48 protein-coding genes, 1 tRNA gene and 1 pseudogene (1 of these 50 cut by a window edge) are annotated in these 56,458 nt (G+C 63.8%); 23 read left to right on the top strand and 27 right to left on the bottom strand.

The window, feature by feature from the left end; genetic code table 11:
• Positions 1-1,155: the 3' portion of an ATP-binding protein gene (locus tag HMPREF3170_RS08265; protein WP_070479061.1), read on the top strand. Its footprint begins 12 nt before the window's first position; 1,155 of the gene's 1,167 nt are visible here — the last part of the coding sequence; its start codon lies off the left edge, out of view; its stop codon occupies positions 1,153-1,155.
• Positions 1,156-1,253: 98 nt separating this feature from the next.
• Positions 1,254-1,910 (top strand): rhomboid family intramembrane serine protease, encoded by a 657-nt coding sequence (locus HMPREF3170_RS08260; protein WP_070479059.1) that lies wholly within the window; start codon positions 1,254-1,256, stop codon positions 1,908-1,910.
• 288 nt (positions 1,911-2,198) lie between these two features.
• Here HMPREF3170_RS08260 and HMPREF3170_RS08255 read toward each other — a convergent pair whose 3' ends face one another.
• A complete protein-coding gene (locus HMPREF3170_RS08255; RefSeq protein ID WP_070363348.1) occupies positions 2,199-3,602 on the bottom strand; it encodes a hypothetical protein in 1,404 nt (467 codons plus the stop codon).
• 171 nt (positions 3,603-3,773) lie between these two features.
• Between HMPREF3170_RS08255 and HMPREF3170_RS08250 the strand changes: the two genes are divergently transcribed.
• On the top strand, positions 3,774-4,661 hold the full coding sequence (locus tag HMPREF3170_RS08250; protein ID WP_070479058.1) for an endonuclease domain-containing protein: 888 nt from the start codon (positions 3,774-3,776) through the stop codon (positions 4,659-4,661).
• A gap of 143 nt (positions 4,662-4,804) precedes the next feature.
• On the opposite strand, the gene crgA is transcribed toward HMPREF3170_RS08250, so the two are convergent.
• The 8 genes from crgA to HMPREF3170_RS08210 are packed head-to-tail and all read right to left on the bottom strand — an operon-like array spanning position 4,805 to position 14,294.
• Positions 4,805-5,074, bottom strand: a complete 270-nt coding sequence (gene crgA, locus HMPREF3170_RS08245; protein ID WP_070363346.1) for a cell division protein CrgA — start codon at positions 5,072-5,074, stop codon at positions 4,805-4,807.
• Positions 5,075-5,126: 52 nt separating this feature from the next.
• On the bottom strand, positions 5,127-7,181 hold the full coding sequence (gene pknB / locus HMPREF3170_RS08240; protein ID WP_070479056.1) for a Stk1 family PASTA domain-containing Ser/Thr kinase: 2,055 nt from the start codon (positions 7,179-7,181) through the stop codon (positions 5,127-5,129).
• Positions 7,182-8,714, bottom strand: coding sequence for a protein kinase domain-containing protein (locus HMPREF3170_RS08235; RefSeq protein WP_070479055.1), 1,533 nt, complete (start codon positions 8,712-8,714; stop codon positions 7,182-7,184).
• Positions 8,711-10,168 (bottom strand): penicillin-binding transpeptidase domain-containing protein, encoded by a 1,458-nt coding sequence (locus tag HMPREF3170_RS08230; protein WP_070479053.1) that lies wholly within the window; start codon positions 10,166-10,168, stop codon positions 8,711-8,713. The genes HMPREF3170_RS08235 and HMPREF3170_RS08230 overlap by 4 nt, the downstream gene beginning before the upstream one ends.
• Positions 10,165-11,517 carry an FtsW/RodA/SpoVE family cell cycle protein gene (locus HMPREF3170_RS08225; protein ID WP_070479051.1) on the bottom strand — a complete coding sequence of 451 codons (1,353 nt, stop codon included), beginning with the start codon at positions 11,515-11,517 and terminating at the stop codon, positions 10,165-10,167. Before HMPREF3170_RS08225 ends, HMPREF3170_RS08230 begins: the two co-directional genes overlap by 4 nt.
• A 2-nt stretch (positions 11,518-11,519) precedes the next feature.
• Complete coding sequence (locus tag HMPREF3170_RS08220; RefSeq protein WP_070479050.1) at positions 11,520-12,908, bottom strand: PP2C family protein-serine/threonine phosphatase; 1,389 nt, start codon at positions 12,906-12,908, stop codon at positions 11,520-11,522.
• Positions 12,905-13,360, bottom strand: a complete 456-nt coding sequence (locus HMPREF3170_RS08215) for an FHA domain-containing protein FhaB/FipA (RefSeq protein ID WP_070363634.1) — start codon at positions 13,358-13,360, stop codon at positions 12,905-12,907. Before HMPREF3170_RS08215 ends, HMPREF3170_RS08220 begins: the two co-directional genes overlap by 4 nt.
• A 28-nt stretch (positions 13,361-13,388) precedes the next feature.
• On the bottom strand, positions 13,389-14,294 hold the full coding sequence (locus HMPREF3170_RS08210; protein ID WP_070479048.1) for a DUF3662 and FHA domain-containing protein: 906 nt from the start codon (positions 14,292-14,294) through the stop codon (positions 13,389-13,391).
• A 137-nt stretch (positions 14,295-14,431) separates the two neighbouring features.
• On the opposite strand from HMPREF3170_RS08210, the gene HMPREF3170_RS08205 reads away from it, so the two are divergent.
• The 6 genes from HMPREF3170_RS08205 (at position 14,432) to HMPREF3170_RS08180 (ending at position 20,378) form a co-directional block, all read left to right on the top strand.
• Positions 14,432-14,515, top strand: a tRNA-Leu gene (locus tag HMPREF3170_RS08205).
• A gap of 296 nt (positions 14,516-14,811) precedes the next feature.
• Positions 14,812-15,912 carry an FAD-dependent monooxygenase gene (locus HMPREF3170_RS08200; protein ID WP_070479046.1) on the top strand — a complete coding sequence of 367 codons (1,101 nt, stop codon included), beginning with the start codon at positions 14,812-14,814 and terminating at the stop codon, positions 15,910-15,912.
• 87 nt (positions 15,913-15,999) lie between these two features.
• The gene (locus HMPREF3170_RS08195; RefSeq protein WP_070479044.1) at positions 16,000-16,593 is read left to right on the top strand and encodes a hypothetical protein; all 594 of its coding nucleotides are present in this window, start codon (positions 16,000-16,002) and stop codon (positions 16,591-16,593) included.
• Positions 16,593-17,591, top strand: coding sequence for a S66 family peptidase (locus HMPREF3170_RS08190; RefSeq protein WP_070479042.1), 999 nt, complete (start codon positions 16,593-16,595; stop codon positions 17,589-17,591). The genes HMPREF3170_RS08195 and HMPREF3170_RS08190 overlap by 1 nt, the downstream gene beginning before the upstream one ends.
• 9 nt (positions 17,592-17,600) lie before the next feature.
• A complete protein-coding gene (locus HMPREF3170_RS08185; protein ID WP_070479040.1) occupies positions 17,601-19,067 on the top strand; it encodes an MFS transporter in 1,467 nt (488 codons plus the stop codon).
• On the top strand, positions 19,068-20,378 hold the full coding sequence (locus HMPREF3170_RS08180; protein ID WP_083290938.1) for a hypothetical protein: 1,311 nt from the start codon (positions 19,068-19,070) through the stop codon (positions 20,376-20,378).
• A 10-nt stretch (positions 20,379-20,388) separates the two neighbouring features.
• Here HMPREF3170_RS08180 and HMPREF3170_RS08175 read toward each other — a convergent pair whose 3' ends face one another.
• Positions 20,389-21,702 carry a multicopper oxidase domain-containing protein gene (locus tag HMPREF3170_RS08175; protein WP_246814949.1) on the bottom strand — a complete coding sequence of 438 codons (1,314 nt, stop codon included), beginning with the start codon at positions 21,700-21,702 and terminating at the stop codon, positions 20,389-20,391.
• 127 nt (positions 21,703-21,829) lie between these two features.
• On the opposite strand from HMPREF3170_RS08175, the gene HMPREF3170_RS11590 reads away from it, so the two are divergent.
• The 3 genes from HMPREF3170_RS11590 to HMPREF3170_RS08165 are packed head-to-tail and all read left to right on the top strand — an operon-like array spanning position 21,830 to position 24,074.
• Entirely contained in the window at positions 21,830-22,666 is an 837-nt protein-coding gene (locus HMPREF3170_RS11590; RefSeq protein ID WP_141742254.1) for a hypothetical protein, read from the top strand.
• Positions 22,667-22,722: 56 nt separating this feature from the next.
• Positions 22,723-23,379: a helix-turn-helix transcriptional regulator gene (locus tag HMPREF3170_RS08170; protein WP_083290936.1), complete on the top strand. Its 657-nt coding sequence runs from the start codon at positions 22,723-22,725 to the stop codon at positions 23,377-23,379.
• The gene (locus tag HMPREF3170_RS08165; protein ID WP_070479039.1) at positions 23,376-24,074 is read left to right on the top strand and encodes a helix-turn-helix transcriptional regulator; all 699 of its coding nucleotides are present in this window, start codon (positions 23,376-23,378) and stop codon (positions 24,072-24,074) included. Before HMPREF3170_RS08170 ends, HMPREF3170_RS08165 begins: the two co-directional genes overlap by 4 nt.
• Here the strand turns inward: HMPREF3170_RS08165 and HMPREF3170_RS08160 are convergent.
• Positions 24,046-25,206: a globin domain-containing protein gene (locus tag HMPREF3170_RS08160; protein ID WP_070479037.1), complete on the bottom strand. Its 1,161-nt coding sequence runs from the start codon at positions 25,204-25,206 to the stop codon at positions 24,046-24,048. The two genes, HMPREF3170_RS08165 and HMPREF3170_RS08160, sit on opposite strands and share 29 nt — an antisense overlap.
• A 78-nt stretch (positions 25,207-25,284) precedes the next feature.
• Positions 25,285-26,712, bottom strand: coding sequence for an ATP-binding protein (locus HMPREF3170_RS08155; RefSeq protein WP_070479035.1), 1,428 nt, complete (start codon positions 26,710-26,712; stop codon positions 25,285-25,287).
• 74 nt (positions 26,713-26,786) lie between these two features.
• On the opposite strand from HMPREF3170_RS08155, the pseudogene HMPREF3170_RS08150 reads away from it, so the two are divergent.
• From HMPREF3170_RS08150 to HMPREF3170_RS08140, 4 genes and pseudogenes are all read left to right on the top strand, one after another.
• Positions 26,787-28,028: pseudogene (locus HMPREF3170_RS08150) on the top strand (glutaminase); the annotation flags it as partial.
• Complete coding sequence (locus tag HMPREF3170_RS11965; protein WP_246814951.1) at positions 28,020-28,442, top strand: SRPBCC family protein; 423 nt, start codon at positions 28,020-28,022, stop codon at positions 28,440-28,442. The pseudogene HMPREF3170_RS08150 and the gene HMPREF3170_RS11965, both read left to right, overlap by 9 nt.
• A 223-nt stretch (positions 28,443-28,665) precedes the next feature.
• Positions 28,666-30,375, top strand: a complete 1,710-nt coding sequence (locus HMPREF3170_RS08145; protein ID WP_070479031.1) for a bifunctional 3-(3-hydroxy-phenyl)propionate/3-hydroxycinnamic acid hydroxylase MhpA — start codon at positions 28,666-28,668, stop codon at positions 30,373-30,375.
• Between the two features lie 97 nt (positions 30,376-30,472).
• Positions 30,473-31,123: a DUF6198 family protein gene (locus HMPREF3170_RS08140; RefSeq protein WP_070479029.1), complete on the top strand. Its 651-nt coding sequence runs from the start codon at positions 30,473-30,475 to the stop codon at positions 31,121-31,123.
• A gap of 49 nt (positions 31,124-31,172) precedes the next feature.
• Here the strand turns inward: HMPREF3170_RS08140 and HMPREF3170_RS08135 are convergent, their stop codons facing one another.
• The 7 genes from HMPREF3170_RS08135 to HMPREF3170_RS08105 all read right to left on the bottom strand — a co-directional run bounded on the left by HMPREF3170_RS08135 (position 31,173) and on the right by HMPREF3170_RS08105 (position 39,791).
• Positions 31,173-32,570 carry an MFS transporter gene (locus tag HMPREF3170_RS08135; RefSeq protein WP_070479027.1) on the bottom strand — a complete coding sequence of 466 codons (1,398 nt, stop codon included), beginning with the start codon at positions 32,568-32,570 and terminating at the stop codon, positions 31,173-31,175.
• Between the two features lie 31 nt (positions 32,571-32,601).
• Entirely contained in the window at positions 32,602-33,303 is a 702-nt protein-coding gene (locus HMPREF3170_RS08130; protein WP_070479025.1) for a putative quinol monooxygenase, read from the bottom strand.
• Positions 33,300-34,367, bottom strand: a complete 1,068-nt coding sequence (locus HMPREF3170_RS08125; protein ID WP_070479024.1) for a VOC family protein — start codon at positions 34,365-34,367, stop codon at positions 33,300-33,302. The genes HMPREF3170_RS08130 and HMPREF3170_RS08125 overlap by 4 nt, the downstream gene beginning before the upstream one ends.
• Before the next feature lie 15 nt (positions 34,368-34,382).
• Positions 34,383-34,943, bottom strand: coding sequence for an aromatic-ring-hydroxylating dioxygenase subunit beta (locus HMPREF3170_RS08120; protein ID WP_070479022.1), 561 nt, complete (start codon positions 34,941-34,943; stop codon positions 34,383-34,385).
• A gap of 36 nt (positions 34,944-34,979) precedes the next feature.
• Positions 34,980-36,371 (bottom strand): aromatic ring-hydroxylating oxygenase subunit alpha, encoded by a 1,392-nt coding sequence (locus HMPREF3170_RS08115; protein ID WP_070479020.1) that lies wholly within the window; start codon positions 36,369-36,371, stop codon positions 34,980-34,982.
• Positions 36,372-36,731: 360 nt separating this feature from the next.
• On the bottom strand, positions 36,732-39,182 hold the full coding sequence (locus tag HMPREF3170_RS08110) for a hypothetical protein (protein WP_070479019.1): 2,451 nt from the start codon (positions 39,180-39,182) through the stop codon (positions 36,732-36,734).
• A 33-nt stretch (positions 39,183-39,215) separates the two neighbouring features.
• Entirely contained in the window at positions 39,216-39,791 is a 576-nt protein-coding gene (locus HMPREF3170_RS08105; protein ID WP_070479017.1) for a TetR/AcrR family transcriptional regulator, read from the bottom strand.
• 50 nt (positions 39,792-39,841) lie between these two features.
• On the opposite strand from HMPREF3170_RS08105, the gene HMPREF3170_RS08100 reads away from it, so the two are divergent.
• Positions 39,842-41,011 (top strand): alpha-amylase family protein, encoded by a 1,170-nt coding sequence (locus HMPREF3170_RS08100; protein WP_070363322.1) that lies wholly within the window; start codon positions 39,842-39,844, stop codon positions 41,009-41,011.
• 13 nt (positions 41,012-41,024) lie between these two features.
• Here the strand turns inward: HMPREF3170_RS08100 and HMPREF3170_RS08095 are convergent, their stop codons facing one another.
• Both HMPREF3170_RS08095 and HMPREF3170_RS08090 read right to left on the bottom strand, forming a co-directional pair.
• Complete coding sequence (locus HMPREF3170_RS08095; protein WP_070363321.1) at positions 41,025-41,552, bottom strand: hypothetical protein; 528 nt, start codon at positions 41,550-41,552, stop codon at positions 41,025-41,027.
• A gap of 41 nt (positions 41,553-41,593) precedes the next feature.
• The gene (locus HMPREF3170_RS08090) at positions 41,594-42,913 is read right to left on the bottom strand and encodes a M20/M25/M40 family metallo-hydrolase (RefSeq protein ID WP_070363628.1); all 1,320 of its coding nucleotides are present in this window, start codon (positions 42,911-42,913) and stop codon (positions 41,594-41,596) included.
• A gap of 51 nt (positions 42,914-42,964) precedes the next feature.
• Here HMPREF3170_RS08090 and HMPREF3170_RS08085 point away from each other — a divergent pair, with 51 nt between their 5' ends.
• Both HMPREF3170_RS08085 and HMPREF3170_RS08080 read left to right on the top strand, forming a co-directional pair.
• Entirely contained in the window at positions 42,965-43,552 is a 588-nt protein-coding gene (locus HMPREF3170_RS08085; protein ID WP_070479015.1) for a TetR/AcrR family transcriptional regulator, read from the top strand.
• A gap of 14 nt (positions 43,553-43,566) precedes the next feature.
• Complete coding sequence (locus HMPREF3170_RS08080) at positions 43,567-44,190, top strand: TetR/AcrR family transcriptional regulator (RefSeq protein ID WP_083290935.1); 624 nt, start codon at positions 43,567-43,569, stop codon at positions 44,188-44,190.
• Between the two features lie 5 nt (positions 44,191-44,195).
• Here the strand turns inward: HMPREF3170_RS08080 and HMPREF3170_RS08075 are convergent, their stop codons facing one another.
• Entirely contained in the window at positions 44,196-45,488 is a 1,293-nt protein-coding gene (locus tag HMPREF3170_RS08075; protein ID WP_070363318.1) for a dicarboxylate/amino acid:cation symporter, read from the bottom strand.
• 84 nt (positions 45,489-45,572) lie between these two features.
• Entirely contained in the window at positions 45,573-46,643 is a 1,071-nt protein-coding gene (locus tag HMPREF3170_RS08070) for an ROK family protein (protein WP_070363317.1), read from the bottom strand.
• 133 nt (positions 46,644-46,776) lie between these two features.
• On the opposite strand from HMPREF3170_RS08070, the gene HMPREF3170_RS08065 reads away from it, so the two are divergent.
• Positions 46,777-48,468, top strand: a complete 1,692-nt coding sequence (locus tag HMPREF3170_RS08065; RefSeq protein WP_070479014.1) for a DUF885 domain-containing protein — start codon at positions 46,777-46,779, stop codon at positions 48,466-48,468.
• Positions 48,469-48,472: 4 nt separating this feature from the next.
• Here the strand turns inward: HMPREF3170_RS08065 and HMPREF3170_RS08060 are convergent, their stop codons facing one another.
• Entirely contained in the window at positions 48,473-49,498 is a 1,026-nt protein-coding gene (locus HMPREF3170_RS08060; RefSeq protein ID WP_070479012.1) for an AbrB family transcriptional regulator, read from the bottom strand.
• A gap of 25 nt (positions 49,499-49,523) precedes the next feature.
• Here HMPREF3170_RS08060 and HMPREF3170_RS08055 point away from each other — a divergent pair, with 25 nt between their 5' ends.
• Both HMPREF3170_RS08055 and HMPREF3170_RS08050 read left to right on the top strand, forming a co-directional pair.
• Complete coding sequence (locus tag HMPREF3170_RS08055) at positions 49,524-50,270, top strand: TSUP family transporter (protein WP_070479010.1); 747 nt, start codon at positions 49,524-49,526, stop codon at positions 50,268-50,270.
• Between the two features lie 7 nt (positions 50,271-50,277).
• A complete protein-coding gene (locus HMPREF3170_RS08050; RefSeq protein ID WP_168156206.1) occupies positions 50,278-50,868 on the top strand; it encodes a TetR/AcrR family transcriptional regulator in 591 nt (196 codons plus the stop codon).
• Positions 50,869-50,884: 16 nt separating this feature from the next.
• Here the strand turns inward: HMPREF3170_RS08050 and HMPREF3170_RS08045 are convergent, their stop codons facing one another.
• Entirely contained in the window at positions 50,885-52,348 is a 1,464-nt protein-coding gene (locus HMPREF3170_RS08045) for a basic amino acid/polyamine antiporter (RefSeq protein WP_070479009.1), read from the bottom strand.
• 53 nt (positions 52,349-52,401) lie between these two features.
• Between HMPREF3170_RS08045 and HMPREF3170_RS08040 the strand changes: the two genes are divergently transcribed.
• Complete coding sequence (locus HMPREF3170_RS08040; protein WP_070479007.1) at positions 52,402-53,085, top strand: Rib/alpha-like domain-containing protein; 684 nt, start codon at positions 52,402-52,404, stop codon at positions 53,083-53,085.
• Here the strand turns inward: HMPREF3170_RS08040 and HMPREF3170_RS08035 are convergent.
• Positions 53,051-55,243 carry an ATP-dependent RNA helicase gene (locus HMPREF3170_RS08035; protein ID WP_070479006.1) on the bottom strand — a complete coding sequence of 731 codons (2,193 nt, stop codon included), beginning with the start codon at positions 55,241-55,243 and terminating at the stop codon, positions 53,051-53,053. The genes HMPREF3170_RS08040 and HMPREF3170_RS08035 overlap by 35 nt on opposite strands.
• Positions 55,236-55,802 (bottom strand): sugar O-acetyltransferase, encoded by a 567-nt coding sequence (locus HMPREF3170_RS08030; RefSeq protein WP_070363310.1) that lies wholly within the window; start codon positions 55,800-55,802, stop codon positions 55,236-55,238. Before HMPREF3170_RS08030 ends, HMPREF3170_RS08035 begins: the two co-directional genes overlap by 8 nt.
• Positions 55,803-56,458 lie beyond the last annotated feature (656 nt).

The following is a 56,458-nucleotide window of genomic DNA, read 5'->3' as shown; positions in this document are numbered from 1 at the left end:
CTGAACCCGTATTCGCCAGGTGCCGGCTTGCGCCCACCTGCACTAACAGGGCGCGAAGCGGAGCTCGAGCTTGTCGAGGCGATCATCACAAGGACCCGCAGCGGATTGCACAATCGCGGCGTCATCCTGAGTGGCTTGCGTGGAGTGGGAAAGACGGTGCTGCTGAATGAGATCGCATCGCGAGCAGAAAATGCGGATTGGCTGACGGTGCAGCTTGAAGCAAGCGCTGACCGGTCAGGGGCGCTGCGGGTTCGGAAGCGTTTGGCCCGTGAACTGGCGTTGAGTGCTCGGAAGGTGTCGTTGCGTAAGCGGTGGAAGCACTTCAAGGATGCACTGCCCGCGATTGCTTCGTTTGCATGGCATGTCGGCGGTATTGACGTCGCGCTGGAGGTACCTGCTCAGGCGGGCATTTCTGATTCGGGGGATATCGGTATGGATCTCGAGGAACTTGTGCTGAGTGTCGCAGAGTCCGCGCAGAAGGACGGGAAGGCGATTGCGTTTTTTATTGACGAGATGCAGGACCTTGATGCGGAATTGATGTCGGCGGTGATTACCGCGCAGCACCAGGCGGGCCAGCGTGGTTTGCCGTTTTATGTGTTCGGGGCGGGCCTACCTACGTTGCCTCAGAAGCTGGCGGAATCTCAGTCGTACGCGGAGCGTCTGTTCGAGTACCGCAAGATTGGTCCATTGTCAGATAGCGCGGCGGCGGCCGCACTTGAGGATCCGGCTACCAGGCAAGGGGTGCTGTTTACAACAGCAGCGTTGCGGAATCTTGTGGACGCCGCTCTGAATTACCCCTATTTCCTTCAGGAGTACGGGAAGGCGATCTGGAACGTTGCTCCTGCTTCGCCGTTTACCGAAAGTGATGCGCAGCTTGCGGTGGCGGAAGGCAATGCGGCCCTTGACGCCGGGTTCTTCCCGAGCCGTTGGGAGCGTGCGACGCCTGGTGAGAAGCGCTATTTGCAGGCGATGGCTGCGCATTCTGCGAAGCAGGTTCCCACGAAGGACATCGCGGATTCGCTTGACGTTTCGGTGAATTCGTTGAGTAGTAACCGGAAGCACTTGATTGAGAAGGGTCTCATTTTTGCCCCTGACCACGGTGTTGTGCAGTTCACGGTCCCTGGAATGGCGGACTATATCAAGCGTCTCTCCTGAAATATCCACAAAGATGTGTCCAGATGCGAAAAATCAGATACGGGCACATCTTTCACACAATTTCGCAATAATTGCAGGTCGCCCCGTACCGTAGCCGTATGCAATTCGTTCGCTCTCTCTTCCGCGGCGCGCCCGCAACCGCGCTGATCACCGTCGTCTGCCTGGGCGTTTTCGTGATTACGGCGCTCCAGTCGCATTCGATCAGCAACGTGGTGTGGGGCTCCAGCCTCGCCGAGAACATGGTGCTCTTCGGCCCATTTATCGACGCCCCCTCCGCCACCCTCCGCACCCTCCTGGCCGGCTTTCTGCATGTGGATATCTCCCATGTGGTCGTGAACATGATCACGTTGGCGTTGTTGGGCCCGCAGCTGGAGCGTCGCCTGGGGACTGGGCCGTATTCGCTGCTGTACGTGGCGGGCGTGTTGGGGTCGTCGGCATCCGTGTTGGAGTGGAACTACGACGTGCCCACGGCCGGCGCGTCCGGCGCCCTCTACATGCTGATGGGCGTGCTGCTCGCCCTGTCGATGCGCCAGAAGGTCAACGTCCGGGCGCCGTTGGCCCTGGTCGGCGCGAATCTTGCTTACTCGGTGCTGTCCCCGGGTATCAGTCTGTGGGGGCACCTTGGCGGTTTGGTGGTGGGCTTGTTGGCGGGCTGGCCTGTGACGTCGGTGAAGAAGCGCGTCAGGTGGCTCGCGTCCGCTCTTGCGGCCGTAGCAGCTGTGGCTGCTGTGGCGTTTGTGATTGGTGTTGCCTAGTTTTTCACACGTTATCCCCAAGTTTGTACACCGGTGGAGAACTCCACAGAGTTGTCCACATTGTGGATAAACACAACCGTGTAATTTCTAGAACATCGCTAGAACATGTCAGCGATTCACAAGAAAAAACGCCTGGCGAATGGGCATCATTGCAGCTCATTACGCCAGGCGTTCGATGTGCGAATAGGTTGTGCACAGAGTTATCCACAGGTGTGGATAACGGTCCTCTCCACAGAACCATCCACAACCTGTGGATAACTTGGCACTACGAATTACACAAAATGCTCCCTAGAAGGTGCCCTTCAGCCAGCGGCCGAAGTCGGACACGGTCACGTCGCGAGAGTCGACGTTCTGGTCGTTCCACTGGGAGACGTCACCGGCCAGGCGGCTGGTCTGGGTGACCGTCATGTAGTTGTGCAGGCGGCCTTCCTTGGTCTTGCCGTCGCCGAAGCTGAACGCGCCGAGCAGCATGTCGTCACCGGCGTTGACCGGGTTGGACAGCGTCACCTCGAAGATGCGCGCGCCCTTCTTGGCGTTGTAGCCGAGGTCACGGATGTGCGAGCCGTTCGCGCCGGTGGTGGTGATCAGGCGGTCCACACCCTTCGGGCCGGACTCGGTACGCACCTCAACGCGGAACGTCAGCGCCGGGAACTCCGCCCAGTAGCGCTCGGTGCCCACATTCTTCACACGCAGCGCCACGGACCCAGCAAAGCCGGAAGCTTTCCAGGAGCTCGTCGTGAAGTATGGCACCAGGTCGAGCGCAGGTGCCTCCGCATTATCGACGACCTCTTCGACCTCAGTGTTCTCCTCCGACGTCGCCTCATCCGACTCCTCGTCGGTGATCACCGCGGCGGTCTCGCCGTCGATTTCGACGTTGGTCACATTGGCTTCATCGTTGTCGTCGATGGTGGTGACGTCGTCAAGATTCTCACCCTCGGTGATCTTCTGAACATCCTCGTTGTACGCCGGGTTCGGGTTCTCCACCGTGTCAGTGACCTGCGCGCCGCGGTTCGGTGCCCACGAACCTGCAGGTGTGGAGTAGTTCTTCACACGAACCTCGTTCTTGATCGGCATGTTCGCGACCCACGCCGTCGGCGTCGCCCACGTGCCGTTCGGGCGGCAGCGCTGCTGCGTGCCCGTCATGGTGACGGTGCGGAAGCCGTACGTCGCTTCGCCCGTGTTGCCCGCCGGAACCTCGTACGGCCCGATCTTCTGGCCGACGTTCCAGCTCAAGCTTCCCGACACCGACCAGCCCAGCATCTTCGCCAGCGAGTAGCCGATGTTGCCCTGCAGCCCATCCTTCGAGCCCGACCCACCAATGTTGATCGTCTCAGTCTTCGACCCGTTGACCGACGCCGAAATCGTCTGCGTCCGCGCCAGGTCCTGCGTCAGCGGGATGGTGTTCTTGGTCAGGTTGGTCGTCGAAATCGTGCCGACCGGCAAGAAGTTGTCCTTCACCTTGTACACGATGGTGCGGTAGTCCTCAGTGGAGTTGCACACTGGGCGCGGGTTGAGCACGTTCGCCTTCAAGTGGTCCGATCCCCTGTAGGTGTGGATGATCGGCAGCGCATCATTGGTCGCTGGGGTTTCGGGGTACGACTCCTCAAGCGTCTGAGCCGTGGCTGGGGTCAGCGTACCGGCAGCTAATGCCAAGGCCGCTACAACGCCCGTCATGGAACGAATAAACCGCATGACTATACCTTTCATAAGGTGACAATAGTAAAATAGCAGGTCAGGGCCTTTCTGGCCCTGTTTCTATGTGTACACCTTCTGTGCGCGGATTGTTCAACAATCCACCCCCGTGCCACCCCGCTACCGAACACCTGTGGGGAACCTGGCGGCTTTCCTGTGCGTCTAAACCTCATGTTGGAAAACACTGAACTTTTCGCATCCATCGTGGACACGCGCACGCTCCGTCACCGTCTGCACAGCCCCGAGTACCGACGCCTCAACCGGACGCAATGCATCCCGTCGCGCACCTGGGGGCAACTCAATGCCTGGCAGCGGCACCTCGTGCGCGCTTATGCCACCGCCCGCGCCATGACCAAAGGCTGCCTCGTAGGCAGGACCGCCGCCCGCATCCACGGCATGTGGGTCATCAGCCTCACCGAAGAGATCCAAGAAGTAACGACGCCCAGCCGCCGCGGCCCCGCGAAACACCTCGTCGAGCCCGACGTCCGCTACCGCACCTCCGCCTTAAGCGCCGCCGAGGTCACTACCGCGTACGGCATCCGCCTCTCCACTCCCATCCGCACCGCGATCGATATCGCCCGCTACCACGGGTTTCATGAAGGGCTGATCGCCATGGATTGGCTGCTCTCCATCGCGCACGTGGAGCGCAGCGACATCCTGCTACACATCGAGCGCATGGGCCGCGTCCGCAACTGCGGCGTGGCCCGCGACGCCGCCCGCGCCGCAGCCTACAACGCCGATTCCCCCATGGAGTCCCTCGCCCGCGCCGAGTTCCTCCTCCGCGGCGTCACCGGCTGGAAGTTCCAGGCACAGGTGCAGCGCTACCGCGTCGACTTCCTTTTCGACGACTCCGTCATCCTCGAACTCGACGGCGACACCAAACACGCCTCCGACCCCCGCCGCAGCCTCCTGCAAGAGCGCAAACGCGAACGCGAGCTAACCAACCAGGGATACACCGTCCTGCGGTACGGCTTCACGGATGTGCTTCACCGCATGGACGAGATCCTCGCCCGAATCGAGCTGGAACGGGCCAGCGCAAAGGGCCGCGCGGCCCGTTAAAACGCACGTCAAAACCGCACGTCAAAACGCAAATGGTAGTAACAGGATTGTAGTAATCCCCGAAATGGGGGCCAAAATCCGGATTACTACAATCCTGTTACTACCATCTACGAAAATCCGCCGAAAAATCCGCCGGGATGCGACTAGCGCCACCCCATGGTCATGAGCAGGCCGAGGATCATGCCTGCGAAGCCGATGCCGTAGTTCCACGGGCCGAGCTCCGCGAGGAATGTCAGCTGGTCGCCGGCGATGTAGTAGAAGATAATCCAGCCGAGGCCGAGCAGCATCAGGCCAAACATGATGGTCTTGTACCAGATCGGGGTGCCGCCGGTGTTGATCTTGACCGGGGTGCGGGACACGCCAGTTGGGGTTGATACGGGGCGGTGGTCCTTGGTGATTTTTGCCTTTGGCATTATGTCAGTCCTTTACAAGCAAGTGCGGTGGCTTTTCCAGCTATCAGGGTTTTTACCTTATCAGGCGTTCGGCGGTGAACTGCCAGAGGTTGTAGCCGATGGCGGCGTCGCGTCGGACGGTGTCGCCCGCGTTGACTTCTTGGTGTCCGATGAGGCCGTTGTCGACGAGGGCGCCGGTCGGGACGGTTGGACCTTCGACGAGGCGTCCGCTCCAGCCGGCGTCGCGTAGCGCTTTGTCGGCGTCGGCAGGTTTCATGCGGGTGATGTTCGGCATGACCATGAGCATGCCGTTGGAGACGCGCACTTCGACGGTGGTGCCCTTGGCTAACTCGGTGTTTTCGCCGGCGACTGCGATGACTTCGCCGTCTGGGCGTTCGGAGTCGACCTTGTTCACGGTGACTTGGAGCCCCATGGAGCCGAGGGTGGCGGACGCTTGGTTGACGTTGACGCCGGACAGCGACGGTACCTGGACCATTTCGGGGCCGTCGGACACCGTGACGGTCACCTTGGATCCCTTGGAGATCTGGGTGCCGGCTGCGGGGTGCTGGCTGATGATCTCGCCCTTCGGCACGTCTTCGCTGGCTTCTCGACGCAGCTCCGCATTCAGTTCCAGGTCGGCATCTTCGAGGACCTTTGCGGCTTCTTGGGCGTCCATGTTGGTGACGTCGGGGACGTCGGTAAGCTCGCGCCCCGAGGAGACGTTGACGGTGACGAGTGTGCCGCGCTGGAGTTCGGACCCGGCGATCGGGTTGGTGTCGATGACGTTGCCGCGCTTGATGTCGGGGCTGGGCTCGTCGGAGACGGCGACCTGGAAGCCGAGGTTTTCGAGTTCGGCGACGGCTTCCGCGCGCGGTTTGTCGGCGAGGTCCGGGATGATCACCATCTGGGAGGTCTTGTTGGTTTCTTCGTTGTTGGGGGAGAAGTAGGAGTAGGCGAGCCAGCCGGAGGCGCCGATGATGGCGGCGCCGAGCCCGATGGCGAGCCATTTCATCCAGGTTGGGGTGGTGGTTTCGTGTTCGCGGCGGTGTGCTGCGTAGCGCCCGGCCGCCCCGGCACCAGCGCCAGCACCGACCGCACCGGCGGCTGCCTTCTCCGGCAGTTGCCCGACGGGCCGCTCGGGGCGTGGCGCGCGGCGTGGCGCATTGCCCTGGACGGTCTCGGAGACCATGGTCTCGGAGACCATGGTGGCATCATCCGTAGGGTCGGCGTGGTCGCCGCCGGGGGAGGCGAGGTGGCTGCGGGCGGCGTTGGTCACTGCGCCGCGCTTGAGGAGCGCCAGGTCTTCGCCCATTTCGGTGGCGGTTTGGTAGCGGTCCGCCGGGTGTTTCGCCATGGCGGTGAGGATGACGCTGTCCAGGTTGACGGCCTCGTTGGGGGTCAGTTCGCGGTCAGCGGGGACGCGTTCGCTCGGCGGGATGGGGTCTTCTTGGACGTGCTGGTAGGCCACGGCGAAGGGCGATTCGCCTTCGAATGGCGGCTTGCCGGTGATGGCTTCGTACATGACGCAGCCGAGGGCATAGATGTCGGAGCGGGCGTCGGCAGCTTTGCCGCGGGCCTGCTCGGGGGAGAGGTATTGCGCGGTGCCGATGACGGCGGAGGTTTGCGTCATGGCCGAGGTGGAGTCATCCAGCGCGCGGGCGATGCCGAAGTCCATCACTTTCACCTCGCCGGTGTTGGTGATCATGATGTTGGCTGGTTTGATGTCGCGGTGGATGATGCCGGCGTCGTGGCTGGCTTGGAGCGCGTGGGTGACGGGCAGCAGGAACGCGGCGGCCTTCTGGGGGCTTAAGGGGCCGTCGGCGCGCACGAGGTCGCGGAGGTTTTGCCCGGTGACGCGTTCCATGACGATGAAGGGGACGTCGACACCTGAGACTTCTTCGGTGCCGGTGTCGTAGACGGCGACGATGTTGGTGTGGTTGAGCCGCGCCGAGTTTTGGGCTTCTTTGCGGAAGCGTTCGCGGAAGTTTTCGTCGCGCGCCATGTCGATTTTGAGCATTTTGACGGCGACGTCGCGGCCAAGCACGGTGTCGGTGGCTGCGTAGACGTCGCTCATGCCCCCGGTGCCGATGACGGCGCCGAGTTCGTAGCGGTTGGCGATCGTTGTCATTTACGCATTTCCTCCGAGGATGTTTGGCAGATTTTGCAAGTCTAGTTCACCGTTGCCGATTTCCCCACCGCCCGGCTGGGGGTTGGGGGCCTGCGTCGTGGGCGCCTCAGTATGTATCGACGTCCCCTCCGTCGGCTGTTGCTCCGGCGCGGATGGCCGACTGTGGGTCGGCTGTGTTGGCTGGGTCGGCGTTTCGTCCTCGATGGTGAGCGTAGCTGGGGCGCTGCTGCGCGTGCTGTGCCTGCTGTGCTCAGTGGGGGTGTCGGGCGCGTGCGTGGTCGGCTCTTCGACGGGTTCTTCGTAGGTCGGTTCGGTTTCCACGGTGGTGGTTTGGGTGACCACGCTTTGGCGTGGGGCGGTGCTGCTCGGGGTGCTGCCGCCGAGGGTGCCGTTGTTGAATGCCCAGGCCACGCCGCCGATGACGGCGAGGGTGATCACGCCGAGCACGATGCCGACCCAGTAGACGGCGGTGCTGCGCCGCTTCCCAGGAGCAGCAACGTCAGCGGGCGCCGGGCGCACAGGCATCGCTGCACGCGCCGGGGCCTGCGGTGGCACGGACGGGCGGCGCCGCGGCGCGGCGGGCCGGGCCGTGGTCGGCCGGGACATGTCGGCGAGCATCTGGGTGGACGCGGTCGGGGAGGGCTCGATGGCGATGACGGCCGTGTCGCCGCCGGGCTGCGTCGGGCGCATCCCCTGGCGGACCTGTTCGACGGCCAGCTGCATCTCGTTGCCGTCCCGGAAGCGCTGGGTTGGCGTTTTGCGCAGGGCGATCTCGATGAGTTCGCGCGCCGGGGCGCTCACGCTAATCGGCAGCGCAGGTGGTTCGGCGGAGACGTGCGCCAGCGCCACGGAGACCGAGGAGTCCCCGGTGAACGGGCGTTTCCCGGCGAGCATCTCGTAGCCGACGACGCCGAGCGAGTACACGTCGGACGCCGCCGTGACCTTCTTGCCTTGGGCCTGCTCGGGGGAGACGTACTGGGCGGTGCCCACGACCATCCCGGTGCGCGTCAGCGGCACGGCCGCCGCCGCTTTCGCGATGCCGAAGTCCGTAATCTTGATCTGCCCGTTCTGGGTGATCATGAGGTTGCCGGGCTTGATGTCGCGGTGTACCAGCCCCATGCGGTGGATCACGGCGAGGCCGTGCGCGGCCTGTTCCAGCACGTCAAGGGCCATGTCTTCCTTGAGTTGGCCTTCGCGCGCGATGAGGTCGGCGAGGGATTCGCCGCGGATGTATTCCATGGCGATGAAGCACATGGGGAACCCGCCGTCGGTTTTTACCTCGCGGTAGTCATACGTGGCGACCACGTTGGGGGAGTTGATCCCCTCCGCCGAGTTGGCCTCGTTGCGGAAACGGGTGAGGAACTCCTGGTTCGCGGTGAATTCCGGCCGCAGCACTTTGAGGGCTACTTCGCGTTCGTGGCGGACGTCGTCGGCAAGCCAGACGGTGGACATGCCGCCGTGCCCGATGATCCATTGCAGCTGGTAGTCGGGCCCGATGAGCTTCTGGAGTTCGTCTTTGTTTTCGTAGTTCATCGCGCGTTGGTTCCTTCCTCATCAGCTGGCGCTGCGGGTGCCGCGTAGAGCACCGCGCGCCCGAGTGGTGCGGAGACTTGCCCGCCGGTCGCCCCGGTGCCCAGGCCGCCACCATTCTTGACGACGACCCCCACCGCCACATCCTTCACCGGGTCAAAGGCGACGTACCAGGTGTGCGGCGCTGCGCCTTCGGCGTGCTCGGCGGTGCCGGTCTTGGAGGCGAAGCCGTTGCCGTCGTAGCCCCAGGTGTCGCGCTCGGAGCCGAACATGAGGTCTTTGATGGTGTTTGCTTCCTCGGGCGTGATGGAGTCCGAAAGCATGTGGGGTTTGGCAGTTTCGATTTCGCGCAGGTCGGGGCTGAGTACGCGGTTGACCACGTACGGCGCCATGCGGCGGCCCTCGTTGGCGACGGTGCCCGCCATGACGGCGGCCTGCAGCGCGGTCATGGTGACGTCGCGCTGCCCGATCGCGGACTGCCCAAGTTCGGCGTCGCCGGGCAGGTCGCCGAGCGAGCCGGCCGCGTTGGGCATGCCGAGGTCGTACTGCTCGCCGATGCCGAATCCGTGGGCGGCCTCACGTAGCGCGTCGGCGCCGACGGCCATACCCATCTGCACGAACGCCGTGTTGCAGGACAGTGCGAACGCGGTGCGCAGCGGCACCTGGCCGCCGCCGGCGCAGGCCTGGCCCGCGTAGTTGGTCAGGGGCACGGTCGTGCCCGGCAGGGTGATGGACGGCGCGCCCGTCAGCGGGGAATCCGGCGTGTAGCCGTTGCGCAGCCCGGCGACGGTGGTGACGATCTTGAAGATCGACCCCGGCGGCAGCTGGTCCTGCGTCGCGTGGTTGAGCAGCGGCTTGCCGGGGTTGTTGTTCACCTCGGCCCAGGCGCCCTCGGCGGTGTCAGGGTTGGAGATCGCGTTCGGGTCGTACGAGGGCGTCGACGCCATCGCCAGCACCTGGCCGGTCGACGGGCGTAGCGCCACGATCGCGCCCTCGTAGTTGCGGTTTGAAAGCTGCTCGTAGGCCAGGGCCTGCAGGTGCGGGTCGATGCTCAACTCAACCGAGTTGCCCACCACGTCCTGCTCCAGGCCGGTGCGCAGGAAGCGGGAGGACTTGCCGGAGCCCGCCCCGGTCAGTTGCCCGTTGTAGCCGGCCTCGATCTGGGAGGTGCCGTACTGGTCTGACACGTAGCCGAGCACCGGCGCAAAGGACCACGGCATGTTCGGGTACGTGCGCTGGTAGGAGCCGTCCTCGAGCGGGTGGGACTCCGCCAGCACCTGCCCGCCGGCGCTGATCTGGCCGCGGTTGATCTGGCGCAGCTCCACCACGGTGCGCGAGTTCAGTGGGCTCTGCGCGTACTTCTCCTCGCGGAAGCCCTGCACCACGGTGAAGTTCACCAGCAGCGCCACAATCAGCAGCAGGGCAATGCCCGCGCCTAAGCGAATAGACTTGTTCATCGTGCGCTCACCGCCTCCGGTGCCTGGGCACCCATCGCCGAAGCATCAAACTCCGCTGGCTTGTTCGCCGCGTTCGAGATCCGCAGCAGCAGCGCCAGCAGTACGTAGTTCGCCATGATCGACGAGCCACCAGCGGACATAAACGGCGTGGTCAGGCCCGTCATGGGCAGCATCGCGGAGATCCCTCCGGCGACCACGAAGATTTGGATAGCGATGGTCGTCGCTAAGCCTGCGGCCAACAACTTGCCGAACGTGTCACTGACCTGCAGCGCCGCCGAGTAGCCGCGGGTAATGAAGATGGCGAACAGGCACAGCACGCTGGCCACGCCCACGAGCCCGAGCTCCTCACCAATCGCCGCCAGGATGTAGTCCGAGTGCGCCACCGGCACCATCTCCGGGTGGCCGTAGCCCAACCCGGTGCCGGTCAGCCCACCCCAGGACAGGCCGAACAGCGCCTGCGACGGCTGGTAGCCCGTGGTGTCAAAGTTGGCCAGCGGGTCCATGAAGTTGGCGACGCGGTCCTGGATCTTCTCACTGACCTGGTACACCGTGTACCCGCCAACAGCCACCAGGCCTGCACCGATGACCAGCCATGACGTACGCCCCGTGGCGAAGTACACCATGCCCAGCACCGTGGCGAAGAGGAGGAGGGCCGGGCCGAAGTCGTTCGACACCGCCATGATCGCAATCGCGATCGCCCACACCGCCAAAATCGGCGCCAGGTCGCGCAGGCGCGGGAAGCTCATCCCCAGCAGCGTCTTGCCCGCCACCGTAAACAGGGCGCGCTTCTGTGCCAACAGCTGTGCGAAGAACACCAGCAGCAGGATCTTCGAGAACTCACCCGGCTGGATCGAGAACGGTCCCAGCCAGATCCAGATCCGCGCATCCGCGAACCCAGGCGGCTGCGGCCACACCAGCGGCAACGCCAATAGCACCAGGCCAAGCAGGCCCAGCAGGTAGGAGTAGCGGGCCAGCGCCTTATGGTCGCGCACGATCACAAGCGTGCACACCATCAGCACTACACCAGCCAGCGACCACATCACCTGACGCTCTGCGAGCGGCGCATACCCCGCCCGTTCCGCCAGGTCCAGGCGGTAAATCACCACCAGGCCAATCGCGTTGAGCAGGGAGACCAGCGGCAGCAGCAGCTGGTCCGCGTGCGGCGCCGCCAGCGAAATCGCCACGTGGGCAATCGCGTACACGCCCACGAACCCGCCGACCAGGTAGAACATCTCCGTCGACATTGTGCGGCCCTGGCTCAGCTCCAGGCCAAACAGCATCAGCAGCAGCAACCCCGCCGAGCACAGCAGCAGGAACAGCTCCTTCGCACGCCGAAACACACGAGACATCGCTACTTCACCTCCCGGCACGCGCCCTGCGGGGCGTCCTTCGCCGCATCATTATCGACGCACACCGGCAACGCCTCACCAGCCAACCGGTTCAGAATCCCCAGCACATCGTCATACGTGCCGCCCTTGAAGTTCTCCACCGTGTTCAGCTGGCTCTCCGGCAGGTCATTGATACCGAAGATCACGCAGTCCTGCGGCACCGAGTTCGACGACACAATCTGCAACTTGTTCTGCTCATTAATGCACGCCCGCTGAATCACCTCGCGGCGCGGCTCCGAAAACAACGACGTCCCGACGGCCCGCTCAATCGCGAAGTGGCCGTCGTTGCCGTCGGTGCCTAAAAAATAGCGGTCGTTGAGCCTATCGTTCGTCCACAACACCGCCGCCAGCGACAACATCAGCACAATCACCAACGCGGAGAGCACCCACGGCCAAATATTCACCTTGCGTCGAAACCGCTGGTCATCCTCCTCGTCCGCCGACGCGTCACTCGCGCCGGGCTGCGACCCATCACGGCGGCCCTCACGATTGTGGTTCGGCGGAATCGTCTCCGACTTGCGCATCAACGCCGCCGCACGAGACGCCGAAGAGTCCGGGTGCGTCGACTCGAACTCCGGCGCCAACGCGCCCGCCAGCGCGGGGGACGTCGGCAAGTCGGGGTGCTCCTCGCCGTCTTTGACCTCCACAACATCAGCGATGACCACCGTGATGTTGTCCGGCCCACCCGAACGCAGCGCCAACTCAATCAGCCGCTGCGCCGCCACCGACGGGGTGCCCTGACCAAGCGCCTCCCCAATCGTCGACGCCGTCACCGGATCCGACAAACCATCCGAGCACAACAACACACGATCCCCCGCGCGAACCTCCACCATCTCCAGGTGCGGCTCCACCGGGTTGCCCGTGTACGCCTTCAAAATCAACGACTTCTGCGGGTGACTCGACACGTCCTCCGGGTCCAGCTTCCCCTCGTTGACCAGGGACTGCACGAACGTATCGTCCTCGGTGATCTGGCGAAGCTGACCGTCGCGAAGCAAATACCCGCGGGAATCGCCCACGTGAATGAGGCCGAACTCCGCGCCGTTGAACATCAACGCCGTCAGCGTCGTGCCCATGCCCTCCTGCTCCGGGTGCTGCGCCACCGAACGCTCAATCGTCGCGTTCGCATCATCCGCAGCCGCCCCGAGCAGCGCCAACATGTCGGCGTCCCCCGGGTCCCGGTCGAGGTGCTCCATGTGGCTGACCATCAACTGCGAGGCAACCTCGCCCGCCGCGTGGCCACCCATCCCGTCCGCAAGCAGCAGCAGGTGCGGGCCCGCGTAGGCGGAGTCCTCATTGTTTCCACGCACCAGACCCTTGTCCGATGCCGCCACATAATTCAACCGCAGCGTCATGGCATCAACCTCACAATCGTGCGCCCCATCTTGATATTCGTCCCCACCGACACCCGCTCCGGCTGGTCAATGCGCATGCCCTGCACAAAGGTGCCGTTGCGGGAGTCCAGGTCCTCAACGAACCAGTCGCTGCCGCGGCGGAACAGCCGCGCGTGCCGCGAGGACGCAAAGTCGTCCCCAAGCTGGAAATCATTGTCCGGCGAGCGGCCCAGCGTCACATGCTCCACACTCGCAATCTCCATGTGGGAGCCCTGCAGCGGCCCCTCAACGACCGCAATCTGCCGGACTTTCTCACGCGACTGCAGCGGTTTCCCCGCCTGCTTCACTTGTCGACGCCCAGCTCCACCCACCTCACGCACATTCTTCCGCTGCACCCACAACACCAGCAGAATGAACAGCCAGAGCAGTGCGAGCAGGCCAAAGCGTGCGCTCAGGATCACCGCGGAATCCAACAAAGGAGCTCCTTCAGGTCAGGGCTTGTTAGGCCTGGAAAAATTCTGTCTGCGGGTGCGACGCCGCATCCGTGTAGCGCGGCGCGCCCTCCTCCGGGTCCGGCGTCGCCGGGGTCGATGCCCTCGGCTCCACGATGCGCACCTCAATGTGGGAGTGCCCGAGGGTGATCACGTCGCCGTCGGCAAGCATCCAGTTCTCCACCGGCTCATCATTGACCGTCGTGCCGTTCGTCGACTGCAAATCGACCAACACCGCAACCTGGCCATCCCACGTAATCTCCGCATGCTGCCTCGACACACCCGTGTCCGGCAGGCGGAAATCCGCATCATTCGAACGGCCCAAAATATTCGAGCCCTCATGCACCAAGTAAGTGCGCGACGACCCGTCCTGCAACAGCAGGCTCACAGTCGCTTCGCCGCCCTCAACCGGCGTCATCGTATTTGGCTCATGCATGTGATCCTCCTGATCCCGGTTTGCCGCATGACGGTGCCTACCACCCTTCGACCGCTTCGTAGGCTCCGCCACAATGGCATCAAACCCACTCGCGACCTCCGGCTGCGGATCAATATAAGAACTGACCCGCAACTGGCCCGTACGCAGCCCTGACTCCTCCGCGATCCGCACAACCGCCGGCCCATCAAAGAACCAGCCCTGATTGCGCACATACCGCGTCAGTTGTTCCGCGAGGTGCACCGGCAGGTCACGCTCCTGCGACAAGTTCTCCAAATCTTTCGAAGAAACACCCACCGCGAACACATTCGGCACCACAAACTCATCATGGTCAGTCACCACAACAGAGTCCTGCGCCTCCTGCTTCAACAGCTCCTCGATCTCAGCCGGAACCACCTTGCCGCCAAACAGCGCCGCCATCGAATTATCCAGGCCACGCTGCAACGAACTGTCCAGCTTTGCCAATCGATCCATGACTCCCATCCGCATGCACCTCCTTTCTTTAACCCCGTTAGTATAGGTGCGCATTCCGACACAACCTAGCGTGAAACACCTTTACGCCCCATGACATGCGGATTTGGCACTTCTCTATGTAAGGGTGTTATATTGTTCCAGTGCCCGCCCGGGTGGCGGAATTGGCAGACGCGCTGGCTTCAGGTGCCAGTGTTCGCAAGAACGTGGGGGTTCAAGTCCCCCCCCGGGCACAAACGGACCGGCTCTCCTTCGGGAGGGCCGGTTCTTTTTGCGTTTGGGTTCTTGCAAAGGGATGCGAGTGCCAAAAGACGCAACCCGATTTGGTCCGGCCATTTAAAGTGCCAGTTCAGAAAAGTGCTAGATGTTAAACGATGTCAGATTTGGCACTCCTGCGAGTTTCCTGTGCACCACAATCCCCGTTTTCGAGCAACCTGAGCGGCGTTTCCCCAGGTCGCGAAAATGCAAACCCGGAATCTGGTGCAAAGTTCCTCACAGGCGCCAGCTACACTCGCTATCCTCGAAAATCATGAGAGTTGGCATTATCGGTGCTGGTATTTCGGGTCTCGCGCTGGGTGCGGCCCTGCATCGTGGTGGGGTGGACGTGCAGTTGTATGAGCGCCACGGACACATCCGCGGTACGGGTGCAGGGATCACGTTGGCCGAAAACGGACTTACGGCACTTGATGCGTTAGGGATTGGGGCTGCGTTCCGTCATCGCCAGTGGGGGCAGACCCTTGTGCGGGGTGGGATTCGGTGCCCGGAGGGGGAGTGGTTGTCGTGTATTCCAGCGGATGGGCTCGGCATTGATCGCGCGGAGCTCCACACGCTGCTGCTCAAGCACCTGCCCGAAACGCTCGTCCACACGTCCGCCGAGGCCGTGGACGTTGAGGCGCAGACCGGAACGGTCACTTTCGCCGATGGCAAAGTCGAGCGTTTCGACGTCGTGGTCGGCGCGGATGGGATCCGCAGCGCGGTTCGGCGTAGTTGCTTCTATGATCCTGGTATCGCCTACGCGGGCTACAACGCCTGGCGCGGCGTCAGCGATGGCCCGCTTTACGACGCCGTCTTCGAGACCTGGGGCGAGCGCGCTCGCTTCGGCGCCGTCCCACTTCACGACGGCCGCGTCTATTGGTTCGCCGTTCTTTCCGGGGCAGAGGCCACACCGGGCGAGGCTCGCCTTGACCTGCTCAAAAGCACCTTTGCCTCCTGGCATGACCCCATCCCGGACCTGCTGCGCGCAACACCTGACGAGTCGATCCAGCTTTTGCCGATCCAAGAGTTGGCGTCACCGCTACCCACTTATTGCAACGGCAAAGTGGTGCTCGTCGGGGATGCGGCACACGCCATGACTCCGAATCTTGGGCAGGGGGCGTGCCAGGGACTTGAGGACGTCGCTGTCCTTTCCGCTCTCCTTCTCAACGGCACCCAGGACATTCGCACCTACGATGAGTACCGCCTTCGGAGGAGCCAAACGATTGCGCGTCAGTCCCGGCTCGTTGGGCGGGTTATTCACGCCGGAGGAAGGAAGGTGGCGTCGATACGTAATTGGGTGCTTGGGCGCGTGCCGGATTCGGTGAGTCAGCGCCAGGTGCAGTCGGTGACTGCATGGCAGATGCCGGCGCTATAGAAATATGGGGCCGCCCGCCTATATGAGCAGCGCGCACCTAGTAAGGTGAGCTGCAGTATTGTTGCATATCCCTGAAGGAAGCCCCTCATGACGAACCCGTACCAGCCCGACGACACCCACCCTGGCACCAACGAGTGGGCGACCCAGCAGCAACAGCAGTACCAGCAGCCGTACTACCAGCAGCCATATCAGCCGCAGCCGCCGTACCAGCCGCAGCAGAAGAGCAACACCGGCCTGGTGGTTGCGTTGTCGGTGTTGGGGACGCTGGTGTTGTTGGCGCTGGCTGGCGCGGTGGCGTTTTTGTTCGTGCGTTCCGACGGGACGAAGGACGAGCAGCAGGATCCGGTGATTGTGACAGAGATTGAGACGGTCGCGCCGGAAGCCGGCAACAACGGCAGCAACGGCAACCAGGGCAACAAGCCTAATGTGAACCGGCGTGAGCCGATGGGGTCGAGTGCGGGGTTCTCGAACGCGACGGCGGAGACCGGGAATACGTCGTCGGAGTTCGCGGGCAATGTGTTGGCTGTGTTTAATGAGCGGGCTGCGGCCACTGGTGAGTTCCCGGGGTCGTTGAGTGTGTATAGCCCGGTGACGGGGCAGACGTACACGATGTCGTGCTGGCCGGCGGGTGGGGGAGCCCGGTGCCAGGGCGGTAATAATGCGTCGGTGTATTTGTACTAATGGCGTTGTATCCTCGCCCGTTGTCGGTGGGCGATCATGTGCGTGTGGTGGCTCCGGCGCGTTCGTTGGCGTATGTGGAGCAGGGCCCGGCGGGTCGTTTTGTGGCTGAGTTGGCCACGCGGCGTTTGGAGCAGCTTGGCTTGTCGGTGAGTTTTGGGGCGAATGTGCGGGTGTCGGACATGTTTTGGTCAGCGCCGGGCAAGTTGCGGGCTGAGGATCTTATCGACGCCTACTCCGACCCATCCGTCGACGGCATCATGAGCGTGATTGGCGGCTTTACCAGTAACGAGATTCTGCCTCACCTGGATTTTGATGTGATTGCGGAGCACCCGAAGTTCCTGTGTGGGAATTCGGATGTGTCGGCGTTGGCGAATGCGGTGTATGCGAAGACGGGCCAGGTGGTGTACGTGGGCCCGCATTGGTCGACGTTGGGGATGCGCGATTTCGGTGAGGTGACCCGTGACGCGTTTGTGCAGGCGGCGTTTACTGATGGGCCGATCGTGTGGGAGCCGGGGGACTGGTTCACGGACGATGACTGGTTTATTAACCAGGACGGTCGTGTGCAGGAGCCGGATGATGGCTGGTGGGTGATCCAGGAGGGCCGCGCGGAGGGGATTGCGCTTGGGTCGAATTTGGGCACGTTGGGGTTGTTGTCGGGCACGGAGTTTATGCCGTCGCTGAATGATGCGGTGTTGTTTGCGGAGGTGACGGGGAAGTACACCGTGATGGATTTCCGGCGTGAGCTGGTGTCGTTGTTGCAGGCCCCGGATGGTCACGGGATTGAGGGCTTGGTGATTGGGCGTTTCCAGACCGCGAGCCGTGTCACGAGGGTGATGGTGGAGGAGATGGTGGCGTCGATACCTGAGTTGAGGGGGAAGCCGGTGGTGGCGAACGCATCGTTTGGGCACACGAACCCCTTGCTGACGTTCCCGGTCGGCGGGCGTGTGGATGTTTCGGTGGAGGGGGCAGAGGCGTCGATTAGCTTTCCTCGGGTGTAGCTTGTTGCTATGACTGATTCGACGCCAAGCCAGCGCTGGACCTTCTTTGCAGTGATTTCGCTCGGTCTGCTGATGATCGGGCTGGACAATTCGATCCTGTATACGGCGATGCCGGAGCTCAACGAGCAGCTGCACACCACCCCGACCCAGGGCTTGTGGATTATTAACGCCTACCCGCTAGTGCTGGCGGGGCTGCTGCTGGGCACGGGCACGCTGGGGGACAAGCTGGGCCACCGCCTGATGTTCATCGTTGGGCTGGTGGTGTTCGGGGTGGCGTCGCTGGCGGCGGCGTTCGCGCCGTCGGCGTGGCTGCTCGTGGGTGCGCGCGGGCTGCTCGGCATGGGTGCCGCGGTGATGATGCCTGCGACGCTCGCGCTGATCCGCCTCACGTTCCCGGACGAGCGGGAGCGCAACACGGCGATCGGTATTTGGGGGTCGGTGGCCGTGGTGGGTGCGGCGCTGGGCCCGCTGGTCGGCGGCGCGCTGCTGGAGGCGTTCTGGTGGGGCTCCGTCTTCCTCATTAACGTGCCGATCGTGCTCATCGCCCTGGCCCTGACGTTCTGGCTGGCCCCGGAGAACATGCCGAACCCGGCGAAGCACTGGGACCTTATCTCCTCGGTGTACGCACTGTTCGCGCTGTCGGGCCTGACCATGGCTATCAAAGAATTGGTGAACCCAAACTCCGGCTGGTCCCTGTTCGTGGTGGCGGTGGTGCTGTGCGTCGTCGGCGCGGTGTTGTTCGTGCGCCGCCAGGGGAAGCTGGCGGACCCGCTGCTCACCTTCGACATTTTCAAGTCCCGCATGTTCACCGGCGGCGTCGTCGCAGCAGCCGGCGGCATGTTCTTCATGGCCGGCGCCGAGCTGATGACCACGCAGAAGCTCCAGCTTGTCGACGGCTTCTCCCCCCTCCACGCCGGCGCCACCATCATCGCGATGGCGGCGGCCGCGATCCCGGCGTCGACACTTGGTGGCGCCTACCTGCACAAGATTGGCTTCCTGCCTCTGATCGGCGGCGGCTTTTTGGGCGCTGCTGCGGGTGCCGCGGCCCTGATCTGGGGTTCGGACGTCGGCAGCCTCGGCATCGAGATCGCGGCGCTGGCCGTGATGGGCTTCTCGGCGGGCTCGGTGATGAGCGTGTCCTCCATCGCGATTATCGGCGCCGCGCCCCTGCACCGTTCCGGTATGGCGGCGGGCGTCGAGGAGGTCTCCTACGAGTTCGGCACCCTGGTCACCGTCGCGCTGACCGGCTCGTTGCTGCCGATGTGGATGGTGCGTAACCTCCCCGCCGAGCTGCAGCCCATCGGCATGGACGCAATTTACGACGCCTCCACCAACGCACTTGCCGCCCCCGCCTACGCCGGGGCGTACCACAATGTGCTTGTGATGATCGCCTGCTCGGCCCTGGTCTTTGGTGCGGTGACCTGGTGGTGCTTCCGCGATAACCCGAAGTCCGGCGACGCGAAGGTGGCGGCGTAAATGAGCGCACGCAGCTGGCACCGGAAGGCGTCCAAGCCGGTGAGCATCTGGATGTGGGTGTTCATCTTGATCGGGCTCACCCACACGCTGTTCCCCGAACCGGCGTGGCTGCTGATTCACATTTTCACGCTCGGAATCGTGGCGAACTCGATCGTGCTGTGGAGCGTGAACCTGACCGAGCGTTTCCTGCAGCAGCGCCTTCCCGAGGAGGCGCGCCCGGCCCAATTGCGGCGCACCTGGGTCCTCAACGCCGGCGTCGTGTTGGTGCTGGTGGGCCAGGTCCTGGCCAGCTGGTGGGAACAGCACTGGCTGGTCACCTGGGCCGGCGGGTTGCTGGTCGCAGGTGCGGTGCTGTGGCACGCGGTGGTACTCGCCCGGTTGGTGCGTGACGCCGGCCCGGAGAAGCGGCACCGGCCCGCCGCGGTTGGGTACGTGGCGTCGGCTGCCTGCCTGCTCGTCGGGGTGTGCTTCGGTGCGTCGCTGTCGATGGGCCTGCCCGGCACCTGGCAGGAGCAGATCCGCCAGGCGCACCTGTTCACCAACGTCGGGGGCTTTGTGGGCCTGGCCGCGATGTCGAGCCTGAGCGTGCTGTTCCCAACGATGTGGCGGATCAACGGCATGCGCGACCGAACCCGCGCAGCCATTTGGGGCGCGGTGGCCGGGATTGCGTGCGCGGTTACCGGCGCGCTGCTGGGGATTCCGCAGGTAGTCGCGGTTGGCGCGTTCGTCTACGTCGGCGCTTGGCTGTGGCTCTTCCAGGGCTTCGTGGTCAACGTGATCGACGTCTTGCGCGACCCACGCGACCGCATCACCTACCCGGGCCTGTCCGTCTTCGTAGCGATGTTCTGGCTGATCGGCGCGATGCTCTGGTACGCCGTGGGCCTGGTGCGGACCGTCCCGGAGATCCCCACGCTGGCCCTCCTGCTCGGCTTCGTAGCGCCCCTGCTGATCGGCACCATGAGCTACCTGCTGCCCACCACGATGGGCGGCGGGCCGAAGGCGGTGCGCGCCGGGCTGCTGGAACTGTCCCGGGGCACCTACTTCCGGGTCGTGCTGTACAACCTCGCGCTAACGGTGTGGTTGCTAACGGAGCAGTCCTGGCTGCGGGTGGTGATGAGCCTGCTCGTGTTCGCCGTGCTGGTGGCGTACCTGCCGCTGCTGCGCAGGGCGGTGAAGGCCCAGGTGGCGGTGCTGCGGGGGCAGCGTGAGGCCCCGGTGGCGGGCGCCCACGTGGAGCGCCCCGCTGGGCAGTCCGCCCTGGCGCTGGCGCTGGTGGCGGCGATTGTCGCGTCCTTCGGCGGGATTGCCTGAGCCCGGTCACCTAGGGGGTGACCACGAACTGGCCGCGCTGTCCCTTTTCGGCGTCGGTCATCTGGTGGTTCACGAAGGTGTAGGTGCCGGGTTCGTCGAAGGTCATCTCGACGAACCCACCCTGGGCGGCGAGGAGCCCGAGCGCCTGTGAACCGGTGTCAGTGGCGCTTCGGATCTGGTACTGGCCTTCTTTGAACACGGTGTCGAAGATTTCGCCGACCACGTGGAAGCTCAAGGGATTGTCGGGGCCGACGTTGAAGAGCCACACACGGACGGTATCGCCGACGCGGGCCGGAATCGGCCGCTGCTGGTACTGGTTGGGGTAGCCGTTGAACGCGGTGAGATCGTAGAGCCCGGCGGCGACTCGCTCGGGGTCGGCGCCGTCCTCGCCGAGGAAGACCTCGTGTGAGAGGAGGACGTATTCGGCGTCGACAGGCGTGAGGTCCGGTGGGTCGATGACGACGGCGCCGAACATGCCGTTGGCGATGTGCAGGCTCATCGGCATGGTGGCGCAGTGGTACATCCAGATCCCGTACCTGCGGGCTTCGAACTCGTACGTGAGCGATTCGCCCGGGGCGATCTGGGCCATGTTCGTATCGGGGTTGACCTCACCCGCGTGGAAGTCGATGGAGTGCTCCATCGTGCCGTCGTTGACGATGGTGATGCGGAACAGGTCACCGACGCGCCCGCGCAGTACGGGACCTGGCATTTCTCCGTCGAAGGTCCAGACGGGTTGGGTGACGCCGGGCGCAACCTGGCGCTCGCTTTCGGCAACGTGCCAGGTGTGTTCGTGCACTGTTCTTTCGGGAGCATCGGGCGCGGGAGGCAGCGCTGGGTCACGGTAGACCAGGCCGTCGTCAGGCCCATCCGCGGCGACTACCGGTCTGGGCGCGGCACTCGGTGAAGTGCTCGGGCTCGCCGACCCGACCACGACGTCGAACACCATCCCCATCGCCTTGTGGCCGGCGATCGTGCACCAGCCCTGCGTGGACTCGGTGAAGACGCCGAAGTCGTGGACGACGGTGTCGCCGGGATCGATGCGCCCGGTGTACTCGCTACCCAGCTTGAGGTCGTGCTGTTGGTCGTCGGAGTTGGTGATGGTGAGGATGAGGCGGGTACCGGAGGGGACGTCGATACGATTCGGCGTGAAGGCCATGCCGTGGATGTCGACGTCGAGGGTGGTGGCGCCGCTGGCGTCGATTGGCGCCGAGCTGCCATCGTCGCCTGCGGTCGAGCTCAGCGCGCTGAACACCACCATGAGCGCCACGAATACGGCGATGATGGCCCACGCCAGGCCGTCGGAGGTCTGCCCTTTTTTATTCACGGTCTCGATCGTAATAAATATGGTTCGAAATAGGGAAAGCTCGGCACCCATAGAAAAACCCTCGGGGGAACACAGAGTCTATGTCTGTGACCCAGATCCGAGGGACTACGTTGGCTACAATAGCACAATGACGTATCCAGTGCAGCCGCCTACAGGGCGCCACCACCTGTTATGGGGGTCTATTTCACCTGCTCGGATGGCGACATTTCTATCACACACGTCTCATCATTGCGCCGATGAGGCGCTTGAACTTTATGTATGGAATCGCGATTTGTCCATGGCCTTTATGGCCGATTTAGCGGTCCTCGAAGTTGCGTTACGTGAGGCTATTCATGCTGTTCTGACCGAGAAATGGGGCGTGCAGTGGTATCAGGAAATGCCTTTGGACGACCGGTCGCGAACGGCTTTGGCTAGTGCTTGGGAACGTCTGCCTGCTCACGTGAGATTGAACTCGGAACGTGGGGATTTACCAGGGAGACTAGTGGCCAACTGCATGTTTGGCTTCTGGACGAATCTGTTTGATAAAGGCGGTTATACCGGCCGAGGTCCTTGGCGCAGAAAGGTTGACAATGAGCGGAACTGGCCAGTTCTAGCAAAAGCATTCCCCGGCGGCAGGCGAGAAGCTGCACGTCAGCGGGATGAGCATCCTGAAAAGGCGAGAGCGATAACTTTTTCTCGTGTGTGGGTTCATCAGTTGTGCCAAGAGATTAATGAACTTCGAAACCGTGTTGCGCATCATGAACCGTTACTGAATGGTGTCCCACTTCGTGGACAAACGCATCGAAATGAAAAAAGAAGGAGAACAGTTGAGGAGGCATTCGCGCAAATCTTGTCCCTCGCCCGCATGATTGACACTGACCTGGCTACGTGGTTGGTGGCCAATAGTGAAGTACCAGGTGTTATGGCGAGAAAGTGCGAAATAACCTCTTCGTCACGTTCTTTCAATAAATACGGCCTGGAATAGGGAAAATCGGCGATTTCGGTTTAAGCTGGTAAAGAGCTCTGACCGAAGGAGGACACGTGAATTCGGCGACCCCGCCTCAACCGACGACGGACCTGATGGACCGCGCCGCCGAGTTGAGCGTGAAGCAGCGCGAGGTGCTTGATCGCCTAGCTTTGCACCCGCATGGGGCGCAGGTCGGCGACCTTGCCAAGGAGATGGGGATGCACCCCAACACGATCCGCGGGCATTTGGATGAGTTGTTGGCGCGGGATTTGGTGCAGGTCACCACGGCTCCGAGCGAGGGACGCGGCCGCCCGAGCAACATTTTCCACACGCGCACCCCGCACCACTCGACCGTGACTCGCGAGTACATCGGCCTGGTCAGGACGATGGCGGAGTGCCTCACCGAGGGCGATACGGAGAAGGCGCGCGAGATCGGCCGTCAGTGGGCGCGCCAGACCCACAACGGCCGCGAGGTGCAGTCGGATGCCTCCGGTGCGTCCCAGCTCAACGCCTTGATCGCGATCCTGCGGGACCTCGGCTTCGATCCCTCCTACCCAAACCAGTCCGGCAACATTGGCCTCAACGCTTGCCCGTTCACGACGGTGGGCGTCAGCGCGCCAAGTTCGGTCATCTGCGCCCTGCACGCCGGCTACCTGGATGAACTCAGCGGCGGCATCGTGCACAAGCTGCTGCCGTATAGTCGCCCGTCGCAGTGTGAGATCGAACTATGACTATCGACGACGCCGCCGCCCCCCTGCCCACCGCGGAACTTATGCGCCGCGCGGCAGAGCTGAGCCCGAAGCAGCGTGAGGTCCTCGATGCGCTCGATTCCTTCCCGGAGGGTGCCTTGCTCAGCGAGCTGAGCAAGGAGCTTGGCATCCACGTCAATACTGTGCGTGGCCACATCGATGAGCTGGCGGAGCGCGGTTTGGTGGGCTGGCGCGTGGCCAGCCGCACTACCCGCGGCCGCCCCTCGCACGTCTACCATGCGCGCACCCCGCAGCATCACGCTGTGATGCACGAGTACGTCGCGCTCGTCGAGTCGCTGATTGAGTCGCTCGCCGGCTTCGATCTGGACGCTGCCCGCGACTTCGGGCGCGCGTGGGCGCGGCGCAACGCGGACCGTTTCGGCGAACCACCCGAGGACTTCGAAGAGCTTGCCGCCGCGGTGCTGCGCTCCCTGCGCGAGATGGGCTTCGACCCGCTCGTCCGCGAGGCTGACGGCGACGCCTCTGTGGAGGTCGGCCTGCAGGCGTGCCCGTTCGTCGCCGCCGACGGCACCCCGCCCGCAGCCACGATTTGCGCACTGCACCAGGGGTTTATCGACGCCACTATCGGCCCCCACCACCTCGACTTCATGCCGTTCGACGCGCCGGGGCAGTGCGGGGCCCGGCTGGTTAACCGATCAGCCAGTCGTTCGGACTAAACAGCTCGAAGTACACGTTCGCCGGGTCGAGCTGTGCCAGGTCGTCGCGGATGGACTGCAGGAAACCCTCGCCGCCGCACAGGTACACATCCGCGCCGGAAACGTCCAGGTCAGCGACGTTGAGGCGCTGGCCCTCGGCACGGAAGTAGGGGTGCAGGGAGGCGTCGTCAAGCTTCTCGACGAGCATCCGCATCTCATCTGCCTGCGCCCACGACTGCTGTGACTCGTCGGCGTGTGCGACCGTGACCTTGCGCGGTGAGCCCTCCGCCGCGAGATGCCCCAAGATGCCGGTCATCGGCGTGGATCCGATGCCGGAGGAGATCAGCACCACTGGGTTCGAGCCCGGCTGCAGTACCAGGTCGCCGGCGGCGAGCGTGGCGTCGACGGTGTCGCCGACGTTGACGTGGTCGCGCAGGAACGTGGACACTTCGCCCTCGGTCTCCACGGCGATGCGGTAGTGGGAGGCGTCGCCTTCGATGATGGAGTACTGGCGCAGCTGGCGCGCGCCGTCCGGCAGCTTCACGCCGACCGACGTGTACTGGCCTGGGCGCGGCGCAGTGAAGTCACCCTCCAGGGTGTAGGCGTAGACAGTGTCGCTGAGCTGGGTTTTCTCCGTGACGGTGGCGGTGCGGAACACGTCGCCTGCCTCCACGCCGTCCGATTCGTAGAGCTTGCCTTCGTGCTTGATCAGGACGTCGGCCATCAGCCAGTACACCTTGTCCCAGGCCTCGGCGACTTCTGGGGTGACGGCGTCACCAAGCACCTCGACGATGGCGGCCATCAGGTTGTCGTGCACGATCTGGTACTGGTCTGCCGTGATGCCCAGCGAGACGTGCTTGTGCGCGATGCGGTCCAGCATCATCACTGGGTCCGGTGCCTCGGGGTCCACCAGCTGCGTGGCGAACGTCGCCACCGACGCCGCTAGCGCCTTCTGCTGCGCGCCCTGCTTCTGGTTGCCACGGTTGAACGTGTCCGAGATGAGCTCGGGGTGGGCGGTGAACATCTTGTTGTAGAAGGTCTTCGTGATCGTCTGGATGTTCGCGCCTACCGGCGGGAGCGTTGCCTTGATGATCTCGGCGTGCTCGTCGCTTAGGTAGGCCTGCTTCGGGTTCGGTTTCTCGTCAATGAACATAAACACGAATATACTCGTGTTTAATCGGATGCCCTACATACCACCCAACATCCCACATGTGGGATGTTATGTGGGATGTTATGTTGCGCGGTAGCGCTGGCGGGGGCTCTTATGAGGCTCTGTTCGCTCCGCCTCTCCGGCGTCTACCAGGCGATTGAGTGCGTTTTGGACCGCTGTTCGGCTCAGCTGCGTCTCCGTTACGAGCTCGGTCGTGGACCAGGACTCCTTCGTGGCAAGGAGATCTTTCACTTGGTCGATGGCCGTCCCGTGCCGCTCTGCTGCGATGATTCTGCGTTTGTGGAAGGTGATCGTGAAGTGCGTGAGCGAGTTTGCATACGTCGGTGGGGGCATGAGCGCTTTGGCAAGCGCTTGTTCGATCACGGCGATTCCGGAGCCACGGTTTTCCGCGACGGGTCCGCCGTCGTCGAAGCGCAGTTCCTCCAGGAACGTAGAAAGCCGCTGGTTGCGTGAGTTGCTGACCCCGGCGTCGCCAAGGTTTTCCGTGGTGACTCCGCCGTAGAGGCCCCCAGGATTCGTGATCTCCAGACGGTCGGCGAACATCATAATCTGGACCTGGCCCCCACGCGCGGCAGGGGAGTAATCGCGGTGCATGACGGCATTGACCAGCGCCTCGCGTACTGCCTCCACCGGGTAGTCCGGCATGTCTTTCCTGTACACATCGCCGATGACGCTCGCGGTGCGCATGTTCTTCTTCACAAGTTCGACGCCCGCTTCGACCATTTCGGGAATCGTGCCGGTGAGCGTCGCGTTGTCCAGGAACCGAATTCCTTCCGCGACCTCCCCGATCTCAGTGCCTGGCAAGAGAGTAAACGTAATGGTCAAGCGTGGGAAGAACTGCTGTGGGTACTCGCCCATCGTGAGAAGCGCAGCGAGTGTGGGGTGCTCACCGTCGAGGATGCGCAGGCGCTGCATTGCGGTCACATCACCTTGCTTGAAGGTGCGCGGCCGCAGTGATTTCTGATGGGAGAGGTAGGGGGTGAGCAGGTCGGTATCCAGGTCGTCCGGGGAGGCGTCTGCAACTGGTTCTTCATCCCACGTGGGTTGGGTGCGTTCCTCGAGCAGGCGGTCAATTTCGTAGGGCTCGAGGCGTCGCTCGCCTTCCCCGGTGCGGGTGAAACTGCCCTTGTACATCCCTCGTTCCTTGACGTAGCAGGGCTGCTCGCGCGGGGGAAGGGCGGGCACCTCGACGACTACAATCACGGCCCCTTCGAACGGCACCGGCGTGACAAGTGGTCGAAGCACTGGTGAGAGCTGGTCACAGCGCGACGCGACCGCATCCTGGGCGCGCTGCGCATCGAACCTATCGAGCGGGGCGAAGGATGCGTCCTCGCTCAATCCGATGAGAATCACCCCACCCCGCGTATTCGCAAACGCGGAGAGCGTCTCCAGGATGCTCTTCCCGACGTTCGATTTCACCTCAACTCGCGGTGTCTCACCGACCAACCGCAGATCTGCGACGATCTTCGATAACTCTTCTGCCTGCATAAACTCAACATACCACTCAACATCCCACATGTGGGATGTTGAGTGGGATGTTATGTGGGAAGTAAGCTGGCGGCATGCCAACTCCAGTGCCTGCGTACCTCGATAAGATCCTCGACCTCGTCCGCGACAACGACGCCGGCGAGCCCGCCAACTACATCGAGTCGCTGCGCACCGCCGACCCGGACAAGCTCGGCCTCGCCGTGTGCACCACGTCCGGCCACCTCTACTCCGTCGGCGACGACAGCTACGAGTTTTCCATCCAGTCGATCTCGAAGCCGTTCGTGTACGCGCTCGCACTCGAGGAACTCGGCGCCCAAGAAGTACACAAGGTTGTGGGGGTTGAGCCCTCCGGGGAGGCCTTCAACGCCATCTCTCTTGACGACGCCACCAACCGGCCCTCAAACCCCATGATCAATGCGGGCGCCATCGCCGTGAACCAGCTCATCAACGGGCCGGATTCGAGTGTCGAAGACCGCGTCGAGAAGATTCGGTCGTTCTTTTCCCGCCTTGCGGGCCGCGAACTGCGCATTGACCAGGACATCCTCGACGACGAGCTGGCCACCGCGCACCGCAACCTGTCCATCGCGCACCTGCTGCGGGAGTTTGGGATGGTGCAGGACCAGGCCCACGACGCCGTGAACTCGTATACGCAGCAGTGCTCCATCCTGGTCACCGTCCGCGACCTCGCCGTGATGGCCGCCACCTTGGCGAACGGTGGTGTCCAGCCGATCACCGGCGAGCGCATCATGTCCGCTGCGGCTAGCCGGGTGACGCAGGCCGTGATGACGTCCGCCGGCATGTACGACGGCTCCGGCCGCTGGATGGTCAACGTGGGCATCCCCGCCAAGTCAGGCGTGGCCGGTGGCCTCATCGGGACGATGCCGGGGCAGCTCGGCATCGCGTCACTGAGCCCGCGCCTGGACAAGCAGGGCAACTCGGTACGCGGCGTGAAGATCTTCCGCGAGCTGTCCGAATCCCTCGGCCTCAACCTGATGAGCGCCGACTACTACGCGGCGCCAGGAATCCGGACGGTGGATCGTCGAGAAGCGAAGACCGTCGTGCAACTCCAAGGCATGATCAACTTCACTGCCGCCGAGAAAATCCTCCACGACCTCGGCGAATACCGCCTCGCCGGCAACCGCCTGGTGCTCGACGTCTCCCACGTCACCTCCTTCAACAAGGCCGGGCGCCTGCTGATTAAAGAAGGCATCAAGCAGATCCGCGACCAAGGTTTCGACGTCTCCATCTACGACCCCGACGGCGCCATGCCCGACTACGAGTTCTCCGACGGCACCAAATTCCGCGCCGTGAAGGACTTCTCCACCTCCTTCGAGGTTCCGGCGAGCCGCACCGAAGTCTTCCGCGCAATCACGAAGCCGCAGGAGTGGTGGGACGAAACCATCGAGGGCTCCGCAGACACCGCCGGCGGCGAGTTCCACTTCCAAAACGACGACCAATTCGCCGAGCTCTACGTCTCCGAAGCCGAGCAGGGCGACCGCCTCGTCTGGCGCGTCGAGCCCACCGGCAACCTGCTCGAGGACCCCGAGTGGGACGACACCGACATCATTTTCGAGCTTGAAGACGCCCCCGACGGCGACACCCGCGTCAAATTCACCCACCGCGGCATGCACCCGCACGAGGACGGCTACGAGGAGGCCGCCGCCGACTGGAAGGCGCGTCTCCGCGACAAGTTGGAGCCGCTGATCAAGCGCGAGAGCAAATCTGAGTAGACTGCGCACCAAATTCCCTCACGCGCTTCCCGCGACCAGGGCTTTTGCAAACCCGCCCCGAGAAAAAAACAAGGAATCTGGTGCGCGCACCCGCTCTCACATGTTCCGAAAGGCGGAATTGGAGATGCGTCAACTTACTCCTGTGATTAGAACTAGAAACACATGCGAAAGTGAGGTGACTCACTGTGCTGGATCTGTTGTCGAAAGTCAAGGAGCGAACACCATGGGAGAGCTGAATGCAGACGTTGATGTGCTGGTCATCGGTACGGGACCGGTTGGCCTAGCGCTGGCGAACCTGCTTGGCATCCGTGGTGTTTCGGTCGCAGTCATGGAGAAGCGTGACCAACTGATTGACTACCCGCGCGGGGTCGGCCTCGACGACGAGTCCATGCGCACCATCCAGGCGATGGGCCTGGCGGAGGAGTTCCGGCCGTACACGATTCCGCACCACATCATGCGCTTGGTCGATGGTGCCGGTAACGTCATCTTGACGAACAACCCGCAGGGTGAGCCGTACGGGTGGCCTCGTAAGTTTGGGTTCCTGCAGCCGCTGGCGGATAAGGCTTCCTTCGATGGGTTAGCGAGGTTCCCGCACGTCACCACCACGTTTGGCCGTGAGCTGGTGAAGATCGAGGAGGTTGAGGGTGGCGTCCGCGCGACCTTTGAGGTCGTGCGTGGTGAAGAGGGGGAGGAGTGCACGGGCGAGCAGGAGCAGATCACCGCGAGGTACCTCGTTGGTTGTGAAGGTGGCCGTTCGTTTACGCGCAAGTGGATGGGGACGGAGTTTGAGGGGAAGTCGCCGTCGACAAGGTGGGTTGTTGTTGACGTCAACAATGATCCGCTGGGCGCCCCGAATGTGTACTTGGGCGCGGACCCGAACCGCCCGTACGTGTCCATCGGTCTGCCGCGCGGGGTGCGTCGTTGGGAGTTCATGCTGTTCGACGACGAGCCGACCGAGAAGGTCGAGGAGGACGCCTTCATCGAGGAGCTGCTGTCGGAGCACATCCCGGAGGGCACGAAGCTGGACGTGATCCGTCGCCGCGTGTTCACGCACCACGGCCGGATGGCGCGGACGTTCCGGAAGGGCAACGTGCTCATTGCCGGTGACGCGGCGCACTTGATGCCGGTGTGGATGGGCCAGGGGTACAACTCGGGTATCCGCGACGTGACGAACCTGTCGTGGAAGCTGGCAGGCGTGCTGCAGGGGACGTTCAGCCCGGACCTGCTAGATACTTACGACGTTGAGCGTCGCGACCACGCCAAGGCCATGATTGATCTGTCGATGACGTTCGGCACGGTGATTAAGCCGACGGATAAGAAGGTGGCGTTCGTGCGCGACACGGCGGCGAAGCTGATGAACCTTTCGCCGCGTGTCAAGGAGTACTTCGCCGACATGAAGTTCAAGCCGGTGCCGCGCTACGGCCGTGGCGCGGTGGTGGATCAGGCGACGTTGAAGCCTGGCGTTGCAGATCGCTCGAATGATCCGTCGCATCGCCCGCGCATCGTCACGTCGCGCGTTGCGGTGAACAAGTTGTCGCCGGTGGGCTTGCAGATCATCCAGCCGAAGGTCGAGTACAACGGCGCTGAGGTGCTTCTCGACGACGCCTTGGGCCTCAACCACGCCGTGGTGACCTGGGGCGTGGACCCGGCCCGCCTGTTCACGCCGGAGCAGCTCGCTGAGATGGCAAAGGCGAACGTCAAACTGGTGTGTGCGGTCAGCCCGACGCAGGTCGAGTGGGCGAAGGAGTACGCGTCGGCGGACACCGAGGTTGTCTCGGACATCACGGGTGCGCTGAAGGGCTTCTTTGATACCCGCGCGGTTGGTACGGTGCTTGTCCGCCCGGACAGGTTCGTTGCGGTGGCAACGCTCAACGCCCAGGCAAGTAAGGCGTGGGAGGCGTACAAGCAGGCTGCAAGCATGCGCGTGCAGTAATTACTACTGACTACTTCAGGGGCACTCAGACAGGAATGTTTGGGTGTCCCTGGTGTTTAACAAGTCCTTAACAAGCCTTAACAAGGAGGTATCGCAAGTGAGCGACTCGAAACACTCGGCGCGGCCGAGAGACTACGCATATTCAGTGTTCGCCATTGTGGTGATGATGGCCGGTACCGCTCTTGTGACGACCAGTCAGCTCGGCACGCCGCCGGTCTCGTCGCCGGTGTACGCGATGACGCTGATCGGTGGGCTGAGCTTCGGAGGTTGGACGTTTGTGCTCAACCTGTTCCTCATTGCGGCGCAGTGGTTGATGCTCCGTCAGGATTTCCCTCGCCGGTACTGGCTGCAGCTGCCCGCGCTGCTTGTCGGCAGCGTGAGTTTGGACGGGTGGATGTACGTGTTCCGCCCGCTGGTGTCGACGAATTACGCGGCGCAGGTTGCGCTCGTCGCGGTCGGGTTGGTGGTGCTCGGCTTTGGCGTGGCAATCCTGGCTACTGCCAACGCCGTATTCCTGCCGGGCGAGGGCTTCGTCGCTACCGTTGCGACGCTGCGTCGAAAACCGTTCTACAAGGTCAAGCTGGTCTTTGACATCGTGTGTGTGTTGCTGGCGTTGGTGCTTTCCGTCGTGTGGGTCGGCCACTTTGAGGCTGCCCGTGAGGCGACGATCGTTTCAGCGCTGACGCTCGGGTTTATCGTGGGGGCGTTCACCCCGGTTGCCCGGCGGCTGGTGAAGCCGGTCGACTAAGCAATAAGAAAACGCCCCGGAGTAGCTCCGGGGCGTTTGTGTTGCGGTGCTAGCCCTTGAACATATTCGTCTTGGTGAAGCGCTCCGCGTGGCCCATGCTCTGGGCGGTTTCCTTGGAGAAGTAAATCGCCAGCGAGGAGACCACGAACAGGCCGGTGATGATGATGGCCAGCGGGGTCAGGCCGGTCTCCGGGGAGACGAAGCGGGTCGCGACCAGCGGTGCGGTACCAGCGCCGAGGATGGACGCCGCCTGGTAGGTGATACCGGAGCCGGTGTAGCGCAGCTCGGGGACGAACTTCTCGGAGATGAATGCGCCGATCGGGCCGTACTGTGCGGGCTGGACCACGCATACGAGCAGGACCATGCCGATCCAGATCTTGGTTGGGTCACCGGAGTCGATCATGTTGAAAACGATCCAGATGCCGATGATGGAGACCAAACCACCGGCCAGCATGACGCGGCGTCGTCCGAGGCGGTCAGACAGGGCAGCGAGGCCCGGCATGACGAAGATCGCGATGACGGAACCAACGGTAACCATCATCAGCGCCGTAGAGCGGCCGACTGGCGTTTCAGTTTCAGCGGTCGCGTTCACGATGTACGGCACCATGAACGAGCCCTGCAGCCCCTGCACGAACAGTGCGGCGGTGCCGGCGAGCGCACCGAGGACCAGCTCGCGCGGAGCTTCCTTCAGCATGCGGACCAGCGGCACACCGGTGTGCACCTTGCCGGCGCGCCGGGCTGCTTCGAACTCTGGGGACTCTTTCACGTTGGCGCGCATGAACAGGCCGACGATGACGATGGCTGCGGAGAACAGGAACGGAACGCGCCAGCCCCAGTCGGTGATGAAGTACTGCTCGGGGTTGGCGAAGTTGTCGCCGGAAGCCTTCGCGAAGATTGCGAGGATCAGCGTCGACAAGATGGCACCTGCTGGGCCGCCTGCGATGGCGACGGAGGCGCCGAAGCCCTTGTTCTTGGCGGTGGAGTTCTCCATGGCCATCAGGGTGGCACCGGCCCATTCGCCGCCGATCGCCATGCCCTGGATGATGCGCAGGATGACCAGCAGAATCGGAGCGGCCGGCCCAATCATCTGCGAGGACGGCATCAAACCGATGGAGATGGAGACAAGCCCCATCGTCAGCAGTGTGATGACAAGTACGTTCTTACGGCCGTACTTGTCGCCGAAGTGGCCGAACGCCATCGAACCAATCGGACGGGAGAGGTAGCCGGTGAGCAAGATGACGAAGGAGAGCATCGTGCCCAGCTTCGGGTCGATGTTCGCGAAGAAGAGCTGCGGGAACACCAGGCCAGCTGCGGCTGCGTAGAGCAAGAAGTCGTAGTACTCCACGGTGGAGCCGAGGAAGGACGAACCAAGGGCGAGGCGCCGCTCTTTCGGCGTGCGCTCATGCTTCGCGAGGTCTACCGGCGGGGCATGGGTGATGTTAGCCATGTGGGTCTCCTGAAAGGGATGGGGTGGTCAGCTAGCGCGCGGACCACGCAACGGAGTGGGAATAGTTTTCGGTTGCCTCAGGGAGGAGGCGTCCGTAGTGGTACTCGAAGGGCTGCTGGCGGTAGAACTCGCGGGTAAGTTCTCCGCGCTGCGGCGTGGCGGCCTCGCGTCCGGAGTTGCCGCGGTACTCGCCCGTGGCCATGCGCCCGAACCAGTGATGGTCGTAGATTGTCTGGTCCGCCCACACCTCAAGCAGCATGAGGTGATTGGGCAGTTCCAGGTTCTCCATCCACGCGTAGTAGAGGCAGCCCGGCTCACGGCGGGTCTCGGTGATTTCCTGGGCGGTCAGCGCGCGCATCTCAGGGGTTTCGACGAAAGCGTTCTGGATGACAATGCTGACTGGCCCGCGCGCCGGCCACATGATGCGGGCGTCGTAGCCCGCTTCTGGGGCCCACACGCCGTCGGCGAGGACGTACTTGGACTGCTCGTAGATCTCCGTCGTGCCGTCCTGCACGAATGTGTGCAGGTTCGGGAGTTCCGGCAGCTTCTCGACGATCTCTGCGTAGTCGGACACGTTCGCCGCGAGAATCGCGACGGCGTAGTCCTCGTCCTCGACCGCCAGGGTTTGATAGGCCTCGGCTTCCTTGATTCCGTCGCGCTGGCGGAGGGATGCGACGTCGTGAAGAAGCTTTTCTGGAGCGTCGGTGGCTCCGCGATGAACGATGCGGATCATACGAGCTCCTCGAAGTCGACGATCCAGTCGGGTGCGGCGAACTCCGGCTTCGGTGGCTCGCGGCGCGCGACGATCTCGATGAGGTAGCCGCCGAGCGCGTCGAAGGTGTCGAAGTAGCCGAACTCGGCGGCGCCGCCGCGCAGGTTAGAGCCCATGCACAGTGGGTGGCCAGCCTCGGTCATGGAGGAGACGACCTCGTCCCACTCGGAGTCCTCCGTGGTCATCCACGCGAAGTAGTGGTGGATGCCCGGGCCGCGCTCATCGAAGAATTCGCGGTTGTAGTGGCAGTCGCCGTGGTTGACGGAGATGATCTCGAAGCCGAAGTCACCGGCGGTGCCCTGGGCAGTGAAGTAGCCGGTGTCGCCGTCCTTACCGCGGTAGTACGGCTTGTCCAGGCGGCCGAAGCCGGTCTCCCACGTCTTCATCTCGTAGCGCTGGATGCCGAAGACGTCGCGGTAGTGCGGCAGCGCCGCCATGACGTCGTGCACGAGGACACCGAAGTGGTACATGCCCTGCACCGGCTGGAGCGGGCGGGTGTCGGTGCTCACCTGGGCTGGGTCGGCAGCAGTTGCCGGAAGCATCTCGACGAGGAAGCCGCCCAGGTTCTCACGCGTGTCGTAGAAGGTGCGCGTGGCGCCGTCGACAGTTGCCGTGTAGGCGACGTCGTAGCCGAGCGCCTTGAAGTGCTCAGCGACCGCCTCGTCGTTGGCCGCGGTGGAGCGGACCTGTAGGAACGCGATGCCTTCGCGCTTCGTGCGTAGGAACTCGTTGAAGGGGCTCTCGCCGCCGGTTGGTTCGATGAGCTCGAAAGTAAGGCTCGACGCCGGGCGCCCGCCTGGGCCCTTCTCGCCGTTCACGGCCGGGGTGGTGCCGACGGCGCTCCGCCAGGTTCCTGGGGTCGTCGCCAAGCGTCGGCCGTGCGCGACCGCGTCGGTCGGTGCGTGCTCGGCGGTGTCCCAGTCGGTGATGCCGTAGATGCGGGAGTACTCCTTGATCTTGGCGTCGAGATCATAGACAACGACGCCGATGCGCAGGAGGTTCGTGGTTTCAATCTGTGTACTCAAGAGCGTTTCCTTTCTTTAGTAGAACAGAGACAAGTTCTTGACGAGGATGGTTGCCATATCGAAGCGGATCTCGCGCTCCAGCACCAGGAAGCCGTAGCGCGACTCCGGTGCCCGTACGATGACGTCGCGACGCTCACCTGCGATGGTGTCCTCGTAGCGCTCCCCGCGGGAACGGTAGATGAGGAAGTTCGAGCGGACGGCGAAGGCGCCGTCGTTACGCTCGTCAATGCGCAGATTGGTCAGCATGTGGCGCGAACGTGACGGCGGTTCCTCGGCCCACGCCATGTTGGTGTTGAGGCGCACCACGCGCTGGCGCAGGAACTCCTTGGTCTCCTCGAAGTAGACCGACGTCCCCTTTGGGTAGAACTCTTCCTTGCGCTCACGGGCCACACGGTTTTCGCGGACCGGCGCCCAGTAATCGACGTCGTCGTGCATGCAGTCGAGCCAGTCTTCCCACTGCATGTTGTCCATCATTTCGGCTTCGTCGTACAGGAAGCGCGCGATGAGACGCTCATCTTCCGCACCCGCAGGGGCCTGGGTCACTGCCTCTGACGCTTGCGTGTTGTTGCTCGCCATGGGTTTCTCCTTCAAAGGTCGTGTAAAAGCTAGGGACTAATCGACGTTGCCTTCGTAAGCACCGTCAGAGGCTGCAGCTGCCGCTGCTGCTTCCGGATCCATCACCTTGGTGAAGTCTCGCTGGTCAACCTCCGGAACGCCCCCTCGTTCGGCCTTGAGCTGTTCCCAAGACTTGTCTTCCATCAGGTCGCGGTAGAAGCCGTACATGTTCAGCGCGGCGTTGTCGGAGTAGACATGTGCCGTGGACGCGCCTGGGTAGCCGTCATCGTCGTAGCTGACGGGGACGCGGCGCATGTTGTAGGTGAAGCCGGTCTCGCGGGACTTCGCGCCGCGGAGGATGTGCTGCATCTCCTCCCAGTTCTCGGCGTCGTCCTGCTCGAACATGCCGCCAGGGGAGAAGGTGCGCATGACGTCGACGCGGATGGCTTCCTTGACCTCTTCCGGCGCGTCCTTTGGCACGAACGCCCAGGACCAGATCTCCATCTCGTTCGGGCCACGCGGGTGGGTGACGCGGAAGGTGTAGTTGCCCAGCAGCATGAAGTTGGGGAAGACGTTCATGTGGCCGCGGACCTCGCGGAACTCACCGAGGCGCTCCACGATGGAGTCGCGGATGGTGTTCTCCCACTCGATCAGCGCAGGGCCGGTGTTGGGGATCTCCGCGTCACGCTTGCCGAAGAACGCACCGCCGTGACCGTACGGGCTGAGGAACTGGCGGCCCTCCGGGATCTTCTTGCGACCGGTCTTGCGGTCGAAGGTGTCCGAACCGGAGCTGAGCGCCTCCACCGCGGAGACGTGGGAGATCTCCGAGTGCTGCATGTCGGACGTCGGCTGCTCAACGTTGAACTTCCAGTTCGCTGGCAGGACCCACTTGTGTACAGCGATGGCTTCCATGCCGCCTTCGTAGCGGTCCATGTATCCGTCGAGGTAGTACTTCGCGTTGCCCAGGTACTCCTCCAGCGGCGGGATCGTCTCATCCCAGGAGCCGAAGATGAAGCCCTTGTAGTTTTCAATGCGCGGCACCTTGATTGCCGACAACTTCGACTTATCGATGCCCTCCGGGTACGCATTGTTCTCATGCGGGATGTTGGTCAAGTTGCCCTCAAGGTCGTAAGACCAGCCGTGGAAGGAACACATGAAAGACTTCGCCTGACCGCGGTCAGCACGGCAGATGCGCATACCGCGGTGACGACACTGGTTCAGAAACGCCTTGACCTCACCGGACTTCTGGCGCACAACAATGACCGGGTCCTCACCAATGTAGGTCTGGATATATGACCCGCGCTTCGGCAGCATCGACTCGTGCGCAAGGAACACCCAGGTACGCTGCCAGACGGTCTCCAACTCCTGGCGGTAGATGTCCTCGTCTGCGAAAATCTTGCCGGAAACGTATCCTCCGACCGGATCAATGAGTTCTGCGATCTTACTCATAGCCACTTCCCCTCTGTGATCTGTGTCATCTGTGGGAGTGACTTTAAACGGAAGAATAATTGGCTAAAACCCACGTTCCAGTCAATGGAACAGCTCCGGCGGACATAAAATAAGGGGCCTCGGGGCTCAAAGTTCAGCCTGGGATAGTCTTTCTGACCCTTCCCAATGGTCCAGTGCCAAAAGACGCAAGACTAAACATCCAGCACTTTTATTACCAGCTAGTATGAATGGCTAGTCCAAACGGAGATGCGTCCATTGGCACTCAGACCTTCTCTATGCACACCAAATTCCCTCACTCGCTTCCCGCGACCAGGGCTTTTCCAAATCCGCCTGCAGAAAACAAGGAATCTGGTGCGCGCGCTACATCCTCGGCAGCCGCACGCCCGGAATCAGGTCCGCGTACGCCGCACCGCCGAACCCAAGCGCCAGCAGCAGCGGCAGGATCAGCCACAGCCAACTACTTGCCGACGACCCCTTCGCCCCACTCGCAGCCCCTTCCGTCTGCTGCGTTGGTTTGGCCTGCTGCGTAGTTTCCGGCGCCTGGCTAGTTGTCCGCGGCGCGGAACTTCCCGGCCTCGTCGCAGGTACCGAGGTTGTCGCGGACACCTCGGTGGTTGGCTTTGCGGCTTCGGTTGTCCGCGGGGCGGAATCCTCAGCAGCCGGTTCTGTCTCCTCCGTTGTCCGCGCGGCGGACACCTCGGACGAGGTTGTAGGGGCCACGTCTACCGTGGACAGCTTTGCCGAAGTGGTTGTCCGCGCGGCGGACTGCTCGCTCGAAGCGATTTCAGTCGGGGTTGTCCGCGCGGCGGAATCCTCGGTAGCCGGTTCTGTCGTTTCGGTTGTCCGCGCGGCGGACACCTCCGAGGTTGGGGTGGACGTTGTCGCTGGTGTTGAGGTTGCCGCGGACACTTCGGTCGTTGGCTCTGCGGCTTCAGTTGTCCGCGCGGCGGACACCTCGGACGAGGTTGCAGGGACCACGGCTACCGTGGACAGCTTTGCCGAAGTAGTTGTCCGCGGGGCGGACTGCTCACTCGAAGGAATTTCGGTCGGGGTTGTCCGCGCGGCGGAACTTTCAGCAGTGGGTGCTGTCTCCTCGGTTGTCCGCGCGGCGGAATCCTCGGTAGCCGGTTCTGTCGTTTCGGTCGTCCGCGCGGCGGACACCTCCGACGAGGTCGGGGCAGCCGTTGTCGCTGGTGCCGAAGTTGCCGCGGACACCTCGGTCACGGTCGTTGGAGTCACCTCAGTCTCGGACGGCTCGGTTGTCTCGGCCTCAGGTTTGTTGATGTACTGCTGCAGCAGCTTCTGCAGATCGAGCATGTCCTGCTCGAGTTTCTTTGCCTCGTCGAGGTTGTGGGTGAGCTCGTCGATATCGATTTGATCTTCGGGTTCGGCGGAAGTGTCTGCAGGTTCAACGCTTTCGGAAGCTTCGGGTGTCCGCGGGGCGGAATCCTCCGGAGTTGAAGTAGACGTTGTCGCTGGTGTTGAGGTTGCCGTGGACACGTCCGTAGTTGGCTCTGTTGTTTCTGGTGTCCGCGGGGCGGACTCCTCTGAGGAGGTTGCGGGAGATTCAGGGGCAGTGGGCGCTTCAGATTCCGACGGTTCCGGAGCTACTTCAGGTGCCGATGGCTCCGGTGTCCGCGGGGCGGAGTCCTCGGTCGGCTCGGCAGCCGCAGAAGGCTCTACCGTCGCAGAAGGCTCAACAACCTCGGACGGCGTCTCAACCTCCGGCGCAGAAGCCTCAGTCTCCGCGGGCGCGTTCTTCAGTTCCTCCAGCGCGGCGGCTTTGTCGGCGATGCGTTTGGTGGCGTCGGCGATTTCGTTGTCCGCGGCGCGGAGGGCGTGTTCGAGGGTCCACTTGTCGGCGTTGTGCCAGAAGCCGGTGAATGGGTTGCGCTCTTGCCATCCGGTGAGTGCGGCGAGGTTGGCTTCGATGTTGGCCTTGCGGTGGGTGGCGGCTTCGAGGGTGCTGTTGGCGAACTCGAGCTGTCGAGAAGCGTCGTCGATGTTGGTGGGGGTGGTGGCGTCGTAGCGGTCGGCGCCGTGGCCCTCGTGCGAAGGCGTTGCTGCTTCGACGGTTTCGAAGAGTTCGATGGAGCGGGTGATGTTGTCCAGGCGCGCCTGTTCGAGGTCGAGTTTGGCTTTGCGGGCGTCGCGACGGTTCTTCAGGCCCTCGAGCTCCTTGGTGTTGGAGGGGGCGAGCCAGCTGAACCAGCTGGAGTCGACTTCTTTTTTGCGTTTGGTGTAGGCGGAGTCGGCTTCGTCGAAAAGTGCTTGGCGCTTGGCCACTGCCTCCTGCTGCGCGGTGATGCTCTCAAGGGCTTCGCGCAGGTTGGTGGGCAGGGCGACGGGTTTGATGTCGGGTTCGGGGGCGTCTTCGTAGGCGGATGGGTCTTTGCCGTTGAAGTCCTCGAGCTGCTTCTTGGTCACGGCGAGTGTCTTGCGTGCGGCGTCGAGGGAGGTCTTGGTGGTGCGGACGAGGAGTTCGGCGGAGTCGACGAGCAGTTTCTGCTGGTCGTACTCGGCTTGCTTGGCCTTCTTGTTCTCCTCGCCGATGGCGAGGACGACGCCCCAGCGCTTCATCTCGAGGACAGCCTGCGCGCCCTTGAGCGCCAGGTCGGCTTTCCATAGCTGGGATTCGAGTTCGGCGACTTTGGCTTCGCCCTTTTCGACGAGCCCCTGCAACGCCTGCCCGCCGAGGCCGAGGAGGCCTTGCGCTTCGGCGTAGTGGGCGGTGGGGTTGATGGTGGCGGGGACGGTGACGGCGGTGCCGGTCAGGGCGACAACGAGGGCGCCGGAGGTCAACTTGTGCATGCGCAAAGTTTAGGGGATAGACCTCTCGAAGTGCTACTTCTGTGTAGCGGCGAGTGCCCCCGTGAGTGCGCCGATGGCGGTGTCGATGATGTCGTCGCGTTCGGGGGCGGGGCAGCTTTCGTCGACCCAGTCGATGCAGACGGCGTCGAGGAAGCCGAGCATCCCGGATGCGGCGCGTGCGGCGTGCTCGTCGTCGCGGCCCAGCAGGGAGCACAGCGTTTCGACGGAGGCGTCGCGCATCTCAATGCGCAGGTTGATTGCCTCGGTGGGTTCGGCGCCGCCGCGGCGACCGGCCAGCCACACGAACGGGTGCTCGGCGACGTGGTTGAGGTAGCGCTCCAGGGTGCTGCGCAGAGCCTCGTGGGTGTCGGTGTTGGGGTCGAGGTGGTCGTCGAAAAGCGGCTGGGTGTGTGCCTTGAGGAAAGCGGTGTAGAGCCCTGCCTTGGATTCGAAGTAGTGGAAGAGGAGGCCTTGGGACACACCGCAGGCGTCGGCGATGTCCTGGGTGGAGACTTCCACGTAAGGTGTGGTGGAGAAGATGTCCGTGGCAGCGGCGAGGATTTCTTCCTGGCGTTGCTCGACGCTGAGCCTCCGTCGTGGTTGTGTCATGGACACCACCCTACAGTACTGAGCTTTGCTCAATAGAAAGTGTGAGGAACTTGTCCACGTCAGACATTATCTGGTGGCACGTCTACCCGCTGGGCGCCACGGGCGCACCGATCCGCGAGGAGCACGACGAAGCGCCGCGCCTGCGGCAGCTCGAGCCCTGGTTGGACTACCTGATCGAGCTCGGCTGCAACGGGCTGCTGCTCGGCCCGATTTTCAAATCGGTGTCCCACGGCTATGACACGCTGGACCACTTCCAGATCGACCCCCGCCTGGGCACCAACGAGGACTTCGACCACCTGATGGCCGCCTGCCGCGAGCGCGGCATCCACGTGATGCTCGATGGCGTGTTCAACCACGTCGCGCGCACCCACCCGCTGGTGGCGCAGGGCCTGGCCGGCGACACGGACTGGGAAGGCCACGGCGAGCTGGCCACCCTCCACCACGAGGACCCGCGCGTGGCGGACCTGGTCACCGACGTCATGTGCTACTGGCTCGAACGCGGCATCACGGGCTGGCGCCTGGACGTGGCGTACTCGGTGCCGCCGGAGTTCTGGCGCACCGTGCTGGCGCGCGTGCGCGAGCGCTTCCCGGACGCGCTCTTCCTGGGCGAGGTCATCCACGGCGACTACGCCGAGATCGCCGCGGCGGGCACCCTGGACACCGTCACTCAATACGAGCTGTGGAAGGCCCTGTGGTCCTCCATCAAGGACGTGAACTTCTGGGAGCTTGACCACGCGCTGGGCCGCCACCGCGACCTGTGCGAGCACATGGTGCCCAACACGTTCGTCGGCAACCACGACGTGGACCGGATTGCTTCGAAGGTGGGGCAGGACGGCGCGCTTGTGGCCACGGCGCTGCTCATGGCGCTGCCCGGCATGCCCAGCATCTACTACGGCGATGAGCAGGGCTTCGAGGGCCTGCGCGGGGAGGGGTTCGCCGCCGACGACCCCGTGCGCCCGCCGCTGCCAGCCAGCCCCGCGGAGCTTTCGAGTCTGGGGCAGTGGATCTTCGAGGAGCACAAGAAGCTCATCGCTTTTCGACGCCGCCACCGCTGGCTCGAAACCGCCACCCTCGAGGTGACCGACAAAACAAATGAGGCGATCACCGTGGCGCTCGAATCCGGTTCGGAGCGCGCGACGGTGACCGCCTGGCTCGACCCCGCGCCGGGCGTGCGCATCACGTCCGGGGGCGAGACCTGCTACGAGTGGTCTGCTGTCTAACCGCTAGAACGGCCTAGAACGGCAGGGAGGAACCCGGTGCGTACTTGGCCAGCAGCTCCCGGGCAATGACGGACAGGTCCGGCAGGCGCAGCGTGACCGCGCCCGCGACCGGCATGTCGAAGGTGGGCACGTTGGCGGGTGCCAGCGTGATCACAGGTGTGCCCTGCGGTGCGGGTGCGGGGGCCGGCTGGGCATTCTGCTGGGCAGGCTGCGCTGGCTGCGCGTTCTGCTGGGCAGGCTGCTGCTTATTTGCAGGCGCGCCCGTGGTGCCGCGCAGGCCGCAGCGGTTGGCGGCTTCCTCCACGCGGCCGAGCGCGGCCTGGATCTGCGGGCCGCGGCGGTCGAAGGCTGCGATGGTCTGGGCCTGGCGCTTCTTGGCGTTGAAGTCGGCGTCGTTGGTCCAGTAGCGGGATGCCTGATCGCAGGAGATCTGGCCTGCGGGAAGCTTTGCCAGGGCGTCGTCGATGGCGTCAGCGGAGGCCACGCCGGTAGAAACGGTGGCGGCCATGAGTGCGGTGAGTGCAGCTGTGCGAATTTTCATAGCCGCCAGTATGTCACATCAGCCCCATCTGTCACACCCGGTTAGGCGTCGAGGAAGCGCCGAATCAGGCTGCGGTAGGCGTCCACGGTGAGGTGAACGTCCTCGATATCCACGTATTCGTCGTGGCCATGCAGCAAATCCAGCACCTGACCCAGGTGACGCTCACGGGCGTGCATCGCAAATCCGTAGCCCACCCCGCCCTTGCGGCGCGCGAAGCGCAGGTCCGAGCCGCCGGCGGCGATAGTTGGGACCACCACGGCGTCGGGGAAGAACTCGGCGTAGGTCTCGCAGATCGCCTGATAGAGCGGCGAGTCGGTGGGGGAGATGGTGGCGTCCTCGGTGATGAGGTGCTGGATCTCCACCTCGCTGGCCAGGTCGCCGAGCGCCGTGCGCAGCTGCTCGTCGATCCACTCCTGGCTCTGGCCGGGCAGCGGGCGGATGTCCAGCTCCATGTAGGCCATGGACGGCAGTACGTTGATGGCCTCGCCCGCGCGCAGCACCGTCGGTGCGATGCTCAGGTGGCTCATGGCGTGCGAGTAGCGCGCCAGGTCGCCGAGCGCCTCGTAGCCTTCGCCGCGCAGCAGGGCGGCCTCGGTCTCGGGGTCGAATTTCCAGGCGCGGATGTAGTCCGGCCACGGCTGCTCGGTGGTCACGGAGGGCTGCACCGACGCGATACGGCGAGCAACCTCACCAATCTTGGTGACGGCCATGTCGCGGTCGTGCGGGGCGGAGCCGTGGCCGGCGTCCCCGCGCACCACGAGGCGGCGCTGGGCCGCGCCCTTCTCACCAATCACCACGACGATCGCGTCCGAGCCGTCGCGCACCGGCAGGTGGGAGCCGCCCTCCTCGGAGAGGCAGTTCTTCCAGCTGAACGGCTCCGGGTCGAGCTGCGAGAGGTAGCCGGCGCCGAGCCCGCCGCGCGCCTCCTCGTCCGCCACGCCCACGAAAGTCAGTGTGCCGCGCGGGCGTTTGCCGCTCAGGGCCACGTCGCGGGTGGCGGCGGCCATCGCGGCGGTGATGTACAGCATGTCGGTGGCGCCGCGGCCGTAGAGTCGGCCGTCGATAATTTCGGCGCCGAAGGGGTCGTGCGTCCACTGCTCCTTATCGACGGGCACTACGTCCGTGTGGCCGAGCAGCGTGAGGGGCTCCGCGGAGGGGTCGGTACCCTCGATGGTAAACGCGATAGACACCCTTCCATCTGTGGGTTCATACTTTTGGATGCGCACGGGAGCGCCGTCGAAAAACGATTCGAGCGTGGCCGCGTTGCGGTATTCTCCCCCCGAAGTTGGGGTAAGGTCGTTGACACACGTATTTTGGATAAGGGTTCGTAAGAGATCCACTGTTGCGCTATGTAGGTTCATGTCTGGCATATTAGGTGCTTTTGTGGGCATCCAGAGAGGAGTTGGTGTCGTATGGCTCGAAGAGAACTCAGCCAGGACCCCCGCGCTGTGAAAACGCGGAACGCGATCATCAAGACAACTACCGAGTTGTTGAATGAGCACCGGGTTGAGGACATCACGGTGTCCCAGATTGTGAACGCGGCAGGGATGAGCCGCCAGGTTTTCTACGAGCACTTCAAGGACCGCGACGCCGCCGTCAAGGCAGCAATCCAGCGCGCGCTGGCCCCGGCGGTGAACGATTACATCGAGACGTATAAGAAGACCGGCGAGATGCCTCCTGCGCTGGAGGCGCTGTTCTCGCAGCTCGCCGAGGTTCGTTGCCTCTTGAGCCACGTGATTAACGGCCCGGCCCACGCCACGCTGATGGCTTGCTTTACAACGCCCGAGATGCCAATGCTGCACGACATGGTGACGGCGATGCGCGCCGAGGTCGTCCCGATGACCGACGAGGAAGCTGCCGACGTGGCTTCTTACCTGTGCTCCGGCGCGTTTTCGATCTTTATGAAGTCGGCGACTGAGTCCGAGAATTACGAGGAAGCCGTCAAACGCGCAATGAGCGTGTTCGGAGTGTTCGGTAGGGCAATGAGCTTGCCTCAGTGAGGTATCCTGCATTCATGACACCACGTGAACTTAGTATGGACCCGCGCGCGGTTCGTACGCGCACGGCGTTACTGAACGCAACGAAGGAACTGCTGCTCCATTACCGGGTGGATGAGCTTTCGTTGTCCCAGATTGTGAAGTACGCGCAGGTCAGCCGCCAGGCCTGCTACGAGCACTTTCACGACAAGGACGCGCTCATCCTGGCTGCGGGGTGCGACATTTGCCTCCCTGCCTACGAGTCTTTCGTCAATGACATCGTGATCGACGAAACGTACCCGGACCAGGTGGCGCGGCTGGTGAAGCACCTCGAGCGCTACGACAAGGCGGTCAAGCATCTGATCAACTCCTCGGTGCACGGCCATCTCAACGACAAGATCTGCAACATTCTGGCGGACGCCTACCTGAAGAAGATCTACACCCAGATCGAGTCAGGCGAAGAAATTGCTCTGACGGAGGAAACGCTGCGCGACACGGCCCGCTTCATGGCTGCCGGAACACAGGACATCCTGATCGACGGCATGCTGCGCGACCGCGAGCATGAAGAAACCGCGCAACGCGTAGAAAACGTTCGCGCGGCATTAGATCTCGTGATCGGCGCGCTGCGCGCCACCAGTGGTGGGGCAGCGGACGAGCAGTAGCATCGCTATCCTCGCTGGGGAGCTGGGGCGCCGTCTTCTGCGGCGTCCCAAATTTTTTCGTCCAGGATGCCTTCGCGCTTCGCCACGATGGCGGCGACGACGGCCTGGCCGGTGACGTTGACGGCGGTACGTCCCATGTCGATGATCGGCTCGATGGCCAGCAGCAGGCCCACGCCAGCCAGCGGAAGGCCCAGGGTGGACAGCGTCAGCGTGAGCATGACGGTCGCGCCGGTGGTGCCCGCGGTCGCCGCGGAGCCGAGCACGGCCACGATCACGATGAGCAGGTAGTCCGTCGCGCCCAGGTCGAGGCCGTAGAACTGCGCGACGAACAGGGCCGCGATCGCCGGGTAGATGGAGGCGCAGCCGTCCATCTTTGTGGTCGCGCCGAGCGGCATGGCGAAGGCCGCGTACTCGCGCGGCACGCCCATCGACTCCTCGACGGTGCGCTGGTTCACCGGCATCACGCCCATGGAGGAGCGGGTGACGAAGCCGAGGGTGGTCACCGGCCACACGCGGCGGAAGAAGCCACCGACCGGCACCTTATTGACGGCCAGTACCGCCGGGTACAGCACGAAGATCACGAGCGCGAGGCCCACGTAGATCGCCAGCACGAACTGGCCGAGATTGCCCAGAGCCTCCCAACCGTAGGTGGCCACGGCCTTACCGATGAGCGCCGCCGAACCGATTGGGGCAAGGCGGATGATCCACCACAGCACCACCTGGATGACCTCCAGGAAAGAGGCGGAGAACTGCAGGAACGGCTCCGCGGCCTTGCCCGCCTTGATGGCGGCCACGCCGATGAGCAGAGAGATCACCAGGATCTGCAGCACGTTGAAGTTCACCGAGGCGCTCGTCTCCGAGACCTTGACACCAAGCCCGAAGAAGTTCGACGGGATGACGGTGTTCAGGAAGCCGAGCCAGGAGCCGGAGCCGCTTGGTTCGGCGGCGGAGGAGGCGTCGACAGACGAGTTCGCGCCGGGCTGCATGACGGTGCCGACGATGATGCCGATGATCACCGAGAAGAACGCGGTGATGGCGAACCACAGCAGGGTCTGCCAGGCAAGGCGCGCGGCGTTGGTGACCTTGCGCAGGTTCGCGATAGAGGTGACCACCGCGGTGAACACGAGTGGCGGGATGAGTAGCTTCAGCAGCTGCACATAGGCGCTGCCGACCCAGCTGAGCGTCTCGCTGAGCCAGGTGATGTCGTTGGCCGCGGCGATGAGCCCGAGGATGAGGCCGATGATCAGGCCGGCGATCACTTGGGCGCCGAACCCGGTCATCCACTTTGGAAGGTGCATGAAGTTCTCCAGGTGTAGATTTATAGACTAATCGGTATTAAACGAAGCTAAATTCTACACCTATCCTCTAGAAACGCGTCAAATCTAAACTAGACAGAGCGGTTCACGTAGCACTTTATCCAGTGCAACCGCGCGCGCGATGTCCCGCACGATCTCGCGGTGCGAAGGGATCATGCGCAGCTTCGGGGCGCGCTCGGCCTCGCTGACCACCGTGCGCGCGAACGTGGCGGGCGCCTGCGGGTCGTCGATGAAGGCGCTGCCGGCGACGACGACGGTGCTGGGGGTGTGGGCGTCGGCAAGCGTGGCCACGAGTGAGCCGAGGCCGCGTGCGCGCTGGTCGAGCGCCTGGCGCGTGGCCGACTGCTGCTCCGCGAGCGCGACGACCTCCTGCAGTGACTGTACTGCCGACTGTCCGATGGCGTTGAGGAGCCCCTGCGTGGTCAGGTGATCGCTGGCGACGTCGATGGCCATCACGCCGGTCGGGGTGGACATTGCGCAGGCCAGCGAGTCATCGGCGAACAGCGCCATCACCGGCGGGGTGTCGATGTCCAGGCTCGACTGCATCTCCGAGCCGACGATCGCCTGGCTGATGGAGACGACCTCGACGGGCACGCCGAACTGCTCCCGCATCTGCTGGCGGATCGGCACCCCGTGCCAGCCGAGGTTTGCCGCGGTGACCTCGCCGTCCTCGTTGACGGTGCCCGAGGTAGTCACGCCGACGGTTGCGAGCGGGCGGCCCATCCCGGCGCTGAGGCGGTGTAGCCCGGCCATGATGTGCTGCACGAAGTCATCCGGACTCATGTGTGCGACGGGGATGTCCACATCGATGCTGCGCAGGGTGCGCCCCTTGAGGTCGAACAGCGCGATGTAGGTGCTCAAGGTGCCGACGGCCACCCCGGCGTACAGCGAGTTCGGTTCCCCGAGCTCGAGCGGCATGGTGGGCCTGCCCCGGCCGGTGGACTCGGACAGGTCGCCGCGTTCCACGATGTAGCCGGAGTTTGCCAGCGCGGTGACGGCGCGGGTGATGGTGGGCTGCGAGAGGCCGGTGGCTGCGATCAGGTCTCGTCGCACGCACTGTTCCTGCAGGCGAATGAGGTGCAGGCACTTGGCGGCGGGGGTTGTTGGGTGATGGAACGCTGTCCGTGTCGCAGGCATGTGAATATATGTACCGGTAGTAGACCGCTTTGTCCAGTTATCGAGCTAGAGTGGGCCGTCTCGGTAGACAATGCGGTTTGTATGGGGTGTAGAGGTGCACATTCAGCGTGTCCCTCGGTTACACTGCCTACCCATGACCAATCCTTTGCTTGAGGAGCACGCATCCCAGTCAGAACGCGAGCCTTCGCTACTCGACGCCACCTGCGAAGACTTTCTCTACGACCTCGCCGAGCTGATCCCTACCCTGGCAACGGAGATCGGCCTCGAAGGCCACGACTGCGACCTGCAGGACTTCAGCCCCGAGTACTACGGCGAAGTCGCCGACCGCATCCGTGACGTCGTCGCCGACGTCGACGCGCTCAACGACTCCACGGACGCCTCCGACGACGAAGACGACTTCGACGACGTCGACAATCTCACCGCTTCGCTGCTGCGCGACCGGATGGCATTCAAGTTGGAGCTGCACCACCAGGGCGAGGACCTGCGCCAGCTCAACAACATCGATTCGCCGGTGCAGACCATCCGCGACTCCTTCGCGCTGATGCCGAAGGTGAGCAAGGAGGACTTCGAACACATTGAGGCGCGCCTGTCCAAGGTGCCGGCGGCGCTCGCGGGCTATCGCGCGTCGCTTTCGGAGGCGGCGTCGGCAGGCAATGTGCCTGCGTACCGCCAGATCGAAGCCGTGATCAAGCAGTGCGGCGACCTCACCGACGACGACAGCGTCTTCGACCAGCTGGGTCTGCCGGAGGACTCGGCCGTCGTCGAAAAGGCGAAGGCTGCATTCGACGAGATGGCCACCTGGCTGTCCACCGAGCTCGCGCCACACGGCCGCCACGACGACGCCGTCGGCCGCGACCGCTACGAACTCTTCTCCGAGGTCTTCTTGGGCCGCGGCATCAACCTCGACGAGGCCTACACCTGGGCCAAGGAGCAGCTGAAGGAAACCGTCGCTGAGCAGCGCGCGCTCGCGCAGAAGCTCTACGGCCCGGACGCCACCATCCTGGGTGCGTACAAGCGTCTCAACGAGGAGGAGCGCTACACCCTGCGCGGCACCGACGCCCTGCTGGAGTGGATGAACTCCGTCAACGAGCAGGTCATGCGGGACCTCGACGGCGTTGACGTCACCATCCCGGAGGGCCTGCACAAGGTAGAGTGCGCGATTGACCACGCCGGTTCCGGCGGCATCTTCTACACCCCGCCGTCCGACGACCTGATCCGCCCCGGCACCATGTGGTGGTCAGTGCCGGAGGGCCAGGAAGTGTTCCACACCTGGCAGGAGCTCACCACCGTCTTCCACGAGGGTATCCCGGGCCACCACCTGCAGATCGGCACCGCGCTCATGCAGCGCAACGACCTCAACCTGTGGCGTCGCACCGCGTGCTGGAACTCCGCACACGGCGAGGGCTGGGCGCTCTACGCCGAGGAGCTCATGGGGGAGCACGGCCACTTCGACGACCCAGGCTTCCGCATGGGGCTTCTCGACGCCCGCCGGCTCCGCCTCGCCCGCGTCATGATCGACATCGGCGTCCACCTCAAGAAGGCCACCCCGGACGGCACCGGCGTGTGGGACGCCGCCTACGCCAAGGCGTTCCTGCGCGACAACTCCGCCATGCCAGAGTCCCACATCGCCTTCGAACTGGACCGCTACCTGGGCTGGCCGGGCCAGGCGCCGAGCTACGCCATCGGCTACCGCGACTGGTGCTCACTGCGCGACAGCGCCCTGGAGCAGGGCATGACGCTGCGCCAGTTCCACGACAAGGCGCTCAAGTTCGGGTCGATGCCGATGGACATGCTGGCCCACGAGGTGCTCAACCACCACGACTAGCCTGCTAGCCGTTGCGTTTGCGATTCTGCCAGTTGACCAACTTCGGCAGGTAACCCGCGAACAGCAGGATGCAGATCAGGCGGATCAGCTGGACCGCCACGACCGCCGGGCCCACCCCGCCCTCCGCGGTGAGTGCCAGCACCGTCTCGAGTGCGCCTGGCGTGGTGGCCAGGTAGCCCTCGTAGAAGCTGATATTCAGCCACAGCGCCAGTAGCCAACCCAGTCCCGCGCAGGCCGCCATGAGGGCGGCGATGTAGACGATCGTGATCGGCAGCAGGCGGGAGAACTGCTTCAGGGCAGGCACTGACAGGCCGCCGCCGCACGCCCAGCCAATGCACAAGAACGCCGCGATGTTCAGCGGCTCCGGCGGCACGATGACCACGTCCATGAAGGAGCCGACCACCGCGGTGACGATCATCGGGCCGAAAATCGACGGGTTCGGGATGTGCAGCACCTTCGCGATCGGCTGCCCAACCGCCACCAGCGCCGGCACCAGCAACCACATCCACCAGTAGGGCTCCAGATGCTCCGTGGCGGAGGCGTGCTTGGTAGTGAGCAGCCCCGCCACCACCGGCAGCGTCATCGACACGACGAGCAGGCGCAGGTACTGCGTCAGAGCGACGTAGCGGACGTCGGCACCGATCTCTTTCGCGATGACCGGCATGAGCGACGCACCGCCCGCGAGCAGCGACAACACCCCGGTTTCCTGTGAGACCCCCTTGCGCGCGAGCACCGCGCCGCCCACGTAGGCCAACCCGATCATGCTCGCCGCGGCCAGCAGGCCGGGCAGCAGGAACGGCAACAGCGTCTTCGGGGGGATGCCCACCAGCGGCAGCGCCGCCAGTACGCCGATCACGCCGCGGGTGCACGTGAACAGGAGCTCGTTGATGGGAAGGTCGCGCCCGCTGCGCAGCGCCACCGCGCCCGATGCGACGATCGCCCCCAGGATCCACGCGGCCGGAAGGTGCAGTGCGCTGAAGGCCCAACCGAGCGCAATTGACACCGGGACGACCACACACCAACGAAGCATGGCTGTTGATACTACTCTTTAGCGCATGATTGTCGTCCTGCTGATTGCATCACTGGTCGCCGGTTGGATTGACGCCGTCATCGGCGGCGGTGGGCTGGTGCTCATCCCGGTGTTGATGTCCACCACAGGCATGCCTGCCGCCGCCGTCCTGGCGACGAATAAGTTCGCGGCGTTCACCGGCACCTCCTCCGCCGCGGTCACCATGGTGCGCAAGGTCGGGGTTCCGCGCTGCACGTGGGGCTTCGCGCTCGCCGCGATGTGCGCCTCCGCGGGCGGTGCGCTGGCCGTCGCGCTCGTCAGCGACTCCGTGATACGCCCACTCATCATTGTGTTACTGCTGGCAGTGGGCATCTTCGTGGTGTGTAAGCCCTCGTTTGGGTCGGAGGGCAACCGCATCATCACGCCGCGCCGGGTGGCGCTCGGCGTCGCGGTGGCCCTGCTCGTCGGTGGGTACGACGGCGTCTTCGGCCCCGGCACCGGCATGTTCCTCATCATGGCGTTTACAGCTGTGTTCTCTCAAACCTTCCTCGAGTCCGCGGCGATGGCGAAGGTGGTCAACACCGCGACGAACATTGGCGCGCTCGGCGTGTTCATCGCCGGGGGCTACGTGGACTGGTCGCTGGCAATCGCGCTCGCGATCGCGAACGTCATCGGCGCACAGCTCGGCGCGCGCACCGTGCTGCAGGGCGGGTCCAAGTTGGTCCGAATCGCCTTATTGACGCTCGTAGTTGTTCTATGCGCGCGGCTTGGGTGGCAAGAATTCGTGCAATAATGGCGGCGTGGAAAAGCAGCAGAAGATTCTTAGGCCGGCCCGTAGGGCAGCAACCGAGCAGAAGATTTTCGCGTCGGTGCTCAGCATCGCCCGCGATCGCGGGTTGCACTCTGTAACGATCGACGAGGTTGTGGCGGATTGTGGCGTCGCAAAGACGACGATCTACCGCCGCTACGCTGACCGCCGCGAGATGATCACCGCGGCGCTGGACTCAATCGCGCTCCAGATCCCGATCTACCTCCCCACCACGCGCGCTGAGTTCGTAAAATACATGATTGACCTGCAGCGCTACCTCGACGAGACGCTGGGTGTGCGGCTGATCGGCTCCATCATCGCCAGCGCGGAGCCTTTCGTGTCGCAGTGGCGTCTGCGCCTTGAAACCGAAATCCTCGAACGGATGGTGGAGGGGATCCGCAAGGGGATGGACGAGGGCCTGTATAACCCGAACATCAACCCGTACGCCTTCGTGGGCATGCTGCTCGGCGGCATTGTTATGCGCCAGGCGTTCAGTGAGGCCTCCGCCGAGCGGCACGCCGAAAACACCGCGACGGTCCTGTGGCCACAGCTAGCTGTGGACCCGGACCGCCGAAACGATTAGAGCTGCTGAGAGCTGACTAGAGCTGCAGAGAGCCGTTGGCCAGGCCGACCACGGCTGCGATAGCGCCCGCGATCACGATCGCCACCACAACCCACTCGAAGCTGTTGAAGAGGCGCTCCTTGTTCGCGATGCGCGTCCACACGTACGGGATGATGCCCGGGACCACGGCGAGCGCGCCGAAGAGCACGTAGACCGGGTCGGCGGCGTAGATCAGCCACATCGAGTACACGAAACCGACCGCGCCGACGATGAGGTGGCGCTGGTTGTCGCTGCGGCTGACCTCCGGACCGGAGTCGTCGAAACGCACGCCCGCGTTCGGGTGGTTAAGCCCCTTGCCGCGCACCGCGAGCAGGATGAGGTACAGCGAGGAGAAGATGTACGGCAGCAGGTACATGATGGTCGCCAGCTGCACCATCGCGTTATAGGACGTCTCGTTGGCGAAGAAGATGATCACGAACAGCTGGATCACCACGGTGGAGATCAGCTGCGCGCGGAACGGGGAGCCCGCTTTGTTGGCCACGCCGAGCGACTGCGGCAGCAGGCCGTCGTTCGCCATGAGCACGATCGGCTCGGCACACAGCATCTGCCAGGATACGTACGCGCCCAGCACCGACAGACACAGGCCGATTGAGATGAACACGCCGCCCCACGGGCCGACGACCGCCTCAAGCACGGCACCCATCGAGTTCTCCGGCAGCGCCGCCAGCTCCTCCTGGGTGAGCACGCCGTAGGAGAGCGTGGACACTAAGACCAGCAGCAACAGCACCGACAGGAAGCCGATGATGGTCGCGCGGCCCACGTCCTTGCGGGTTTTCGCCTGCTTGGAGTACACGGAGGCGCCCTCAATGCCGATGAAGACCCACACGGTGTAGAGCATGATGCCCTGCAGCTGCTGCGAGAACGGGATGGCCGAGCCCTCGCCCCAGAAGTCCAAGGTGAACTTGTCCCAGGAGAAGCCGAGGAAGGCGACCAAGACGATGAAGCAGAGGATCGGCACCAGCTTGGCCACCGTGGTGACCACGTTCATCACGGCAGCCTGCTTCACGCCGCGGGTCAGCATGATGAAGATGCCCCACGTCATCACGGATACCGCCACAGCCAGCACCCACCGATTATTCAGCGGGGCGAAGTAGTAGGCCACCGTGGAGAAGAACAGGGTGGCGTAGCCCACCTGTGCCATCACGGAACCCAACCAGTAGCCCAGTCCAGAGGTGAACCCGATGAAGTCGCCCAGGCCAGCGCGTACATAGGAGTACACGCCCGAGTCCAGGTGCGGTTTGCGCCGCGCCAGGATCTGGAACACGAACGCGATGGAGAGCATGCCCACCCCGGCGATAACCCAGCCGATGAGCATTGCGCCGGGGCTCGCCACGGAGCCAATATTTTGCGGCAAGGCGAAGATGCCGGAGCCAATGGTGGAGCCAATAATGAGCGACACCAGCGTCCACATGGTCACCGTGTGTGATTGGGCATTAGTCATGGAGAATAAGTTACCTTATGATGAGAGCCGTGAAGCGTCGAAGGAGGTCGGTCATGCGTGGCCGGATTACAGCTGCTGCGTGTGCAGTCATGCTTGCCTGCACCTCCCCACATGCCGTGGCGGTAGAAACTGCGCACGGACAGGCGATCGTGCAGGGCAATTACCCCGTTACAACCGTAACTATCGGTAGTACGGAAACACTACCCCCACCACTGCCCAGGGGCCAAGCCTGGTACAGCGGCACGAGTATCCCCAGCTGGGCGCACCTTTCTGAAGCCGATGGCTCCATCGAGCTGACGCCATCTGTCGGCGTCGATCCTGGCGATTACCAGTGGCCAGTCGTTGCCCACTACGGCGACGAATCCACGGAAATCATCCCGGTCCGAGTCACTGTGGCGAACCCGGGAACGGATGAAGGCGTGGCACCGGACTTCCTGAAGCCGCTCGGTTTTGAGCAGATCACGCCGAAGTGTTCCAAGACTTCCTTGGCAGTGGGCATTCCGCTGCTGGCACTGATCCCGCTCGGCTTTGCCACCCAAATGGGGCTACCAATCGTTGCGGTGCAGGACAGCGTTAACCTGCAGATTACAAACCTGGCGAAGCCGGTGAACATTCACCTCAAGCCGCGCCAGTACAACCGCCGCAATGCGGACCTCGGCATCGCGTCGGTGCTGACGGTCGCTGGCCTTGTCGGCGGCGGCATCATTTATTCAGCGTGCGCTTCGTTCGAGCAGTAGGCGTCGCCGTCCACGGGTCCTCCGGCCACGGGTGCTTCGGGTAGCGCCCGCGCATCTCCTTACGCACGTCCTGGTAGGGCCCGTTCCAAAAACTGCGCAGGTCGTCCGTGACCGCCAGCTCGCGCCCAGCAGGGGAGAGTAGGTGGAACAGCACCCGCTGCCCGCCAATCACCGGCGAGTCCGCCAGCCCGAACGCCAGCTGCAGCTTCAGCCGCACGACGGGTCGGCCCGTCGAGTAGTCCAGCTTGCCTTGCGCGATGCGCGTCGGCGCCAGCTCGTCGAGCCGCGAAGCCTCGGGCCACGGCAGTTGCCGCATCAGCGCCTGTCGCATGTCCAGCTCTCTTATCGACGCCCCCCTGGCCAACTGCGCCACCTCCAGCGAGTAGTCGCCCTTGGTCACGTCCGGCCACGGCTCGCCGATGGTGGCGTGCAGGAAATCGAGGCGCTGCTTGAGGGCGGTGGCGGCGCTATCAAGCGCGAAATCTTCGAAGCTGATGTCGCGCAGTGCCTCTTCCACCTCGTGGGGCTCGGGGCGGATCGGGGTGGCGCTCAGTTCGATGGCGCCGATGGCTTTGACCCTGCGTGCGCGCACTTTCCCGTCCACCAGTGATGCGCGCACGTGCTCCTCGACGCGCTCCTGCGGCATCGCAAGCGGTTCCGCCGCGCGGATCACCGCACCCCGCGCAGTGCGCTGCACCTCTGCGGCCGCGATCCACTCCGGGGCGCCGATCGGCACGTCCAGCCGCGCCCTCGTTCCTGAGGCAAGCAGGTACTCGCCCCCGTCGCGCTTGGCCACCCACTGGGGGTACGCCGCCGCGATCACGTCGCCAGGCGCCACCGGCGCTGACTGGTGTACGAGTCTGGCCAGGCGTTTCGCGGGCTGGTCGGCGAGTTTGGCCACCGTGTCCGCAGCGCCCGAGCCGAACTTCACCAACGCGGCCCCCAGCCGCGGATCCACCGGCATGCGCACCAGCTTCTCACCGAGGGCGGTGATGCGGTGCTCATCGTCCAGCGCGCCGATGAGCCGCAGCGTCTCCTGTGCAGCGGCCAAGTGGTGCGCCGGGGGAGGGTCCAGCAGCGGCAAGTCTGGCGACGCCCACGCCGCCAATTGCAGCGCCGCCTGCGTGAGGTCACTCGTCGCGATCTCCGGCGCCACATCCGGTTGAAAGTGCTGGTAGTCCGTCTCCGAGTAGGCCCGCACCACCGTGCCAGGCCCCAGGCGACCGGCGCGGCCCGCCCGCTGGTCCGCACTGCTTTTCGCCGCAGAGACCGTCACCAAGCCCGTCATCCCGCGGGCATCCCGCCGCGGCACCCGGGTAAGCCCGGCATCCACCACGCGGCGCACACCCGGCACCGTCACCGAGGACTCCGCAACGTTCGTCGACACCACCACCGCAGCATCCCCGTAGAGCGCGGCGTCCTGCTCCGCGGAGGACAAGCGGCCGTGGAGCGGAGTGGCGTCGTCAAGAAAGCTGGCGACGAGCTCCACCTCCCGCACCCCCGGCACGAACACCAGGGTGCGCTCCGGCGCCTCCGCGAGGGCGGCCACATGCCGGTAGAACTCGCGCGAACCCTGCATCCGCCCAGCGTGCGGAGCATATGTGACCTCGACGGGGTAGGTCGCCGCCTCCGTGGACAGCACCTCGGCGCCCATGTGGTCGGCGAAGCGGCGCGCGTCCAGCGTCGCCGACATGGCGCACAGGTACAGGTCATCGCGCAGCAGGGCAGTCTCCATGCACATGGCCAGCACCAGGTCGGTGTCCAGGCCACGCTCGTGCACCTCGTCGATGATCACCGCGTTGACGCCCTCCAGGCCAGGGTCCTGCAACAGGCGGTTCAGCAGCACACCCGGCGTCACAAACTCCACCAGCGAACCATCCCGATGCTCACCACGAATGGAGTAGCCCACCCGCTGCCCAAGCCGCGACCCATCCAGGTCCGCCAGCCGCTTCGCCGCCGAACGCACTGCCACACGCCGCGGCGCCGTCACCAGCGTCTTCCCACACACATTTGCCACCGCCGGTGGCACCAGCGTCGTCTTACCCGTCCCAGGCGGCGCCTCCACCACCAGCGGCCCGGTGCGCGGCAGCTCCCCAATCACCTTCGCGACGGGCAGCCCCTCCCCAATCTTGCCCAGGTCAAACGCGTGCTCAGGCATCCTGCGCAAACTTTCGCTTCACGACGCCCGGCACCCCCGCCACCAAACAGTCATCTGGCACGTCCTTCGTCACCACCGTGCCGGCGGCCACCACGCAACGATCACCCACCGTCACGCCAGGCATCACCATCGCACCCGCCCCGAACCAGCAGTCCTTCCCAATCCGAACCGGCTTCGCGATCTCCCACCCCTCAGCCCGCTTCGCCGCATCCTCAACCGGGTGACCCACCGTAATCAGCTGGCAGCCCGGCCCGAACACCGACCCGTCCCCGATGGTCACCTCCGCAATATCGAGGATGACGCAGTTGAAGTTCATGAAGCACCCCTTGCCGAACCGGGTGTTCAGCCCGAACTCCACATGCAGCGGCGCGAACAGTCCCGGCACGTGCTCACTGTTGGAAAACACCTGCCGCAACAGCTCCTCCGCCCGCGGCTGATCGGTGTTGCCCAGGGCGTTGACCTGGCGCATCAACTCCCACGTCCGGGCGTGTTGGGCGTCGGCCTCCTCGCCGCCGGGGAGGTACCACTGACCTGATCGCATCTGCTCCATCGAATACATACCAGCCAGGGTACCGGGGTGTGTAGCCCCTACGGCCCTGCCTGCCGCTCGGCTTACCGCCCCCGCCCGTCGAAAAAGTTCCCCCGAGAACCGTGATGCGGGGAACGATCTTCATGGACAGGCGTCGCGAACTGGGGAAACGGCAGCGTCGGTCGACCGGAGTGGGCTCGAAATCCAAAATGGTTCCCGAGCGCGGGAACTTTTTCAAAGAGTATCGGTGCGAGCCGAGAAGGGACAGAGCATTGAGGGGTTTCGGTTGACAGGGGGACATGTCAGGGGGACAATGAGTACAACACAAAACATGGTGTTGTGATGTGTTGTTGTGTTGCAAAATAGAACCACCCTCCAGGGTGTTTGAGGACCTGGAGGGTGGCGAGGGACACACTACATGAGAGCATTCTGAAGGAGCGGCCAAACTGCTTCAGAAGCGCGGGTGAATCCAACGGTTAGCGCAAGTAACCACACCCACGGGATGCGAAGATTGAATTTCCATCTTCGCATCCCTTTCTCTTTAGTTTTCTGTGTCTCTCAATTTGGGGCTTAAGGGACATTTTGTGTGTTTTTACGGCGTGTCGCGATAAGGGACATTTTGTGTGTGTTTAGCTGCGTCCAGCCCACCCTTTTCTCACGCCTAAGCTGGGGTTCCACTGATGATC

The organism is Corynebacterium sp. HMSC08D02, assembly GCF_001807505.1.
Lineage (GTDB): Bacteria > Actinomycetota > Actinomycetes > Mycobacteriales > Mycobacteriaceae > Corynebacterium > Corynebacterium pseudogenitalium.
The sequence above is the reverse complement of the archived record's forward strand: the minus strand, read 5'-3'. Positions and strand labels throughout refer to the sequence as shown.

What these genes read in the sequence shown, in the direction of transcription:
- HMPREF3170_RS08030 (WP_070363310.1), bottom strand. Translation starts at nt 55,802, where the DNA reads ATGTATTCGATGGAGCAGATGCGATCAGGTCAGTGGTACCTCCCCGGC.
- HMPREF3170_RS08165 (WP_070479039.1), top strand. Translation starts at nt 23,376, where the DNA reads ATGACTATCGACGACGCCGCCGCCCCCCTGCCCACCGCGGAACTTATG.
- HMPREF3170_RS08210 (WP_070479048.1), bottom strand. Translation starts at nt 14,294, where the DNA reads ATGGGAGTCATGGATCGATTGGCAAAGCTGGACAGTTCGTTGCAGCGT.
- HMPREF3170_RS08075 (WP_070363318.1), bottom strand. Translation starts at nt 45,488, where the DNA reads ATGCACCTTCCAAAGTGGATGACCGGGTTCGGCGCCCAAGTGATCGCC.
- HMPREF3170_RS08155 (WP_070479035.1), bottom strand. Translation starts at nt 26,712, where the DNA reads ATGCAGGCAGAAGAGTTATCGAAGATCGTCGCAGATCTGCGGTTGGTC.
- HMPREF3170_RS08095 (WP_070363321.1), bottom strand. Translation starts at nt 41,552, where the DNA reads ATGAAAATTCGCACAGCTGCACTCACCGCACTCATGGCCGCCACCGTT.
- HMPREF3170_RS11590 (WP_141742254.1), top strand. Translation starts at nt 21,830, where the DNA reads ATGACGTATCCAGTGCAGCCGCCTACAGGGCGCCACCACCTGTTATGG.
- HMPREF3170_RS08160 (WP_070479037.1), bottom strand. Translation starts at nt 25,206, where the DNA reads ATGTTCATTGACGAGAAACCGAACCCGAAGCAGGCCTACCTAAGCGAC.
- HMPREF3170_RS08260 (WP_070479059.1), top strand. Translation starts at nt 1,254, where the DNA reads ATGCAATTCGTTCGCTCTCTCTTCCGCGGCGCGCCCGCAACCGCGCTG.
- HMPREF3170_RS08195 (WP_070479044.1), top strand. Translation starts at nt 16,000, where the DNA reads ATGACGAACCCGTACCAGCCCGACGACACCCACCCTGGCACCAACGAG.
- HMPREF3170_RS08180 (WP_083290938.1), top strand. Translation starts at nt 19,068, where the DNA reads ATGAGCGCACGCAGCTGGCACCGGAAGGCGTCCAAGCCGGTGAGCATC.
- HMPREF3170_RS08120 (WP_070479022.1), bottom strand. Translation starts at nt 34,943, where the DNA reads ATGGCGAGCAACAACACGCAAGCGTCAGAGGCAGTGACCCAGGCCCCT.
- HMPREF3170_RS08220 (WP_070479050.1), bottom strand. Translation starts at nt 12,908, where the DNA reads ATGACGCTGCGGTTGAATTATGTGGCGGCATCGGACAAGGGTCTGGTG.
- HMPREF3170_RS08250 (WP_070479058.1), top strand. Translation starts at nt 3,774, where the DNA reads ATGTTGGAAAACACTGAACTTTTCGCATCCATCGTGGACACGCGCACG.
- HMPREF3170_RS08070 (WP_070363317.1), bottom strand. Translation starts at nt 46,643, where the DNA reads ATGCCTGCGACACGGACAGCGTTCCATCACCCAACAACCCCCGCCGCC.
- HMPREF3170_RS08115 (WP_070479020.1), bottom strand. Translation starts at nt 36,371, where the DNA reads ATGAGTAAGATCGCAGAACTCATTGATCCGGTCGGAGGATACGTTTCC.
- HMPREF3170_RS08105 (WP_070479017.1), bottom strand. Translation starts at nt 39,791, where the DNA reads ATGACACAACCACGACGGAGGCTCAGCGTCGAGCAACGCCAGGAAGAA.
- HMPREF3170_RS08225 (WP_070479051.1), bottom strand. Translation starts at nt 11,517, where the DNA reads ATGTCTCGTGTGTTTCGGCGTGCGAAGGAGCTGTTCCTGCTGCTGTGC.
- HMPREF3170_RS08145 (WP_070479031.1), top strand. Translation starts at nt 28,666, where the DNA reads ATGGGAGAGCTGAATGCAGACGTTGATGTGCTGGTCATCGGTACGGGA.
- HMPREF3170_RS08065 (WP_070479014.1), top strand. Translation starts at nt 46,777, where the DNA reads ATGACCAATCCTTTGCTTGAGGAGCACGCATCCCAGTCAGAACGCGAG.
- crgA (WP_070363346.1), bottom strand. Translation starts at nt 5,074, where the DNA reads ATGCCAAAGGCAAAAATCACCAAGGACCACCGCCCCGTATCAACCCCA.
- HMPREF3170_RS08135 (WP_070479027.1), bottom strand. Translation starts at nt 32,570, where the DNA reads ATGGCTAACATCACCCATGCCCCGCCGGTAGACCTCGCGAAGCATGAG.
- HMPREF3170_RS08040 (WP_070479007.1), top strand. Translation starts at nt 52,402, where the DNA reads ATGCGTGGCCGGATTACAGCTGCTGCGTGTGCAGTCATGCTTGCCTGC.
- HMPREF3170_RS08085 (WP_070479015.1), top strand. Translation starts at nt 42,965, where the DNA reads ATGGCTCGAAGAGAACTCAGCCAGGACCCCCGCGCTGTGAAAACGCGG.
- HMPREF3170_RS08230 (WP_070479053.1), bottom strand. Translation starts at nt 10,168, where the DNA reads ATGAACAAGTCTATTCGCTTAGGCGCGGGCATTGCCCTGCTGCTGATT.
- HMPREF3170_RS08035 (WP_070479006.1), bottom strand. Translation starts at nt 55,243, where the DNA reads ATGCCTGAGCACGCGTTTGACCTGGGCAAGATTGGGGAGGGGCTGCCC.
- HMPREF3170_RS08080 (WP_083290935.1), top strand. Translation starts at nt 43,567, where the DNA reads ATGACACCACGTGAACTTAGTATGGACCCGCGCGCGGTTCGTACGCGC.
- HMPREF3170_RS08235 (WP_070479055.1), bottom strand. Translation starts at nt 8,714, where the DNA reads ATGAACTACGAAAACAAAGACGAACTCCAGAAGCTCATCGGGCCCGAC.
- HMPREF3170_RS08185 (WP_070479040.1), top strand. Translation starts at nt 17,601, where the DNA reads ATGACTGATTCGACGCCAAGCCAGCGCTGGACCTTCTTTGCAGTGATT.
- HMPREF3170_RS08190 (WP_070479042.1), top strand. Translation starts at nt 16,593, where the DNA reads ATGGCGTTGTATCCTCGCCCGTTGTCGGTGGGCGATCATGTGCGTGTG.
- HMPREF3170_RS08255 (WP_070363348.1), bottom strand. Translation starts at nt 3,602, where the DNA reads ATGCGGTTTATTCGTTCCATGACGGGCGTTGTAGCGGCCTTGGCATTA.
- HMPREF3170_RS08110 (WP_070479019.1), bottom strand. Translation starts at nt 39,182, where the DNA reads ATGCACAAGTTGACCTCCGGCGCCCTCGTTGTCGCCCTGACCGGCACC.
- HMPREF3170_RS08060 (WP_070479012.1), bottom strand. Translation starts at nt 49,498, where the DNA reads ATGCTTCGTTGGTGTGTGGTCGTCCCGGTGTCAATTGCGCTCGGTTGG.
- HMPREF3170_RS08055 (WP_070479010.1), top strand. Translation starts at nt 49,524, where the DNA reads ATGATTGTCGTCCTGCTGATTGCATCACTGGTCGCCGGTTGGATTGAC.
- HMPREF3170_RS08130 (WP_070479025.1), bottom strand. Translation starts at nt 33,303, where the DNA reads ATGATCCGCATCGTTCATCGCGGAGCCACCGACGCTCCAGAAAAGCTT.
- HMPREF3170_RS08045 (WP_070479009.1), bottom strand. Translation starts at nt 52,348, where the DNA reads ATGACTAATGCCCAATCACACACGGTGACCATGTGGACGCTGGTGTCG.
- pknB (WP_070479056.1), bottom strand. Translation starts at nt 7,181, where the DNA reads ATGACAACGATCGCCAACCGCTACGAACTCGGCGCCGTCATCGGCACC.
- HMPREF3170_RS08090 (WP_070363628.1), bottom strand. Translation starts at nt 42,913, where the DNA reads ATGAACCTACATAGCGCAACAGTGGATCTCTTACGAACCCTTATCCAA.
- HMPREF3170_RS08200 (WP_070479046.1), top strand. Translation starts at nt 14,812, where the DNA reads ATGAGAGTTGGCATTATCGGTGCTGGTATTTCGGGTCTCGCGCTGGGT.